The 55,289-nt window shown below is 70.7% G+C and carries 52 protein-coding genes and 1 pseudogene (1 of these 53 running past the window's edge); 22 read left to right on the top strand and 31 right to left on the bottom strand.

Features of this window, described 5'->3' with window-relative positions:
- The 4 genes from ACWD4B_RS13280 to ACWD4B_RS13265 all read right to left on the bottom strand — a co-directional run.
- Positions 1-84: the start of an acyl carrier protein gene (locus ACWD4B_RS13280; RefSeq protein ID WP_451420877.1), read on the bottom strand. It extends 192 nt beyond the left edge of the window; only the first 84 of its 276 coding nucleotides appear in the window; the start codon lies at positions 82-84; its stop codon lies off the left edge, out of view.
- A 63-nt stretch (positions 85-147) separates the two neighbouring features.
- A complete protein-coding gene (locus tag ACWD4B_RS13275; protein WP_451420876.1) occupies positions 148-1,365 on the bottom strand; it encodes a ketosynthase chain-length factor in 1,218 nt (405 codons plus the stop codon).
- Positions 1,362-2,627 (bottom strand): beta-ketoacyl-[acyl-carrier-protein] synthase family protein, encoded by a 1,266-nt coding sequence (locus ACWD4B_RS13270; protein ID WP_451420875.1) that lies wholly within the window; start codon positions 2,625-2,627, stop codon positions 1,362-1,364. Before ACWD4B_RS13270 ends, ACWD4B_RS13275 begins: the two co-directional genes overlap by 4 nt.
- Before the next feature lie 243 nt (positions 2,628-2,870).
- Positions 2,871-3,665 carry an AfsR/SARP family transcriptional regulator gene (locus ACWD4B_RS13265; RefSeq protein WP_451420874.1) on the bottom strand — a complete coding sequence of 265 codons (795 nt, stop codon included), beginning with the start codon at positions 3,663-3,665 and terminating at the stop codon, positions 2,871-2,873.
- Positions 3,666-3,907: 242 nt separating this feature from the next.
- Here ACWD4B_RS13265 and ACWD4B_RS13260 point away from each other — a divergent pair, with 242 nt between their 5' ends.
- The 4 genes from ACWD4B_RS13260 to ACWD4B_RS13245 all read left to right on the top strand — a co-directional run bounded on the left by ACWD4B_RS13260 (position 3,908) and on the right by ACWD4B_RS13245 (position 8,454).
- Positions 3,908-4,165 (top strand): hypothetical protein, encoded by a 258-nt coding sequence (locus ACWD4B_RS13260; protein WP_451420873.1) that lies wholly within the window; start codon positions 3,908-3,910, stop codon positions 4,163-4,165.
- A 7-nt stretch (positions 4,166-4,172) separates the two neighbouring features.
- Complete coding sequence (locus tag ACWD4B_RS13255; RefSeq protein ID WP_451420872.1) at positions 4,173-6,449, top strand: TOMM precursor leader peptide-binding protein; 2,277 nt, start codon at positions 4,173-4,175, stop codon at positions 6,447-6,449.
- An 87-nt stretch (positions 6,450-6,536) separates the two neighbouring features.
- Positions 6,537-7,796 carry a sensor histidine kinase gene (locus tag ACWD4B_RS13250; protein WP_451420871.1) on the top strand — a complete coding sequence of 420 codons (1,260 nt, stop codon included), beginning with the start codon at positions 6,537-6,539 and terminating at the stop codon, positions 7,794-7,796.
- Positions 7,797-7,839: 43 nt separating this feature from the next.
- Complete coding sequence (locus ACWD4B_RS13245) at positions 7,840-8,454, top strand: response regulator transcription factor (protein WP_451420870.1); 615 nt, start codon at positions 7,840-7,842, stop codon at positions 8,452-8,454.
- Positions 8,455-8,571: 117 nt separating this feature from the next.
- Here ACWD4B_RS13245 and ACWD4B_RS13240 read toward each other — a convergent pair.
- The 10 genes and pseudogenes from ACWD4B_RS13240 to ACWD4B_RS13195 all read right to left on the bottom strand — a co-directional run.
- Positions 8,572-8,910 (bottom strand): annotated as a pseudogene (locus ACWD4B_RS13240) (4'-phosphopantetheinyl transferase family protein); the annotation flags it as partial.
- A 385-nt stretch (positions 8,911-9,295) separates the two neighbouring features.
- Positions 9,296-10,624, bottom strand: a complete 1,329-nt coding sequence (locus ACWD4B_RS13235) for an acyltransferase domain-containing protein (RefSeq protein ID WP_451420869.1) — start codon at positions 10,622-10,624, stop codon at positions 9,296-9,298.
- The gene (locus ACWD4B_RS13230) at positions 10,581-12,305 is read right to left on the bottom strand and encodes an acyl-CoA dehydrogenase family protein (protein WP_451420868.1); all 1,725 of its coding nucleotides are present in this window, start codon (positions 12,303-12,305) and stop codon (positions 10,581-10,583) included. The genes ACWD4B_RS13235 and ACWD4B_RS13230 overlap by 44 nt, the downstream gene beginning before the upstream one ends.
- Complete coding sequence (locus tag ACWD4B_RS13225; RefSeq protein ID WP_451420867.1) at positions 12,302-14,215, bottom strand: fatty acyl-AMP ligase; 1,914 nt, start codon at positions 14,213-14,215, stop codon at positions 12,302-12,304. The genes ACWD4B_RS13230 and ACWD4B_RS13225 overlap by 4 nt, the downstream gene beginning before the upstream one ends.
- A gap of 98 nt (positions 14,216-14,313) precedes the next feature.
- Positions 14,314-14,946 (bottom strand): antibiotic biosynthesis monooxygenase family protein, encoded by a 633-nt coding sequence (locus tag ACWD4B_RS13220; RefSeq protein ID WP_451420866.1) that lies wholly within the window; start codon positions 14,944-14,946, stop codon positions 14,314-14,316.
- On the bottom strand, positions 14,933-15,910 hold the full coding sequence (locus tag ACWD4B_RS13215) for an aromatase/cyclase (protein ID WP_451420865.1): 978 nt from the start codon (positions 15,908-15,910) through the stop codon (positions 14,933-14,935). Before ACWD4B_RS13215 ends, ACWD4B_RS13220 begins: the two co-directional genes overlap by 14 nt.
- An 86-nt stretch (positions 15,911-15,996) precedes the next feature.
- Positions 15,997-17,025, bottom strand: a complete 1,029-nt coding sequence (locus ACWD4B_RS13210) for a ketoacyl-ACP synthase III family protein (protein WP_451420864.1) — start codon at positions 17,023-17,025, stop codon at positions 15,997-15,999.
- Between the two features lie 27 nt (positions 17,026-17,052).
- Complete coding sequence (cimA, locus tag ACWD4B_RS13205; protein WP_451420863.1) at positions 17,053-18,675, bottom strand: citramalate synthase; 1,623 nt, start codon at positions 18,673-18,675, stop codon at positions 17,053-17,055.
- Positions 18,672-19,736 (bottom strand): glucose-1-phosphate thymidylyltransferase, encoded by a 1,065-nt coding sequence (locus ACWD4B_RS13200; protein ID WP_451420862.1) that lies wholly within the window; start codon positions 19,734-19,736, stop codon positions 18,672-18,674. The genes cimA and ACWD4B_RS13200 overlap by 4 nt, the downstream gene beginning before the upstream one ends.
- A 126-nt stretch (positions 19,737-19,862) precedes the next feature.
- A complete protein-coding gene (locus ACWD4B_RS13195; RefSeq protein ID WP_451420861.1) occupies positions 19,863-21,047 on the bottom strand; it encodes a CaiB/BaiF CoA transferase family protein in 1,185 nt (394 codons plus the stop codon).
- Between the two features lie 149 nt (positions 21,048-21,196).
- Here ACWD4B_RS13195 and ACWD4B_RS13190 point away from each other — a divergent pair, with 149 nt between their 5' ends.
- The 6 genes from ACWD4B_RS13190 to ACWD4B_RS13165 all read left to right on the top strand — a co-directional run bounded on the left by ACWD4B_RS13190 (position 21,197) and on the right by ACWD4B_RS13165 (position 28,628).
- Positions 21,197-22,339, top strand: a complete 1,143-nt coding sequence (locus ACWD4B_RS13190) for a winged helix DNA-binding domain-containing protein (RefSeq protein ID WP_451420860.1) — start codon at positions 21,197-21,199, stop codon at positions 22,337-22,339.
- 30 nt (positions 22,340-22,369) lie between these two features.
- Positions 22,370-23,143 carry an SDR family NAD(P)-dependent oxidoreductase gene (locus ACWD4B_RS13185; protein ID WP_451420859.1) on the top strand — a complete coding sequence of 258 codons (774 nt, stop codon included), beginning with the start codon at positions 22,370-22,372 and terminating at the stop codon, positions 23,141-23,143.
- A 123-nt stretch (positions 23,144-23,266) separates the two neighbouring features.
- Positions 23,267-24,775 (top strand): MFS transporter, encoded by a 1,509-nt coding sequence (locus tag ACWD4B_RS13180; RefSeq protein ID WP_451420858.1) that lies wholly within the window; start codon positions 23,267-23,269, stop codon positions 24,773-24,775.
- 184 nt (positions 24,776-24,959) lie between these two features.
- Entirely contained in the window at positions 24,960-26,138 is a 1,179-nt protein-coding gene (locus ACWD4B_RS13175; RefSeq protein WP_451420857.1) for an acyltransferase family protein, read from the top strand.
- Positions 26,139-26,247: 109 nt separating this feature from the next.
- Positions 26,248-27,369, top strand: coding sequence for an epoxide hydrolase family protein (locus ACWD4B_RS13170; protein WP_451420856.1), 1,122 nt, complete (start codon positions 26,248-26,250; stop codon positions 27,367-27,369).
- Positions 27,370-27,401: 32 nt separating this feature from the next.
- Positions 27,402-28,628, top strand: coding sequence for a cytochrome P450 (locus ACWD4B_RS13165; RefSeq protein WP_451420855.1), 1,227 nt, complete (start codon positions 27,402-27,404; stop codon positions 28,626-28,628).
- An 85-nt stretch (positions 28,629-28,713) separates the two neighbouring features.
- On the opposite strand, the gene ACWD4B_RS13160 is transcribed toward ACWD4B_RS13165, so the two are convergent.
- Both ACWD4B_RS13160 and ACWD4B_RS13155 read right to left on the bottom strand, forming a co-directional pair.
- On the bottom strand, positions 28,714-30,189 hold the full coding sequence (locus ACWD4B_RS13160) for an alpha/beta fold hydrolase (RefSeq protein WP_451420854.1): 1,476 nt from the start codon (positions 30,187-30,189) through the stop codon (positions 28,714-28,716).
- 18 nt (positions 30,190-30,207) lie between these two features.
- Entirely contained in the window at positions 30,208-31,692 is a 1,485-nt protein-coding gene (locus tag ACWD4B_RS13155; protein WP_451420853.1) for an MFS transporter, read from the bottom strand.
- Between the two features lie 155 nt (positions 31,693-31,847).
- Between ACWD4B_RS13155 and ACWD4B_RS13150 the strand changes: the two genes are divergently transcribed.
- Complete coding sequence (locus ACWD4B_RS13150; RefSeq protein WP_451420852.1) at positions 31,848-32,171, top strand: 2Fe-2S iron-sulfur cluster-binding protein; 324 nt, start codon at positions 31,848-31,850, stop codon at positions 32,169-32,171.
- On the top strand, positions 32,171-33,424 hold the full coding sequence (locus ACWD4B_RS13145) for an NAD(P)/FAD-dependent oxidoreductase (RefSeq protein ID WP_451420851.1): 1,254 nt from the start codon (positions 32,171-32,173) through the stop codon (positions 33,422-33,424). The genes ACWD4B_RS13150 and ACWD4B_RS13145 overlap by 1 nt, the downstream gene beginning before the upstream one ends.
- Positions 33,425-33,509: 85 nt before the next feature.
- Here ACWD4B_RS13145 and ACWD4B_RS13140 read toward each other — a convergent pair whose 3' ends face one another.
- Together ACWD4B_RS13140 and ACWD4B_RS13135 are read right to left on the bottom strand one after the other, a co-directional pair.
- Positions 33,510-33,992 (bottom strand): hypothetical protein, encoded by a 483-nt coding sequence (locus ACWD4B_RS13140; RefSeq protein WP_451420850.1) that lies wholly within the window; start codon positions 33,990-33,992, stop codon positions 33,510-33,512.
- Between the two features lie 109 nt (positions 33,993-34,101).
- The gene (locus ACWD4B_RS13135; RefSeq protein WP_451420849.1) at positions 34,102-35,190 is read right to left on the bottom strand and encodes a winged helix DNA-binding domain-containing protein; all 1,089 of its coding nucleotides are present in this window, start codon (positions 35,188-35,190) and stop codon (positions 34,102-34,104) included.
- Positions 35,191-35,379: 189 nt separating this feature from the next.
- On the opposite strand from ACWD4B_RS13135, the gene ACWD4B_RS13130 reads away from it, so the two are divergent.
- Positions 35,380-35,661 (top strand): hypothetical protein, encoded by a 282-nt coding sequence (locus ACWD4B_RS13130; RefSeq protein ID WP_451420848.1) that lies wholly within the window; start codon positions 35,380-35,382, stop codon positions 35,659-35,661.
- Positions 35,662-35,703: 42 nt separating this feature from the next.
- Here the strand turns inward: ACWD4B_RS13130 and ACWD4B_RS13125 are convergent, their stop codons facing one another.
- Positions 35,704-36,726 carry a zinc-binding dehydrogenase gene (locus tag ACWD4B_RS13125; protein ID WP_451420847.1) on the bottom strand — a complete coding sequence of 341 codons (1,023 nt, stop codon included), beginning with the start codon at positions 36,724-36,726 and terminating at the stop codon, positions 35,704-35,706.
- A gap of 211 nt (positions 36,727-36,937) precedes the next feature.
- Here ACWD4B_RS13125 and ACWD4B_RS13120 point away from each other — a divergent pair, with 211 nt between their 5' ends.
- Positions 36,938-38,209, top strand: a complete 1,272-nt coding sequence (locus ACWD4B_RS13120) for an activator-dependent family glycosyltransferase (RefSeq protein ID WP_451420846.1) — start codon at positions 36,938-36,940, stop codon at positions 38,207-38,209.
- A gap of 92 nt (positions 38,210-38,301) precedes the next feature.
- Here the strand turns inward: ACWD4B_RS13120 and rfbH are convergent, their stop codons facing one another.
- The 8 genes from rfbH to ACWD4B_RS13080 all read right to left on the bottom strand — a co-directional run bounded on the left by rfbH (position 38,302) and on the right by ACWD4B_RS13080 (position 45,809).
- The gene (rfbH, locus tag ACWD4B_RS13115) at positions 38,302-39,606 is read right to left on the bottom strand and encodes a lipopolysaccharide biosynthesis protein RfbH (RefSeq protein WP_451420845.1); all 1,305 of its coding nucleotides are present in this window, start codon (positions 39,604-39,606) and stop codon (positions 38,302-38,304) included.
- Positions 39,603-40,550, bottom strand: coding sequence for an NAD-dependent epimerase/dehydratase family protein (locus tag ACWD4B_RS13110; protein ID WP_451420844.1), 948 nt, complete (start codon positions 40,548-40,550; stop codon positions 39,603-39,605). The genes rfbH and ACWD4B_RS13110 overlap by 4 nt, the downstream gene beginning before the upstream one ends.
- Positions 40,547-41,527 carry a dTDP-glucose 4,6-dehydratase gene (rfbB, locus tag ACWD4B_RS13105; RefSeq protein WP_451420843.1) on the bottom strand — a complete coding sequence of 327 codons (981 nt, stop codon included), beginning with the start codon at positions 41,525-41,527 and terminating at the stop codon, positions 40,547-40,549. Before rfbB ends, ACWD4B_RS13110 begins: the two co-directional genes overlap by 4 nt.
- Entirely contained in the window at positions 41,524-42,135 is a 612-nt protein-coding gene (locus tag ACWD4B_RS13100) for a dTDP-4-dehydrorhamnose 3,5-epimerase family protein (RefSeq protein ID WP_451420842.1), read from the bottom strand. The genes rfbB and ACWD4B_RS13100 overlap by 4 nt, the downstream gene beginning before the upstream one ends.
- 53 nt (positions 42,136-42,188) lie before the next feature.
- Positions 42,189-43,409, bottom strand: a complete 1,221-nt coding sequence (locus ACWD4B_RS13095; RefSeq protein ID WP_451420841.1) for a cytochrome P450 — start codon at positions 43,407-43,409, stop codon at positions 42,189-42,191.
- Positions 43,410-43,616: 207 nt separating this feature from the next.
- Entirely contained in the window at positions 43,617-44,147 is a 531-nt protein-coding gene (locus ACWD4B_RS13090) for a nuclear transport factor 2 family protein (protein WP_451420840.1), read from the bottom strand.
- A 58-nt stretch (positions 44,148-44,205) separates the two neighbouring features.
- The gene (locus ACWD4B_RS13085) at positions 44,206-45,324 is read right to left on the bottom strand and encodes an acyl-CoA dehydrogenase family protein (protein ID WP_451420839.1); all 1,119 of its coding nucleotides are present in this window, start codon (positions 45,322-45,324) and stop codon (positions 44,206-44,208) included.
- Positions 45,324-45,809, bottom strand: a complete 486-nt coding sequence (locus ACWD4B_RS13080; protein WP_451420838.1) for an SRPBCC family protein — start codon at positions 45,807-45,809, stop codon at positions 45,324-45,326. Before ACWD4B_RS13080 ends, ACWD4B_RS13085 begins: the two co-directional genes overlap by 1 nt.
- A gap of 177 nt (positions 45,810-45,986) precedes the next feature.
- On the opposite strand from ACWD4B_RS13080, the gene ACWD4B_RS13075 reads away from it, so the two are divergent.
- Genes ACWD4B_RS13075 through ACWD4B_RS13065 form a run of 3 tightly spaced genes read left to right on the top strand, consistent with a single transcriptional unit; the run spans position 45,987 to position 48,276 of the window.
- Entirely contained in the window at positions 45,987-46,772 is a 786-nt protein-coding gene (locus tag ACWD4B_RS13075; RefSeq protein ID WP_451420837.1) for an SDR family NAD(P)-dependent oxidoreductase, read from the top strand.
- A gap of 32 nt (positions 46,773-46,804) precedes the next feature.
- Positions 46,805-47,347 (top strand): flavin reductase family protein, encoded by a 543-nt coding sequence (locus tag ACWD4B_RS13070; protein WP_451420836.1) that lies wholly within the window; start codon positions 46,805-46,807, stop codon positions 47,345-47,347.
- The gene (locus tag ACWD4B_RS13065) at positions 47,344-48,276 is read left to right on the top strand and encodes an MBL fold metallo-hydrolase (RefSeq protein ID WP_451420835.1); all 933 of its coding nucleotides are present in this window, start codon (positions 47,344-47,346) and stop codon (positions 48,274-48,276) included. Before ACWD4B_RS13070 ends, ACWD4B_RS13065 begins: the two co-directional genes overlap by 4 nt.
- Positions 48,277-48,515: 239 nt before the next feature.
- Here the strand turns inward: ACWD4B_RS13065 and ACWD4B_RS13060 are convergent, their stop codons facing one another.
- Together ACWD4B_RS13060 and ACWD4B_RS13055 are read right to left on the bottom strand one after the other, a co-directional pair.
- Entirely contained in the window at positions 48,516-48,965 is a 450-nt protein-coding gene (locus ACWD4B_RS13060) for a nuclear transport factor 2 family protein (protein ID WP_451420834.1), read from the bottom strand.
- 72 nt (positions 48,966-49,037) lie between these two features.
- Complete coding sequence (locus tag ACWD4B_RS13055) at positions 49,038-49,781, bottom strand: VC0807 family protein (protein WP_451420833.1); 744 nt, start codon at positions 49,779-49,781, stop codon at positions 49,038-49,040.
- Positions 49,782-50,028: 247 nt separating this feature from the next.
- On the opposite strand from ACWD4B_RS13055, the gene ACWD4B_RS13050 reads away from it, so the two are divergent.
- The 4 genes from ACWD4B_RS13050 (at position 50,029) to ACWD4B_RS13035 (ending at position 52,421) form a co-directional block, all read left to right on the top strand.
- Entirely contained in the window at positions 50,029-50,856 is an 828-nt protein-coding gene (locus ACWD4B_RS13050; RefSeq protein ID WP_451420832.1) for an MBL fold metallo-hydrolase, read from the top strand.
- 5 nt (positions 50,857-50,861) lie between these two features.
- Entirely contained in the window at positions 50,862-51,275 is a 414-nt protein-coding gene (locus ACWD4B_RS13045; protein ID WP_451420831.1) for a nuclear transport factor 2 family protein, read from the top strand.
- A 100-nt stretch (positions 51,276-51,375) separates the two neighbouring features.
- On the top strand, positions 51,376-51,870 hold the full coding sequence (locus ACWD4B_RS13040) for a hypothetical protein (RefSeq protein WP_451420830.1): 495 nt from the start codon (positions 51,376-51,378) through the stop codon (positions 51,868-51,870).
- A gap of 173 nt (positions 51,871-52,043) precedes the next feature.
- On the top strand, positions 52,044-52,421 hold the full coding sequence (locus ACWD4B_RS13035) for a hypothetical protein (RefSeq protein WP_451420829.1): 378 nt from the start codon (positions 52,044-52,046) through the stop codon (positions 52,419-52,421).
- 254 nt (positions 52,422-52,675) lie between these two features.
- Here ACWD4B_RS13035 and ACWD4B_RS13030 read toward each other — a convergent pair whose 3' ends face one another.
- Positions 52,676-53,812, bottom strand: a complete 1,137-nt coding sequence (locus ACWD4B_RS13030) for a baeRF3 domain-containing protein (protein WP_451420828.1) — start codon at positions 53,810-53,812, stop codon at positions 52,676-52,678.
- 116 nt (positions 53,813-53,928) lie between these two features.
- Between ACWD4B_RS13030 and ACWD4B_RS13025 the strand changes: the two genes are divergently transcribed.
- Positions 53,929-54,501: an HhH-GPD-type base excision DNA repair protein gene (locus ACWD4B_RS13025; RefSeq protein WP_451420827.1), complete on the top strand. Its 573-nt coding sequence runs from the start codon at positions 53,929-53,931 to the stop codon at positions 54,499-54,501.
- 100 nt (positions 54,502-54,601) lie between these two features.
- Here ACWD4B_RS13025 and ACWD4B_RS13020 read toward each other — a convergent pair.
- Positions 54,602-55,289, bottom strand: a 688-nt coding sequence (locus ACWD4B_RS13020) for a glycosyltransferase (protein ID WP_451420826.1), incomplete at its 5' end; no start/stop codon positions are given.

The raw sequence follows: 55,289 nt of genomic DNA, 5'->3' as shown, positions 1-55,289 counted from the left end.
GACGCCTTCCTCCTCGCCGGCGCTCTCGCGCAGCATGCGGGTCAGGTCGGCGAGGGTGACTTCGGTCGTGGTGGTGGAGGGCATGAGGTCCTCTTCTCGATGGTGGTGGAGTGGTGGAGTCGGCGACGGAGCGGCGATGCGGTCCGCTCAGGCGGCGCGGCGCACGACGAGCGCCGCGTTGAACCCGCCGTGGCCACGGGCCAGGACGAGCGCGGTGCGCAGGTCCGCCTCACGGGCCTCCGTCACCAGGTCGATGGGGTAACCGGGGGCCGCGGCGGGAACACCCGGGGTGGGCGGGACGACGCCGTCGCGCAGCGACAGCAGCGCGGTGGCGACGTCGAGGGCCGCCCCGCCGGCCAGCAGTCGGCCGGTCATCGTCTTGGGGGCGGTGACGGGTACGGCACGCGGCCCGAAGAGCCCGCCGATGGCCTCGGCCTCGGCCTTGTCGAGCTCGGGGACGCCGGAGGCGTCGGCGAAGACGACATCGATCGCGTCCGGGGTGACACCTGCGTCGGCGAGGGCGTTCTCAGCCGCGCGGCGCAGCCCCGGCGGGCGGCCGCTGCCCGGCCGCGGGTCGAGGGTGGCGGCGTAGCCGGCGACCTCGCCGTAGATCTGGGCGGCCCCGCGCTCGCGGGCCGAGCCGGCGTCCTCGACGACCAGGATCGCGCCGCCCTCGCCCGGCACGTATCCGCTCGCCTGCTCGCCGAAGGGCTGGAAGGCACGCGCCGGGTCGTCGACGGTGCTCATCAGGCCCGAGGCGATCTGCGGCACCCAGCCCCAGGGGCAGAGGGCCGCGTCCACGCCGCCGGTGACCACGAGCGGCACACCGCCGCGGACGTGCCGGCGGGCGTGGCCGATGGCGTCGATGCCGCCCGCCTGCTCGGTCAGCAGCACGCCGCTGGGGCCGCGCATCTTGTGCCGGATGGAGATCTGACCGGTGTTCACGGCGTAGAACCAGGCGAAGGACTGGTACGCGCTGACGTACTCCTTGCCCTTGGACCACAGGTTCTGCAGCTCGCGCTGGCCGAACTCCACGGCGCCGCCGGAGGCCGAGGTGACCACGCCCATGCCGTACTCGGGCAGTTGCGCGGTGTCGACGCCGGCATCCTCGACGGCCCAGTCGGCGGCGGTGAGCGCGAGGCGGGTCATGTGGTCGGTCTGCGGCATGAGCCGACTGGGGATGTGCTCCTCGGCGACGTAGCCGGGAACCTCTCCGGCGACCTTCGACGGGTACTGCGCGGGGTCGAAGCGGGTGACGCGGCCCAGGCCGGACCGGCCGTCCAGGGTGGCCTTCCAGTACTCCTCGGTACCCAGGCCGTTGGGTGCAGCGATGCCGAGTCCGGTCACCACCGTTGTGGCGCTCATCGCGCGCTCCTTTCGGGACGGGCCAGCACCATGGCGCTCTGGAAGCCGCCGAAGCCGCTGCCCACACTGAGCACGACGTCCGTCTGCTGCTCCCTGGCCGTCAGGGGGATGTAGTCGAGGTCGAGCTCCGGGTCGGGCTCGTGCAGGTTGGCGGTGGGCGGCAGCACGCCGTGCTCCATGGCCAGGGCGCAGGCGGCGATCTCCAGCGAACCGATCGCGCCGAGCGAGTGCCCGATCATCGACTTGATGGAGCTGACCGGGGTGTTGTACGCGTGCTCGCCCAGGCTCCGCTTGAACGCACCGGTCTCGTGACGGTCGTTCATCTTGGTGCCGGAGCCGTGCGCGTTGATGTAGTCGACCTCGGTCGGGTCGAGCCGGGCCGCGTCGAGCGCGGCGTCGATGGCCACGGACATCTCACGGCCGTCCGGCTTGAGGCCGGTCATGTGGAACGCGTTGGCGCGGGAGGCGAAGCCCGCGATCTCGGCGTAGATGTGGGCGCCGCGCTTCCGGGCGCTCTCGAGCTCCTCCAGCACCAGGACGGCCGCGCCCTCGCCGAGGACCAGGCCGCTGCGCGTGCGGTCGAACGGGCGGCAGGCGCTCTCGGGGGTGTCGTTGCGCGGGGTGGTGGCGTGGATGGCATCGAAGCAGGCCGAGGTGATCGGCGAGATCGGGGCCTCGGTGGCGCCGGCGATCATGACGTCGGCGGTACCCTCGCGGATCAACTCGACGGCGTGGCCGAGCGAGTCGAGCCCGGAGGTGCAGCCGGTGGAGACGACGGCCGCGGGGCCCTCGGCGCCGGCCTCCCAGCCGACCTCGGCGGCCAAGGAGCTGGGCACGAAGTGCCGGTAGAGCTCCGGGACCGCGTACTCGTGGTCGACGTTCCACTTCCGGCCGCCGTCGCTGACGACGACGTACTCGCGCTCCAGGCTGGTGGTGCATCCCACGGCGCTGCCGAGCGAGGTGCCCACCCGGCCCGGGTCGAGCGCGGAGAGGTCCAGGCCGCTGTCGGCGATCGCCTCGCGGGTGGAGACGACGGCGAACTGCGCGGCCCGGTCCAGCCGGCGGATCTCCTGCGGCGACAGCCCCGCGGCCGCCGGGTCGAAGTCGCACTCGGCGGCGACCCGGGACCGGAACGGCGAAGCGTCGTAGAAGGTGATGGTGCGGGTGGCGCTGCGGCCCGCCGTCAGCAGATCCCAGTACTGCTTGACGCCTACTCCGCCGGGGGCGACGACGCCCACGCCTGTGATGACGACTCTGCGCATGCCGACTACCTCGCCTTCACCCGAGTCTGCCGGAGGCGCTCCCCCGCGCTGTGCCGGGAGCACCCCCAGCCGGACGGAACTGTGCGGGCCACTGTGGATCCCTTCGGTCGGGCCGCTCACGGAACTGTTGGGCGCGGCCGGTGCAGTCATGGTTCGTGCCGGTCCTCGACGGCCGCTCGTGCGCTCGTCGACTCGTGTGGCGAGACGGGGGGCGGGTGCTTGTGCGCCGGGCCCGGGCGGAGATCAGCCGGCCCGCTGGAACAGCTGCTCATGGTCCGACTCGCCGGACAGCACGGCTCGTTGGAGCTGCTGGAGCTTGGCAGAGGGCTCCAGGCCGAGCTCGTCGACCAGGGTCTGACGCAGCCGCTGGTAGGCCTCGAGCGCCCGCCAGGTGCTTCCCGAGCGCATCAGGGCCACCATCAGCTGGGCGCAGAAGTTCTCGTGCATGGGGTGACGCGCCGCCAGGAAGTGCAGCTCCGAGACGAGTTCGGCATGCCGGCCGAGCCGCAGGTCGGCGTCGATGCGCCGCTCCAGCGCGGCCATGCGCTCCTCTTCCAGGCGCAGCACCTCCAGCTCGAGGACGCCGCCGACGCGTACGTCGACGAGCGCGGGCCCCTGCCACATGGCCAGCCCCTCGGCCAACAGATCGGAGGCGGCCCGGTAGTCACCGGCGTCGAAGGCGGCCCGGCCGGAGCAGGCGATCTGCTCGAACTCGTGGGCGTCGAGCTGACCGGGCTGGATCTGGAGGAGGTAGCCACCGTGCCGGGTGACCAGCACGTCCTTGGCGTTGCGCAGCGGATCGCCGTCGAGGGCGACGGCGATCTTCCGGCGCAGCTGGAGGATGTAGGTCTGGAGCGTCGTGGCGGCGCTGCGAGGGACGTCCTCGCCCCAGATCTCCCCCATGAGCGTCGGAACGGTGACGACGCGGTCGGCGTGCAGTGCAAGCAGCGCGAGGATCTGCCTCGGCTTGGCGGCGCTCGGCACCAACGACACTCCGCGCTCGTACGCCCTCAGCGGGCCCAGAACCTTGACATCCATAGAAGTGCTCTCCCCTTTCGAGCCGTACCTGCCGGGCGTGGGTCCGGCGGTTCCTCTCGGAGCAGACACGGAGCCTGGCATCGCGGCGGCCGAAGTCCCAGTGAGGGGCTCATGAGCGCAATCGTGAAAATGTCATGCCTTGGTGGTGATCAGTGCACTGGGCGGAGTGGTGGCGACGATCACAGAATGCGAGGCAGCGGACGCCGCCCGGCGACGCGGCCTACAGGGGAGGGAACATTCACATGTCCACGGTCCACCTGACCTCGCACTCCCAGCACACTGCCGACGACGACCACCGTTTCGCCGAGCTCGTCGCCCGTGTCGGCCTCGAGCCGGACCTTGGGCAGCGGTACGCAGCCGACCCCGTGTCCGTCATGACCGAGCTCGGTCTGTCGGCGGCCGAGCCCTTCTACACCGGCCGGGCTCTGGTCATGGAAGATCTCGACCGGCCCGACCCCGCCGCACTCGCGCTGCTGACCGGCATCCCCCGCGCGCTCTGAGCCCGCGATGGCGACCGACGGCCTGCACGTGGGCTTCCGGCGGCACCTACGTGCCGAAGTCGTCCCCGAGGAAGCCACCTATCTGCTGTCCCCCCGCGGTGTCACCGCGCTCTTCGGGGAGCACATCCAGGCTCTCGCTCCGCTGCTCGACGGCACCCGCACCCTGCGGGAAGTGCTGAGCGAGGCCGGCTGCATGCTCCCCGCCGTCGAGGCGGGCCGGCTCATCGCAGAGCTGGGCAGGGCGGGGCTCATCGGATACCGCGACGCGACGCAGGAGCCCGGCGACGGCGCCGCGCAGGCGTACTGGGACCTCGCCGCGTCCGACGGACTGCGCACGGCCCAGGAGCGCACCAGCACCGTGGTGGAGGTCCTCGCCGTCGGCCGCTGCGACGCTGCGGAGGCCCGCGCCGCCTGCCGGGACTCCGGGCTGACGGTCGCTCCGGCGAGCGACCGTCCCACCCCGGGAGCGGCCGGGTTCTCCCTGGTCGTGTGCGACGACTACCTGGCACCGGAGCTGCAGGAGATCGACGCCTGGCACCGGGCGGCGGGCCGGCCCTGGCTGCTGACAAAGCCGGTCGGGGCCGAAGCCTGGACCGGGCCGGTCTTCCGGCCCGGCGAGGGCGCCTGCTGGTCCTGTCTGGCCACCCGGCTGAGAGGGCACCGACGCGCCGAACTCGCAGTGCAGCACGCCCTGGGCGGCGACGGCCTGCTGCCCAGGCCCGAGGCCTCACTGGCGGCCGGGCGCGCGCTGGGGCTCCACATGGCGGTCCTGGAGGCGGTGAAGTGGCTGGGCGGTATCGAGCACCCGTGCCAGGGGGCGGTCTCCACCCTGGACACGCTCACGCTGCGCACGTCCAGCCACCGGGTGCAGCGCCGACCGCAGTGCGCCGCGTGCGGCGACCCGTCACTGGTCGCCCGTCGCGCCATCCGCCCCGTCGTTCCGGCATCCCGGCCCAAGGCGACGCGGGACGGCGGGTACCACCACCGCGCGCTCTGCCCTGAGCAGATGCTCGATCGCTACGGCCACCTGATCGGCCCCGTGACCGGGATTGTCACCGGGGTCCGGCGGGACGACCGGACGCCCGAGGGCCTCAACCGCTATGTCTCGGGCCACAACCTGGCGCTCGCCGGCCACGGCCTCGGCTGGGTGCGCGGGGGCCTGCGCAGCCTCAGCGGCGGCAAGGGGGTCACGGCTCTCGAGGCACAGGTCAGCGCGATGTGCGAAGCGGTCGAGCGGCACAGCGGCACCCGACAGGGCGACGAGCCGGTCATCCACGATTCGCTGACGGGCCTGGGCGAGGAGGCCCTGCACCCCAACACGTGCCAGCTGTTCGCCGAGTGGCAGTTCCGCGACCGCGAGCACTGGAACACCCGGCATTCCCCGCTCCAGCAGGTGCCCGCACCGTTCGACCCGTCGACACCCACCGCGTGGACGCCCGTCTGGTCGCTGACCGCAGGCAGCCAGAGGCTGTTACCGACCTCCCTGCTGTATTTCGGTCCCGGACCGGGCGGACCGGCGCAGGAACTGTGGGCCGATTCCAACGGCAACGCCGCCGGGAGCAGCCTGGAGGACGCGATCGTCCAGGGATTCCTGGAGCTCGTGGAGCGCGACGCCGTGGCGCAGTGGTGGTACAACCGCACCCGCCGCCCGGCGGTCGGCCTGGACACCTTCGACGAACCGTGGCTCGCACGCCTGCGCGAGGCGTACGCCCGGGCGGGCCGCCGCGTGTGGGTACTGGACCTGACCTCCGACTTCGGGATCCCCGTCATGGCCGCGCTCTCCCGGCGCCCGGACGGCCCCGCCGAGGACATCGCCTTCGGCTTCGGGGCGCACTTCGACCCGCGGTTCGCCCTGCGCAGGGCGCTGACCGAGATGGCCCAGCTGCTGCCGACGGGCTCCGGAGACACCGGATACGGCACGACGGACCCGGATCTTGTGTCCTGGTGGTCCGGGGCGACCATACGGAATCAGCCATACCTCATGCCCGATCCAGCCGAATCTGCCCGCACTCCCACCAGTTATCCCTATACACCCCACTCTGACATCCGCCAGGAAATCGCAATGTGCGAACGGCTCGTGCGGGAGCGGGACATGGAGATGCTGGTGCTGGACCAGACGCGGCCCGATGCCGAACTCCCGGTGGCGAAGGTAGTTGTACCGGGCATGCGTCACATCTGGGCCAGGTTGGCCCCCGGTCGGCTCTTCGATGTCCCGGTGCAGCTGGGTCATCTCGACCGCCGCACTTACCGGGAGGAACTCAATCCCATCCCGCTCTTCGTCTGAGTTGGACCCGCAACAAGGACAGTGGTGACCGTGCACCACCCGGCCTAATATGCGGTCTTACTACGAGTCCTGACGAGGAGATACCTGGTGGAGCCAGTCGCAGCACAGGGTGTGGGCCGCGTGAAACCAGGCACTCGACGACCGGCAGAACTCGGGGCCGAAGGACCACAGGGCGCCGTGCCGCGCCTGGCCGACCGGGATCTGCCGGCTCCCCGGCTGGCCAGGACGATCACCATCGTGGTTCTGTCCTGTCTGTCGATCGTGGTCTCCCTCAACTCGCTGGAATACAGCCGCAGTGCATCGGCCGTGACCTGCTCGCTGGCGATCGTTGCGATCGTCTTCACTCTTCAGTTCCTGCACTCCTCCCCCAAGGCGCAGGGCTGGTCGAAGCGCCGCCGCATTTGCATGCTCACAGCGCAGGCGTTGTTCACCTATGCCCCGGTCCTCTTCTTCGACCGGGCATGGGTGAGCATGACAGGGCCGCTTGCAGGATCGATCCTGCTGCTTGTCCCCTTTCCGCTCGCGTGGGCGCTGTTCGCCGTCTGTGTGGCCATCCCCGCCTCGTTCCAGCTGGTGGTCCCCCTCAGCTGGCTGGAAAGCTCGTACCTCGTCCTGTCCACGCTCTTCACCGGCTTGGTGATCTACGGGCTGACGCGGCTCAACGACCTCGTGCACGAGGTGCACGCCTCCCGCGCCCGGCTTGCCAGCATGGCCGTCGCCGAGGAGCGCCTCCGGTTCGCCCGCGACCTTCACGACCTGCTCGGCTACAGCCTCTCGACGATCACACTCAAGACCGAGCTGATCTACCGGCTCGTCCCGGCCCGCCCCGACCAGGCTCGACAGGAGATCACCTCGGTGCTGGACGTGTCGCGGCAGGCCCTCGCCGACGTACGTCTGGTGGCCAGCGGGTACCGGGAGATGTCACTGCAGACGGAGGCGGAGTCGGCAGCCTCGATGCTGGCGTCGGCCGACATCCGGGCAACGGTGGACGTCGAGGTCGGACGGCTGCATCCGGTGATCGACACCGTGCTGGCCACCACGCTGCGGGAGGGGATCACCAACATCCTCCGGCACAGTAAGGTGCAGAACTGCGTGATAAAGGCACGCACAGAGGGGGAAACAGTGCAGCTGAGTCTGGTCAACGACGGCGTGCCGGACGCTCCCCGGCTCCATTCCCCCGACAGCGGAAGCGGCATCGGCAATCTGCGCACCCGCTTGTCCGCAGTCGGCGGCCGGATCGAAGCGGGTGTTCAGGAGAGCGGCTGGTTCAGGCTGGCCGCAGAAGCACCGGTGAAGCCGGGCAGCCTGACGCTGCTGCCCGACGACTCCGTCTATTCAGCAGCCTGAGCCACCACAGGTCTCACTGTCATCGTGACCACGGGGGGAACCGATGCTCGACGTCAAAATCCTGCTCGCCGAAGATGTCCACATGATCCGCGGGGCACTGATCGCCCTGCTGGAGCTGGAACCGGACCTGCGCGTCGTCGCCTCCGTCGACCGTGGTGACCGCATCGTGGCATCCGCTCTGGCGGCACGACCCGATGTCGCGATCATCGATATCGACCTTCCCGGCACCGACGGCCTGACTGCGGCCGCCGAGTTGCACCAACAGCTGCCCTCCTGCCGCACGCTGATCCTGACCAGCCTCGGCCGGCCCGGTACGCTGCGTCGCGCCCTCGCCGCACAGGTGACGGGATTCCTCCTCAAGGAATCGCCGCCCGACCAACTGGCGCAGGCCGTACGCAACGTGGCCGTGGGGCAGCGAGTCATCGACCCGCAACTCGCGCTCTCCGCCTGGGACTCACCCGAGAATCCGTTGTCCCCCCGCGAGCTGGAAGTGCTGCGGCTCGCCATGCGCGGCGCCGACGCGGCGGAAATCGCAGGCTGCCTCTTCCTGTCGAAAGGCACCGTACGAAACTACCTCACCACCATCGTCACCAAGCTCAACGCCCGCAACCGCATCGACGCCATCCGCATCGCGGAGGAGGCCGGCTGGATCCCCTGACGGCTGGTGTCCGGAGGCGTGGAGGAGTGCATCGAGCAGCCCCTCGTCCAGCGTGGTCTCCACAAACAGGTCGGCCGAGCCCCCGAAGCCTCCGTCGTGGACAGCCGTGCTCACCACGTAGCGTCCGTCGCACACACCATGGGTGCGGAAGCACCACTCCCGGGCACCGGCATCCTGACCGTCCGGCCACACCAGCCGGGCACCGGCCCCCTCCAGGGCAAAGCCGAACTCGGTGAAACGGAAACGCAGTCCCTGGCCAAGTGCCTTGCTGTAGGCCTCCTTCAGCGTCCACAGCCGCACGAGCAGATCGTTCCGCCGCGCCGGATCCGCCTCGTCCAGCCGCGCAAGTTCGAAGTCCGTGTACGCCTGCGACTCCGAACCGGTGCCTGCCATCTGCCGGTCCGCGAGCTCCACGTCCACACCGACCCTCCCCCGACGGGTGATCGCGACGACCATGATCTCCTCGGTGTGGCTGAGGCTGACATCGATCTGGTCACAGCCGCGCACATACGGACGTCCGCCAGGCTGGTAGGCCAGGTCCACCAGTTCGGGAGCGGTTCCGATGGCGGCCGCTGCGGCCTGCCGCAGCAACACGCGCGACGCCGTGAAACGCTGCCGGGTCCGTGGGTGCGTCATGCTCCTGTAGCGGTGCCAGTCCCGGCCCAGCAACAGCCTCAGCCGCTCCGGGTCCTGCACATGGGGAAGCCAGTGGTTCAGCTGTCCGTGGACCACGGCGGTGCCGGGGCTGCGCAGCTGCGCGCGGAACACGTCCCATGGACCTTCGGGACCGCATACTTCGAGCGGCCTGCCGATCGGTCCTGCCGCATCGGCGCCGGTCATGTCACGCCCCCACAAGGCTGCTCGACAGCGGTCCCGCATCCAGCGCCGAGAGGACGCCTGCCAGGTCGACGGCATTCGTCTGCGGGCCCCGGCACACGGCAAGGCACTTCGGGCCGGCGGAGCCGCCCATTCGACGGACGAAAGGTGTCAGTACAACGCGGGGCCCGATCTCCACGACGTGTGTCGGCGTCTGCTGGGCGAGCAACTGCCGGGCCGCATCGGCGAAACGAACGGGCGAGGTGACATGCGCCGTCCAGTACCGCCCGTACAAAGGCTCGGTGGTGAAACCGCCGCGGACGCCCGAATAGTAGGGCAGGCGGGCTGCGCCACCCGGTAGCCGGCGTGCGGCCACCTCGAATCGGGGCAGCATCGGCTCCATGAGCGGCGACTGGAAAGCGTGCGAGACCTGGAGCATCTGGCACAGGATGCCGCGCGCTTCCAGCCTGGCCTGGATCCGCTCCAGGCCCGCAGTCTCCCCGGACAGCACCGTGGCCTTGGCCGCGTTGACCGCGCCTATGGTCACGCCCGGCTCGCGGGCCGCGAATTCGGCAGCCTCGCACGCGGTCGCACCCGTCGCCATCATGCCGCCGGGCGGCAAGTACTGCATGAACGCACCCCGCAGCGCGACCAGCTTGGCAGCATCGGCCAGCGTCAGCGCGCCGCCGATGACGGCAGCGGCGAACTCGCCCACGCCGTGGCCGAGCACCGCGACCGGCTGCACACCCACTTCCTCGAGGGCACGGGCGAGCGCGTACTCCACGGCGAAGAGCGCGGGTTGCGCGAGCGCTGTCTGATGAATCCTGGCGTCGCCGCTGAGGATCAGGTCCACGACGGACACTCCTGTATACGGCAACAGGACGTCGGCGGCCTCGTCAAGGTGTGTCCGGTAGGCGGCAGAATGGGTATAGAGCCCGGAGGTCATCCTCGGGTGCTGGCAGCCCAGGCCGGTGAAGACGAAGGCGGCGCGGACATCCCGGCCGCTGTCCGGGCCGATATCGCACAACGCCAGATACCGGGCCAACGCCCGCACGGTCGGATGGTCCCAGATGTCGGTGGGATCGATGAACGGTCCGAACTCCTCCTCGATGTCGCCGTACAGGCTGAGGGCTGCAACCGAGTCGAGCCCGTACTCGGTGAACGGGACGTCCGCCTCGACGGTGCGGCCCAGGTAGCGGGCCAGCCGCTCCGTCAGCCAGTCTCTGTAGACGGATTCGCTGTCCGCTCGGGTCATCATGTGCTCCTTCATCGAAGGCCGGGGGAATGCACGGGGATCGAACGCACTGCCGTCAAGCCAGCGCGGAGCCGTAGAGGTCATAACTGCGGCGGCCATGCAACCGTCCCAGCACCTCGGCGAGTACCCGCTCCCCTGCGGCCGACGGCCGATCGGGCAACGGAAGGCCGAGGCGCCGGGCGAGTCGGTAGAGTCCAGCCGTGACCCAGGCCGGGTCGGCCAGGAACGCATCGCCACCGGAATGCGCTTCACGCCACACGCCCAGGGTTGCCGCGGCCGTGAGCAGCAGGGTGTACCGGTCCGTCAGGCCGAAGGCATGGGGGCTGACCAGGGACTTGCGGTCGGCAGGATCGATATCGCCGAACTCGCGTCGCAACTCGTCAAGTTCGGCTGTCAAGCCGCGGGCGAGGAAGCGGAGCGCGGCACCGGTATCCGAGTCCGAGGACGCCGGCAGGACCGTCTCCAACCGGTCAGTGCAGGCGACCAGGGTCGCAGCGAGCGGGTCGCCGTCGCCGAGCAGCGCAGGTGCGCCCAGGTCGAGCGGTGGCAGGCCGTCGTGGAGCCGGAAAAGAGCGGCGGGCGCCTCCGGGTCGGCGAACCAGGCTCGTCGGGCGAAGAACGGCAGCTGCGGCACGATGCTCACCTGGCGGCCGGCACTGCCGGCATGTCCCAGCGAGGTGACCGGAAGATCCCGCAATTGCTTCCGGAACATCCCGTACGCGCCGTCCTCGGCGAACGTCGCCTTGCCGAGCACGGCCGACATCTCGTCCATCGACTCGGCGAGCAGCTTCGGCGCAATATAAGCAGCCGCAGCTGCGTACGCGCTCATCTGCCCGGGCAACAGATGCAGCGCTCGGGTGGCCACCAGCGCCAGACAGTCGCTGAGCAGCAGGTCGAGGAAGGCACCGGTGAGCACGTCCCGCACGTGCTGGACGTCCAGCGCGGAGCGGCCGTCGTCGCGACGGCGGGCGGCAAAGCGGACGACTGTCCGCAACGCAGTGTCCACCCCCGCCAGAGCGATGGAGGGAATCAGCCCGCGGATGGCGAGGGAGGAGCGCAGCGAGATCTCATAGCCGTCACCGGGCCGGCCGACCAGGGCACTCGTCGGTGCCGGGCAATTGGTGACGGCCAGGCCTCCGAACTCGGCACTGCGCATGCCGTCGGTGGCGTGCCGGGCCAAGTCGGTCACGGTGTCCGGAGGCAGTGCGGCACGGTCGAGGAACAACACCGAGTGAGTACGGCCCCTGGCGGCAGCGGCCTCGTCGGTGCGGGCGAACACGACGAGGCCTCCGGCACGGGAGGCGTTGGCGATGACGGCCTTGCTGCCGTTCAGGAGGTAGCCGTCGTCGTGCGCGACGGCTGTGAACTCCTCGCGGACGAAAGCGTTTCCGTGCGCGACCTCGTGGCGCACCACCGCGATGCGGCGGCCGTCCAGGAGCATTCGCGCGGCATGGGCACGCTGCTGGGCATCACCCGCGGCCCAGACGGGGACCGCAGCGAAAAAGCAGCTGAGACCGTAACCGAAGCCGAGCGAGGCGTCTCGGCGGAACACCGGACGCAGCACCCGGCCCAGCACGTCCATCCGCTCCAGTCGACCGCCGAGTGGTGCGGGCACGAACTCGGCGCTCAGCGCGAAGTCGTCGAGGACCCGCTCGGCGCCGGGCAGCACTTCACCTTTGGCGTCTGCTGCCAGTAGGGCGTCGAAGCCGAGAGGGTTGCCAGGATCGTCCAACGGGCCGAAAGCGTGCTCCAGCCGTTCGATCCGGTCCTCATGGGTCATGAACGGCTCCCTGCGGGCAGTAACGGGGTGGGCTCGGGGGTGATCTCCTGGTGCAGCGTCGGCAGTTCCCCCTGCAGGAACAGTCCGCGCATGACGGAGCGTTGCACTTTGCCGCTGGTCGTACGGCGCACGGTGCCGGGGCGCACCAGCAGGACGGCCCCGGCCCGGATGTCGTGCTCCTCCGCGAGTGCGCTGTGCACGGCGGCGGTGAGGCCTGGGTAGTCGACGTCGTAGTGGGTGCGGGCGCGCAGTTCCTGGACGACCACCACCCGCTCGCGTTCGCCGGGAGCAGAGAACACGGTTCCGGCGGCGAAGAGCGCGCTGACCTGCTGGACGGTGCGTTCCAGGTCATGGGGATAGAGGTTGCGGCCAGCGACGACGATCACGTCCTTGAGCCGACCGGTCACGTACAGCTCACCCTCGAGGAGGGCGCCGAGGTCGCCGGTACGCAGGAAGCCGCTCCGTCCGTCGGCAGTGCGGCCGGCGAAGGTCGCGGCCGTCTCGCCGGGCCGGTTCCAGTAACCCGCTGCCACGCTGTCGCCGCGCACCCAGATCTCACCGATCTCGCCGTCCGGCAGCACGGAGGCCGTCTCAGGGGCGACGATCAGCACGTCGGTGCCGGTGGGCATGCCGCAGGAGACGAGAGTCCTGGCCGGGTGCTCCGGCCGTGGCGCGCTCAGCGTGCCCTGTTCCAGGGCGGCGGCGTCCACGAGGCGCTCGGCCCGCGGAGCCCCGGACGGCGCCCCGGACACCAGAAGGGTGGCTTCCGCCAGGCCGTAGCATGCAGACAGCGCCTCGGCCCGGAAGCCGGTGGAAGCGAAGCGCTCTGCGAAGGCGCGCAGCGCCTCGGCCCGGACCGGTTCGCCACCGCTGACCGCAGTCAGCCAGCCGGAAAGGTCGAGTCCGACGAGCTGCTCGTCGGTGATCCTGCGGACGCACAGCTCGTAGGCGAAGTCGGGGGCCCCGCTCAGCGCGACACCGTACCGGGAGATCGCCTCGAGCCAGCGGACCGGCTGTCGGACGAAAGCCTCCGGCGACAGCAGCACACACGAGCCGCCGAGCCACAGCGGATGCAGCAACTGGCCGACGATCCCCATGTCGTGATGGAAGGGCAGCCAACCGCCGAGCCTCGCCCCGGGAACCGTGCGCAGCGCCCGGCAGATGACGCGCTGGTTGGCGAGGATGTTGGCGTGCGTCACCACCACGCCCCGCGGTTCGCGGGTGGAGCCCGAGGTGTATTGCAGGAAAGCAACAGTGTCCCCGTCGAGCTTCGGCTTGCGCCACGGGGCGGACTGCGGCACCACGTCAGCGGCCAGGCAAGGGATGTTGCCGTGGCCAGTACGGGCGAGCATCCGGGACACGTCGGGGGCGTCGGCAGGGTCGGTCAGGGCGACGCAGGGGTGTGCATCCTTGACGATGGCCGCGATCCGCGCTTCGTTGTGACGCCGACCGCTGGGCGGCGGAGCAGGCACGGCGACGGCCCCCGCGTAGAGGCAGGCCAGAAAGCTGATGGCGAACAGCCTGCGGTCCGCGTGCAGAACGAGCACACGCTCACCCGCGGCCCCACGGTCCTGCAGCCATCCGGCCAGCCGTCGGGCACCGTCGTCGAGAGCTCGGTAGGACACCGTCTCCGGCTCGCCCTTCCCAGCCTGCTCCGTCAGCAGGACGAACGCCTCTTTGTCGGGCGTCTGTGCGGCCCTGGCCAGTACAAGATCGGTAAAACTGCGGTAGCCGTCCAACGCCTCCCCCTCGTGTGTCGTGGCTGACCACGCCGCGCACTCATCGTCCTCGGTGCGCCCGGGCACCGGCACCGTATGCCCGCCCTCTCGAAGGCTGCTCAAATCGTCCAGGAGTGGTGCGTACCAGCGCGTCGTTGCCGGCACGAGGCGGAAGTGCAAGTCGTCGGCCATGCCTGCAGGTTCCGTCAGGACGCTCGAAGGGGACTCGCGCCGTGCACGCAGGCAAGCCGAGGACCCAAGGTCCTCGGCTTGCCTCCGGGTGGAACCGTTCAGCAGCTGAGCGTCGACTCGTACGCCAGGTGCCGGGTGCGCTCGAACGAGACATCAGCCGCGTCGGCCAGAGCAGCGCGGCGGGCGGCATGTCCGGCTCCTGCCAGAGCACGGCCACAGCCCTCGACGTCCCGCCACCACGACACCCCCAGGTAGGTGTGCGGACGGAGAACGGAGCGCAACAGGTCGCTGCCCCCGAAACTCTCCGAATGCGCCCAGCTGTCCACCAGTTCACCGAATCGGCGCTCGACGAACTGCGGCTCGTCGAGCGCCCGGAGGCGAGTGAGCAGAACGCTGTCCGTACCCACGGGGGCGCTGTGCCGTAACACCTGCGCCACGCTGCAGGCCTGGTCCGCCTCGGTCTCCACCATGGCCCCGATGCGCTCCACATGCGCAGCGAACGTGTCGTCACGCACAGCCTGCAGGAATCCTCCCAGGCTGCGCCAGTGCCCCATGTGTACGTACACGTGAGGCCGGTCGATGAGCCGTACCGTCACCAGATAGCCGAAGCCCCTTTGTCTCCGCAGGAATTGCGCGTGCTCACGGAAAGCACGCTCGAACTTTCCGACATCGCCCTTGACATGAAAACGGTTGACGATGGTGACGGGCCCGTCGAGCTCACGTTCGGGCACGGATCTCCTCGGCATAGTGCTTGGCATGGCGCAGGGTGGTGGAACTGTTGGCGCCCAGGGCCCTGCGGACCAGGGCACGGGCCTCGGCGAGCGTGGCCTGCGCGCCGAGAGCCTGGCGGACCCCTTCGGGGTCAAGAGTGACAGTGTGCCAGGAGGTGGCCACGACTGCGTCACCGCCGCCCTCCGCGTCCGGCTCGATCGTCCAGCGGCCGGTGTGGCCGGACATCGCGGCGGGAACGCGCAGTTGCTTGTAGACGATCTCGTGCCGGTCGGCGAAGCACACGCGCACCGAGGTGGTGTTGTGGGCGGAGCCGTCCGGGCTCCGGGTGTCCATGTCCATGTGCTGGATCCCCGGCTCATCCTCGGTCAGGCCGAGCCGGGCCACGTGCGGCAGCCGCTCGGGCCACAGGTCGGCACGGTCCAGGAAGGAGAAGACGTCCGCCGCAGCGCCTTCGATGCGCACCGAGTCGCTGAAGGTGAAGTGGAGTTCGTCACGGGCTGCGCCCTGCTCGGCGACACGCTTCAAGGCCGCCAGCTCGGCGGTGCTGTTGCGGTCGACGGCCTGCTCTATGAGGGCGACAGACTCGGGGTCGTCGCCGATGGCGCGGTAGTCGTGCAGCAGCACGACACGGCAGCCGCCGTCCTCGTCCGGCTCGATGCGCCACTCGCCGCCCATCGACTCCACCGGAGCCGCCGAGACGACCTGACGGAAGGCGACCGTGCGGGCCTCTGGGTCGAGTTCGCGGCGCGACTGCCACGTGCGCACCTGTCCGTTGGCCGTCGCCCAGATGCGCAGCAGCTGCCGGCCGCCGTCGTCCTCGGGCACCTCGGCGTGCACGGTGGGGCCGAAGACCTGCGGCCAGGCCGAGACATCGGCGATCAGGCCGTAGACCGCATCGGGGGACGCGGCGACGGTGACGGTGTGCTCTGTGACGTGTGTCGTGGTCGTAGCGGTCGGCGCCACGGCGGACCTTCCTTTCCTGCGCGCCACGCACGGCGGCTGCGTCATATTGCCGGATGGTGCTTGAGGGGAACTTGAGTGACAGGCGATCAGGGCACGTCCGGCCGCTCGAGGATCTCCACGACGGCGCAGCCCCAGCTGTAGCCCGCGCCGACGCCGATGAGCACGACGCGGTCGCCCGGCACGGCACGGCCGGACATGACGAGGTGGTCGAGGCTCGCGAACTGGTCGCCCGCGCCCAGGTGTCCGACGGTGCGGCTCCACTCCCAGGCCGTGCGGGCCGGGTCGATGCCGAACGGCTTGTGGTAGATGGACTCCAGACGGCGCCGCCCGAAGTGCGGCAGGACCACCCACTCCGCCTCGGCCAGCTCCAGGCCCGCGTCGGCCAGCGCCTCCTTGACCACCGTCTGCTGGCCGGCACTTGCGCGGCCGACCGCGAACGACATGCCGACCTTCCCGACGAAGGCCTTCTTGGCCTCCTCGAAGTCGACCGGAATGCGGTGGGTGAAGGGAGCCGGGCTGAACGGCTCGTCACCGCGGTGCAGCGGTTCGAGCTCCGAGTCGGCGAGGACGGACAGCGAGCGCAGCCGGGCCCAGCCGCCCCGGCGGGAGAGCACGAGGGCGGTCGCGCCGTCCGCGTAGGGCGTGCCGGGGTCGGTGCGCCAGCGGTCGATGCCGGGCGCACAGAACCGGTCGGCGGTGGTCAGCAGTGCGTCACAACGGCCGGTGCCCGCCGTCAGGTAGGCGGCGGCCAGGTCGAGGGCGGCCATCCCGCCGTTGGACATCTGCCGGATCTCGATCGCGGGGCCGTTGCCCGCCCCCGCCTCGCGCTGCACGTACGAGGCCACCGGCCACAGGTCCTGGCCCTGGTGGTACGTGTCCGCGTGCAGCACCAGATCGACGTCGGCCGGACCCGACCCGGCACGCTCCAGGGCGGTGCGGGCGGCGGCCGCGGCCATCTCGGCCGCCGACTCGTCGGGCGAGTACGCCACCGAGACGGTGCCGGTGGTGGCGGCGGTCTTCTGCGGGCAGTCCCCGGCGGCGACGGCGTCGGCCACCGGGAGGAAGGAGGGAAGCCGTACGCCGGTCCCCCGTACGAAGATGTCGTCCAGTTGCACAGCAACTCCTGATCTCACACGTGCAGTTCAGCTCGCCGCCGCGGCCGGGCGGCCGGGCGCGCGCTCGGCGCGCAGGGTGTAGCGGTAGGCGTCGAGGAGCGCGCGCCAGGAGGCGGCCACCGTGTTGCCGTCGACGCCGACGGTGCCCCAGCGGCGCCCGCCGTCGCTGAACGTGCTCAGCACCCGGGCGGCGGCGTCGGTGCCGGCTGCACCGCTGAGGACGCGGACCTGGTAGTCGACCAGTTCCAGCGAGGCGAGTTGGGGGTAGTAGGGGTCGAGTGCGGCGTGCAAGGCGTGGTCCAGTGCGTTGACGGGGCCGTTGCCCTCACCGGTGGCGGTGAGCGGCACGCCGTCCACCCTCAGGGTGATCGTGGCCACGGTGCGGATGCTGCCGTTGGCCTCGCCGTCCACGCCCACTTGCCACGAAACAGCCTCGAAGGGCTGTGCGACCGCCCGGCCCGCCAGCTCCTCGCGCAGCAGCAGCTCGAAGGAGGCGTCGGCGGACTCGAAGCTGTAGCCCTGGTTCTCCAGCTCCTTGATGCGGGCCGCCGCGCGCCCCGCCGCCACGGAGCCCGCGTCCAGGTCGTAGCCGAGTTCGCGGGCCTTCAGGTCGACGGAGGATCGGCCCCCCATGTCCGATACGAGGGTGCGCATCGCGTTGCCCACCAGGGCCGGGTCTGTGTGCTGGTAGAGGTCGGGGTCCACGCGCAGCGCCGAGGCATGCAGGCCCGCCTTGTGGGTGAAGGCGGCGGACCCGACGTAGGGCGCGGCGGGCCGGCCGGGAATGCCGGTGAGCTCGGCGACCGAACGGGCCGTGGCCGCCATGTCGCGCAGCCTCTCCACGGGCACGGCCTCGATCCCGCGCTTGAGCACGAGGTCGGCGGCGAGGGTGAACAGGTCGGCGTTGCCACAGCGTTCGCCGTAGCCGTGCGCGGTGCCCTGGACGTGGCCGGCCCCCGCGTCGACGGCGGCGAGCGTGTTGGCGACCGCGCAGCCGGTGTCGTCGTGGCAGTGGATGCCGATGCGCACACCGGTCGCCGCGACCGTGGCGGCCACCGCGGCGCGGACCCCGTCGGGCAGGGAACCGCCGTTGGTGTCGCACAGCACGACGGTCTCGGCGCCCGCCTCGGCGGCCGTGCGGGCCACTTCGAGGGCGTATCCGCGGTTGGCGGCATAGCCGTCGAAGTAGTGCTCGGCGTCGACGAACACCCGTCGCCCGGCATGCACCAGGTGCCGCACCGTACTGGCGATCATGGCGAGGTTCTCGGCGAGCGAGGTGCGCAGGGCCAGCTCCACGTGCCGGGCGTGGCTCTTGGCGACCAGGGTCACCACCGGCGTCCCGGCCTCCAGCAGGGCGCGCACCTGCGGGTCGGCGGAGACCAGGGTGTCCGGCCTGCGGGTCGCCCCGAAGGCCGCCACCTGTGCGTTATTCAGGTCGAGTTCGGTGCGAGCGCGGCGGAAGAACTCCGTGTCCTTGGGCACCGCGCCCGGCCAGCCGCCCTCGATGAAGCCCACTCCGAGGGCGTCCAGGTGGCGTGCGACGGCGAGCTTGTCGTCGACCGTCAGCACCATGCCCTGCTGCTGCGTACCGTCGCGCAGGGTGGTGTCGTAGAACTGGAAGCCGGCCCCGGCCGGATCGTAGCCCTTCATGCGGCGACCTCCACGCTGGAGTGGTCGCCGACCACAAGGCGTGTGCAGGTCGCCACGCGCGCTGAACTGACCGTGGCGTCGCGGCCGATGACCGAACCGTGAACGCCGCCGACACATAGCACGGCCGCTCCGTCCAGCATGATCGAGAAGTCCACTCCCGCCGCGTCGAGTTCACAGTCCCGGCCTATGGAGGTGTGCGGGCCCACCCTGCTGTCCGTCACCACCGTGCCGGCCCCGATGATCACGGGTCCGGTGATGCGCGAGCGGACGATCCGAGCCCCCTCTTCGATCACGACGGCCCCCTCGATGACACTGGCGGAATCCACCTCGCCGCCGACGAACCCTGCTATGCCGTCGAGGAGTTCACGGTTGCAGTCGAGCACGTCCTCGACCCTCCCGGTGTCCTTCCAGAAGCCCGAGTAGAGATGCGCACACACGTCGGCCCCCTGAGCGACCAGCCACTGGAGGGCGTCGGTGATCTCCAGCTCCCCTCGTGCGCTGGGCTCGATGGCGGCGACCGCGGCGTGCACGGCCGGAGTGAAGAAGTAGACGCCGATCACTGCCAGATCGCTCCGCGGCTGCTGCGGCTTCTCCACCAGGCAGAGCACCCGACCATCCTCGTCCACCTCTGCGACGCCGAACGCCCGCGGGTCGGGCACCTTGTGCACCACGACCTGGGCTGCAGGCCGGCGGGCTCGAAACTCCTCGGCCGCCTCCCGGATGCCTCCGGTCAGCATGTTGTCGCCCAGGTACATGACAAAGTCGTCCTCGCCCAGGAATTCGCGGGCGATATCGATACAGTGCGCGAGCCCACGGGGCGCATCCTGCGGAATGTAAGTGATCTCCACTCCGAGTGCCGTGCCGTCACCGAGCACGGCCGCGATCTCCTGGGCCCGGTCTCCGACGATCACTCCCACCTGGGTGATGCCGATCGCGCGCAGATCGTCCATCACATGGACCAGAACCGGTCTGTTGGCGATCGGGATCAGCTGCTTGGGCATCGAGTGGCTGAACGGACGCAGCCGGCTGCCCAGTCCTCCGGCCAGTACAAGTGCCTTCATCGAGTTCCTCCTCGGAGCGTGCGCCGGCACCTCATGCAGGGGCTTCGCCTGTCTCCTGTGCCGACGCAGCATGTGGCGACGAAGTCGCGCCCCGCTCAACCGCGGCTGGTGCCCGGCCTGACCCGGTCAGGCAGCGCGCGCGGCGCCGGACGCCACCCAGGCGTCGATCTCCGCATCGGCGAGGCCGCACTCGGCCAGGACCTCCCGGGTGTGGCTGCCTGGTCGGGGCGCCGACGGTGGGGTCTGCCCGGGGGTGCGGCCGAACCGCGGCGCGGGAGCGGGCTGCCGGTCCTCCCCGAAGGTGCCGCGCGACCGCAGGTGCGGGTGGTCGGCCGCCTCGTCGACGGTGAGGACGGGGGACACACAGGCCTCGGTGCCGTCGAGGACACCGAGCCACTCCGCGCGGGTACGGGACGCGAACCGGTCCTCGAACACGGCGTGCAGATCCGGCCAGTTCGCCGGGTCGGACCGATCGGGCAGGGCGGCCGCGTTCAGGCCGAGACCGTGCAGCAGAGCCGCGTAGAACCGCTCCTCCAGCGCTCCCACCGCCACGTGGGAACCGTCGGCGCAGGCGTAGACACTGTAGAACGGCGCACCGCCGTCCAGCAGGTTGCGGCCCCGCTCCAGCCCCCACTGTCCGGCATCGGCCATGCCGAGCAGCATGCCGAGCAGCGAGGCGGTCCCGTCGACGATCGCCGCGTCGACGACCTGGCCCAGCCCGGAGCGCTGTTGCTCGTAGAGGGCGGCCAGCACGCCGTTCACGAGCAGTTGCCCGCCCCCTGCGAAGTCGCCGAGCAGGTTGAGTGGCGGCACGGGCGGCCCGTCAGGACCACCGATGGCGTGCAACGCGCCGGTCAGGGCAATATAGTTGATGTCGTGGCCGGGCGCCTGTGCCATCGGACCGTCCTGCCCCCAGCCGGTCATCCGGGCGTACACGAGCGCCGTGTTGCGCGCGCGGCACTCCTCGGGACCGATGCCCAGCCGCTCGGCCACGCCCGGGCGGAACCCCTCCACCAGGACGTCGGCACGCTCCGCAAGCCGCAGCAGCGCTTCCACGCCGCGCGGGTCCTTCAGGTCCAGGGCCACCGAACGGCGTCCCCGGTCCAGGACGCGGTGCCAGCTCGCGAAGGGGCGGGCCCCGTCGGCCCGGTCGACGCGGATCACGTCTGCGCCCAGGTCGGCCAGCGTCATACAGGCGAAGGGAACGGGCCCGATGGCGGCCAGCTCCAGAACACGCAGCCCGGCCAGCGGACCGCTCGTCCCCGTACCGCGGGCGCGTTCGGACGTTCTGTTCAGCGGTGTCTTCGGCATGGCGGCGGAGAGTAGACGGCACGGCTGTATCCACCCTCGACGCGGCCTCGTGCGACCGGAGGAGGCGGACCGGTCGAGCCGTGCACGAGGACCGCGGGGCACCATGGGCGGCGCGAGAACCGTCTGCACCACGACCGGGGGATGTTCCTATGGCCACCCGTACGACCACGAACGGGATCGTACCGGTCCTGGACCGACGGGCCCTCAACCGCGCGCTGCTGGCCCGGCAGCTCCTCCTGGAGCGCCACCGCATGACGGCTGCCGAGGCCATCGCCCACCTGGTCGGCCTCCAGGCCCAGGCCCCCAACCCCCCGTACATCGGCCTGTGGACACGACTGGAGGACTTCCGCCTGTCCGAGCTCGCGGACCTGCTCACCGGCGGGCAGGCAGTGCGCATCGCGCTTATGCGCAGCACCGTCCACCTGGTCACCGCCCGGGACTGCCTGGCGCTGCGCCCGCTGACCCAGCCCGCGCTCGACCGGGACCTGCGCGCCAGCCGCTTCGGCAAGCTGGTCGCCGGGCTGCCGGAGGAGGAGCTCCGGGCAGCCGGGCGCAAGGCGCTGGACGGGACCGGGAGCGGGCTCACGACCAAGGAGCTCGGCGTCCGGATGCAGGAGACCTGGCCCGACCGCGACCCTTCGGGTCTCGCGTACGCGGCGCGCAACCTGCTCGCCCTGGTGCAGACCCCGCCGCGCGGGGTGTGGGGCGTCGGCGGGCAGACCCGCTACGCCACCGCCGAGACCTGGCTGGACCAGCCGCTCGGCGAAAGCCCCTCGCTCGCGGACACGGTGCTGCGCTATCTCACGGCGTACGGTCCGGCGACCGTCAAGGACGTGCAGACCTGGGCCGGGCTGACGCGGCTGCGCGAGGTGGTCGACGGGCTGCGGCCGCGGCTGCGCGTCTTCCGCGACGAGCAGGGCAGCGAGCTCTTCGACGTGCCCGATGCCCCGCGGCCGGATCAGGAAGCGCCTGTACCGGTGCGCTTCCTGCCGGAATTCGACAACATCCTGCTCTCGCACGCCGACCGCAGCCGCATCATCGCCGACGAGCACCGGGCCCGGATCTTCACCCGCAACGGCATCATCAAGGCGACCTTCCTGGTCGACGGCCGCGTCCACGGCATGTGGACGATCGCCCAGGAGCGCGGCACGGCGGTCCTGACCGTCGAACCCTTCGGAGCACTGTCGCGGGCCGACCGCGACGCGCTCGCAGAGGAGGGTGACCGGCTGCTGGCGTTCGCCGCGGCCGGAGCCGCCTCGTACGACATCCGCTTCGCACCCGCCGGCGGCTGAGCCCGCCGTCCCCAGAGAGAGGCATTCCCCATGTCCGACAGCACCTTTGCCGGCCGCACCGTCGTCGTCACCGGCGGCGGCACAGGCATCGGCCGCGCCACCGCGCTGGCCTTCGCCGGGCTCGGCGCCGCGTCGGTGATCGTCACCGGCCGCCGCAAGGAGCGGCTCGCGGAGGTGGCGGAGCTCAGCGAGGCCATCGTGCCCGTGACCGCCGACGTGACGACCGCGTCGGGCGCAGAGGCCGTGGCCGAGGCCGTGCAGGAACGCGGTGGCGAACTCGACGTCCTGGTGCACAACGCCGGCATCTTCCGCTTCAGCCCGCTGGCAGCACTGGACGTGGCCACCGCCCGGGAGGTGCTGGAGACCAACGTGCTCGGCCCGGTGCTGCTGACCAATCACCTGCTGCCGCTGCTGCGTTCGCCCGGCGGCAGCATCGTGCTCGTCTCCAGCCGCGGCGGCCATAACCCGGGCCCGGGCAGCTCGCTGTACTCGGCGAGCAAGGCCGCCGTGCACTCCTTCACCACCAGCTGGGCCGCGGAGCTCGCCCCGCAGGGCATCCGGGTCAATGCGGTGGCCCCCGGCTTCGTGCGCACCGAGGCCTATGCCGCCAATGGGCTCAGCGAGCAGGAGGCCGAGGGACTGTTCGCAGGCGTCGCTCACACCGTGCCGCTGGGCCGGGTCGCGGACCCCGAGGACGTCACGCCGTGGATCACCCGCCTCGCGGATCCGTCTGCGGCGGCCCTGGTCACCGGCCAGATCATCACGATCGACGGCGGTCTGGACGTCGGCGGCGGCCAGGGCTGACGAGCCTGCCACAGGACGGAGCGGAGCTCTCCGTTCCATGAGGCCTCGAGTGGCCGTCGAGGGGCCCCGAGAACACTTCTGCCCGGCTCACCCCCCTACGTCCGTTGCTGAGGAGAAGAAACCATGAGTTCCGCTTCCGCCACGGCGGCCCCGCCGGCCGCCGACCGACGCCGGTGGCTGGCGCTGGCCGTGGTGATGACCGCCACCTTCCTGGACCTCGTCGACGTCACCATTGTGAACATCGCCATTCCGAGCATCCAGCGGGACATCGACGCCTCGTTCAACGCGATTCAGTGGATCACCGCGGGGTACGCACTCGCGTTCGCCGTAGGTCTGATCACCGGCGGACGGCTCGGCGACATCTACGGCCGCAAGCGGCTGTTCCTGATCGGAATCGGTGGGTTCACGGTCGCCTCCGCGGTGTGCGGCGCGGCAACGGGCCCCGGAATGCTCATCGCCGCGCGTGTCCTCCAGGGCGGCATGGCTGCACTGATGGTGCCCCAGGTGCTGTCGATCATCCATGTCACTTTCCCGGCCGAGGAACGCGGCAAGGTCTTCGGCATGTTCGGCGCGATGATCGGCCTGGGATCGGTGACCGGACCGCTCATCGGGGCGCTGCTCACCGAGTGGAACCTCTTCGGGCTCGAGTGGCGACCGATCTTCCTGGTCAACCTGCCGGTGGGCCTGGCAGGCCTGGTCCTGGGCATGCGCTTCATCACCGAGTCGAAGGCTCCCAGCGCACTGCGGCTCGACCTCGTCGGGGTGCTCCTCGCCAGTGCCGGACTGCTGATGCTTCTCTACCCCCTGACCCAGGGGCGCGAAATGGGCTGGCCGGTCTGGGGGTTCGGTTCCATGGCGGCGAGCCTCGCGGTCTTTGCCGTCTTCCTGCGCCACGAGCGTGCCAAGGCCCGCAAGGACGGCTCGCCACTGGTCGAACTCTCGCTGTTCCGGATCAAGAGCTTCACCGCGGGCATCGGGGTCCAGCTGACCTATGGCCTGGTATCCGGCATCTTCTTCCTCATCTGGACGGTCTACATGCAGACCGGCCTCGGCTGGTCACCACTGCACGCCGGTCTGACCGGGCTGCCGTTCTCGCTGGCCGCCGCAGTCTCCTCCGGTGTCTCCGTACAGCAGCTCGTGCCCCGGTTCGGGCGCGGGACACTTCATGCCGGCGCGCTGGTCAAGCTCGCAGGCGTGCTGCTCTACCTGTGGGAGGCCGAGCAGTACGGGACCGGCATCACCTCCCTGCAGATGGCCCTGCCGCTGGCGGTGATGGGCATAGGTATGGGCCTGATCATCGCGCCCATCACGGACACGATCCTGTCCGAGGTGCCGAGCGAACACGCCGGTTCCGCCTCGGGACTGATCAACACGACCAACCAGGTCGGCCTGGCCTTCGGCTTGGGCCTGGTCTCCGTCGTCTTCTTCGGCGTGGTGGACGACGCCGACCCGGCCCGGGGGGCCGGGCAGGCGTTCGCCGACGCCTTCAGCCACGCGATGTGGTGGGTGGCCGGCGGACTGGCCCTCATTTTCGCGCTGATGTTCGCCCTGCCGAAGAAGTCACGCCCGGCCGACCAGGAGCAGGCGCCCCAGGGCCACGCCGAACATCCTGCGCCCGAGCCCGCCGTGTGAACCGGGACCGCTGAACCCGGGCTGTGGCCCGCCTGTCCACAAGGACGGACGGGCCACAGCCCCGTTGCGGTTCCGGATCCATGGGGAGTCGAGCCGTCTTCCATGCCGTACAGGCACGTTGGGGCACTGCCACGGCCCCAGTGGGCCGGGGCCGACCACGACGTCTCCGACGAGAGAGTGCCCCATGCCAGCTTCAGACATCCGGCCCGTACCACCGAGACTGCCCTCGCTGACCGGGCTGCGGTTCGTCGCCGCACTCCTGGTCCTGCTGTCTCACGCGGGCGGCTTCCTCCTCTTCCGTAGTGCAGGTTCCGGCAAGGATTACTCGTCCTACCTGTTCGATGCCGGCAACAAGGGGGTGTCGTTCTTCTTCATCCTCAGCGGATTCGTCCTGGCCTGGGTGCACCGGCCGGACGACACCGCACGGCACTTCTGGCGCCGTCGCCTGGTCAAGGTCTACCCGAACCACCTCGTCACCCTTGCGGCCACGGTGGGGCTGATGACCTGGGCGGGCATCGCGGTGACCGTCTCCAACACCGTGCCGACGCTGTTCCTGGTGCAGAGCTGGATTCCCGAGTTCAACGTCATCCAGGGGCCCGGCGTCAACACCCCGAGCTGGTCGTTGGCCTGCGAGATGCTCTTCTACGCCGTCTTCCCGTGGCTGATCGTGCTGCTCGGCCGCATCCGGGCGGCACGCCTGTGGGTGTGGGTGGCCGGCACGACCCTCGCGATCGTGGCCGTCCCGTTCGTGGCCCAACTACTGCCGAACGAGCCCCATATGCAGTTCGACCCCATCCCGTGGTGGGACTACTGGTTCGTCTACTACTTCCCCGCGGCCCGGCTGCTGGAGTTCGTGCTCGGCATCCTCATGGCGCGTGTCGTGCTCAGCGGACGCTGGATCGCGCTGAAGACCGGCCCGGCCCTCCTGCTGACCGTCGTGGCCTTCGTGGTGGCCGCCCGGCTGCCGGGCGAATTCGGCCGGGTCGCCCCGACCGTGCTTCCGCTCGCACTGCTCATCGCTGCTGCGGCCACCGCTGATGCGGAGGGCCGACGCACCCCCTTCGGGGGCCGGGTGATGGTGTGGCTGGGCGAGGTCTCCTACGCCTTCTACATCGTGCACTTCCTCGTCGTCAGCTATGGGCCGATCGGCACGGCCTATCCGGAGTTCTGGGGCAAGGTATGGACCCTGCCCGAGGTACTGCGCGACACCGCCCTCACCTTCGCCATCACGCTGGTCCTCGCCTGGATGCTCCACGCTGCGGTGGAGCGCCCCGCCATGCGCCGATGGAGCCGCCCTGCGGCACAGACCGGCGCCGGACGCCCGAAGGCGGGGACCACGGCGGCACCGGCTGTCGCGCCGTAGCAGCCGAGGCCGGGCATCCTCTGTCCAGCACGACTCCACCCGCATTTCAGGCACCGTTCCTAGCCTCGTGACGACCGAGCCAAGTCGCCGCGCTGGAGGGGAACTTCAGATGGATCCGGCACCCACCCCATTCCGTATCGACATACCCGAGGCGGACATCGCCGACCTCCGGCAGCGGCTCGAGCGGACCCGCTGGCCGGAGGCGGAAACCGTCGCCGACTGGTCCCAGGGCGTGCCCCTGGCCTACGTCCGGGAGCTGTGCGCGTACTGGGCGGACGGCTACGACTGGCGCGCCACCGAGACCCGGCTGAACGCGCTGGACCAGTTCCGCACGGTGATCGACGGGCTGGGTATCCACTACCTGCACGTGCGTTCGCCGCACCCCGGGGCCGTGCCGCTGTTGATCACGCATGGCTGGCCGGGCTCAGTCGTCGAATTCCTGGACATCGTGGGCCCGTTGACCGACCCTGAGGACCCGGCAGATGCCTTCCACGTCGTCTGCCCCTCACTGCCCGGTTACGGGTTCAGCGACAAGCCCGCCGATGCGGGCTGGGGCGTCGAGCGCATCGCGGCCGCCTGGGCCGAGCTGATGCGCCGGCTCGGCTACGAGCGGTACGTCGCCCACGGGGTGGACTGGGGATCGTTCATCACCGCCGCCATGGGCGAGGCCGATACGGGCGCGCTCGCGGGCATCCACGTGGCCATGCCGTTCGCGCGGCCGCCGCAGGAGCAGGTGGAGCTCGACGAGCGGGACGTTGCGGGGCTCGCCGCGATGAAGGAGTTCCAGCAGCAGGAGGGCGGGTACTCGGTCGTCCAGACCACCCGTCCGCAGACCCTCGGCTACGGGCTCACCGACTCCCCCGCGGGCCAGCTAGCCTGGATGGCCGAGAAGTACCGGGCCTGGAGCGACCACGACGGCGACCTGGAGCAGGCCATCCCGCGCGACCGGCTGCTGGACGCCGTGACGGTGAGCTGGTTCGCCGGCACGGCCGCTTCCTCGGCCCGCATCTACTGGGAGAGCCAGAACAAGCTCGCGCTCGCCCCCGTCGCCGTGCCCACCGCCGTCGCCAACTACCCCAAGGACGGGCGGATGCCGCGCCCCTGGATCGAGCGCCGCTTCACCGACCTGCGGGACTGGACGGACCACGCGCGCGGCGGCCACTTCCCGGCCCTCGAACAACCCGACGCCCTGGTCCGCGACCTGCGTGCGTTCTTCCGCACCGTGCGCTGACCGACCCACCGGCTTCTAGGAAGGACCCACCCATGACCGCTTCTGCCGTCGAACCCGAGATCCTGGACGGGGTCAAGACGTTCCCGTACGCCCGCAAGTGCCCGTTCTCCATGCCGCCCGAGTACGACGGGATGATCCGGCAGGACGTCTCTCAGGTCACCCTGGACGGCTCCGGGCTGCGCATCTGGACGATCACCGGCTACGAGACCGTCAAGCAGCTGCTGACCGACCCGCGCGTGAGCGCATCGCGCAAGCACGCCAATTTCCCCTTCTACTTCGTGGCCCCGCCGGAGTACCGCACCGAGACGTCATTCATCGGCTACGACGGCAAGGCGCACGCCACGACGCGCCGCAAGGCCGCGCTGACCTTCACCGCCCGCCAGGTGAAGCGGCTGCGGCCGCGCATCGAGGAGATCGTCGACGAGCACGTCGACAAGCTCCTGGCGAGCGAGAAGAAGCCGGTCGACTTCCACCGGGTGTTCGCCCTCGCCGTGCCGATGACCGTCATCTGCGAACTGCTGGGCATCCCGCAGGACAAGCACGACTTCTTCATCAAGCACGGCACCGCCCTGCTCGGCGGCCACAGCACCCCCGAGGAGCGCCAGGCGGCCATCGTCGAGGTCAACGCCTACGTCGACGAGCTCATCCAGCTCAAGAAGCGCGAGCCGGGCGACGACCTGCTCAGCCGAGCGATGGCCGACTACGAGGAGTCGGGCGAGCCCTACACCGACCGCGACCTGTTCAACATGGTGCGGCTGCTGATGAACGGCGGCCACGAGACCACCGCCAGCCAGATATCGCTCGGCACCGCCGCCCTGCTGGAGAACCCGGACCAGCTGGAACTCCTGCTGAACGACCCGGAGTTGGTCAAGCCGGCCGTGGAGGAGCTCGTACGCCTCGCCACCATCGGCGACACCGCCGTCCCGCGCGTGGCACTCGAGGACATCGAGATCGGCGGGCAGCTCATCCGCAAGGGCGACGGCATCCTCTGCCTGGGCCTGGCCGCCAACCGCGACCCGGAGGTCTTCCCCGAGCCGGAGAAGCTCGACATCACGCGCGGCAGCCGCAAACACCTGGGTTTCGGCCACGGCGTGCACCACTGCATCGGCGCCGACCTCGCCCGCCTGGAGCTGGAGATCGTCTGGAGCAAGCTCTTCCAGCGCATCCCCACGCTCCGTCTGGCCAAGCCCTTCCTGGAGATCCCCCGCAAGGAAGGTGCGGTCATCTACGGGCTGTGGGAGCTGCCGGTCACCTGGTGAGGCAGCGGCACCGAGCAGCACGGCGCCGGCCGCGCCCCCGGGAGGGGAGCGCGGCCAGCGCTTTCGGCACTGCCCTGCATCCGTCTCAGCGCGGATCCGCCGGGATGTCCGGACGCAGCGTGGTACCCAGGCAGCTCACGCGGGGCGGGGGCAGTTCACCGTCCACCAGGTACCGGTTGACGTAGCCGTCGACCTGCACGTTGCCGACGAGGGCGTAGACCTCGTGGTCGCCGGAGTCGGCGACGGTGACGAGGTGATGGCCGAGCCGCTCGGCCATGGTGACGCCGCCCGCGTAGTGGTCCATCGGGTCGCCGTCCGCCTGGACGACCAGGCCGACGGGGTAGCCGTTGCGCTCGATGGCCACGGGCGGCTCGGGAGCGGTGAAGGTGCGGAAGGCGCCCACCCAGGGCTGGGCCCGCAGCACGCCGTAGCCGTACGGGAAGCGCTTCCTGAACTCGCGCATGTCCTGGTAGTAGACCTCCAGGTCGGCGGGCCACTCGTGTTCCAGGGTGATGGCCTCCAGGACGCCGATGCGCAGGTCGCCCTCGCTGTCGGCGGGCCGCCAGGTGCCCTGCTCCGCCAGCAGTTCACGGGACCGTTCCACGTCCGCGGTGCGCAGTTCGGCCACGAGCTCCCCGAGCCCTGCCCACCGGGCGCGGTCGGTCGCGCGGTTGCCCACGGCCCCGTCGAACAGGGTGCGCAGGTCGCGACTGTCGTGCACGGTCTCCAGGCGGGCGACGGTCTCCTCGACGGCGGAGAGCACCTGGGCAGGAGTCGCGCCGAGGCCGAAGTGACCGTGCCGCTCACTGGTCCACCGGGCCCATTGGTCGACGTTGCGCTGCACCGCGTCGCCCTGCCACAGGAACTGTTCGCGCCAGGTCCAGTCCGGGTTGACGCAGGAGTCGAGGACGCTGCGGTCCAGGCGGGCGGGGAACAGGGAGCCGTAGACGGCCCCGACGTATGCGCCGTAGGCATAGCCCACGAAGGACAGCCGCTCCTCACCGAGCACGGCGCGGATGATGTCCATGTCGCGCGCCGTGTTGGGGGTGCTGATGTGCTGCCGCAGGTCACCGCCCGCACGCATGCAGGCGAGTTCCCGCAGCCGCATGTCCTCGGCGAGTGCCGCGAAGCCCGAGTCGTCCGGGCGGGAGTCGAACGGCACCTTGGGAACGGTGACCTCGGCGTGCAGCGGGGTGGAGGCTCCGGTGCCGCGCGGGTCGAACCCGATCAGGTCGTACACCTCGTGCACCGGAGTGCCGGCGAAGGCGTCGGTCAGGTGCCGCCCCTTGCCCCAGTCGCCACCGGGGCCGCCGTTGACGGCGAGGAGAATGCCGCGCCGACGCCGGGGGTCGGTGGCCCGGCGCCGGCTGAGGGCGATCGTCAAGCGCGGTCCCTCGGGGTCCGCGTAGTCGCGCGGCACCTCGATGGTCGCGTATTCCCTTGTGTGCGGGGCGACTTCGCCCCGGTGAGCTTCGGTCGTGGCCGCCGTCCACTGCACCTGCTGGGTATGGAACGCGCGCAGGGCGTCGTGGGGCGTCATCGCGGTCCGCTTGGATGCCACCGCAAACCTCCGTTCGGATCAGGAGGTCAGGGTCTCCTTGTCGCCTCGAGAGGCCCTGGATCCTGTCCGGACCGGCAAGGCGAGCGCCGCCACGATCCCGGCGGCCGCGAACAGGGCGGCACCGAGGAGCGCGAGGCTGTAGCCCGAGGCGAGGGCGTGCCGGGTGAGTGCCTCACCGGGTGCCGCACTGCCGAGTTCGGCATCGGTGCGGGCCGAGGCCAGCGTGGCGAGCAGCACCAGGCCGACGGCACTGCCGAGTTGGCGGGTGGTGTTGAGCAGTCCCGAGGCGAGGCCCGCCTGGTGGGCGGGGAGCGAGGAGGTCGCGGCGTTGGTCGTGGCGTTGAGGACCGCGCCCATGCCGAGGCCGAGCAGCAGGGTGGGCCCGAGCACGTCGGAGGCGAACGTCGCATGCTCGTCGGCGCGCGAGAGCCACAGCAGTCCGACGGAGGACACCGCGAGCCCGGCGAGCAGAACCGGCCGGGGGCCGGTGCGCGGCACCACCGAGGAGATGCGCCAACCGCCGACGGCGATGCCGAGCGACAAGGGCAGGTAGCCCAGGCCCGTGCGGAGCGGGCTGTAGCCCATGACCTGTTGCAGGACGAGGGTGCAGAAGTAGAAGGTGCTGAAGAGAGCCGCGACCCCGAAGAACGCGACGAGGTTCGCGGCGGTGACCGCACGGTTGCGGAAGACTCCGAGCGGTACCAGAGGATGCGGAGAGACCTTCGCCTGCAGCAGCACGAAGAGCGCGAGCAGGACGACTCCGGCCGTCAGGGCGGTGACCACGCGGAGCGAACCCCAGCCGTAGGTGTGGGATTCGGCGACACCGTGGACGGCGGCGATCAGCCCGAGGGTGACGGTGAGCGCGCCGGGCACGTCGAGGGCGCGGCGCCCGCCCTGTGCGCGGGTATCGGGAACGGCCGCGTACACGACGCCCAGCAGCACGATCCCGATCGGCACGTTCACCAGCAGCGTCCAGCGCCACGAGAACCATTGAGTGATCACGCCGCCGACGAGCACACCGATGGCGCCCGCACTCCCCGAGACCGCACTCCACAGACCGAACGCCCGCGCCCTGGCGTCGGGTTCGGTGAAGGTGGTGCCGAGCACGGTGAGGGTGGCCGGGGCCATGACCGCCGCCCCCAGCCCTTGGAAGGCGCGCGCGAGCACCAGGGTGAGCGGATCGCCGGCCGCGCCGCCCACACTGCTGGCGAGGGTGAAGAGCGCGACGCCGGACAGGAACACGCGGCGCTGCCCGAAGATGTCCGCGAGCCGCCCGCCGAGCAGCAGGAAGCCGCAGACCGCCACGGTGTAGGCGGTGTTCACCCACTGGAGGCTGTGCCGGCCGAAGTGCAGGTCGCGGGCCACGGAAGGCAGTGCGACGTTCACGACGGAAGCGTCGAGCACGTTCATGAACTGGCCCAGGCAGCAGGCGAGGAGAACCAGGGCGAGTCGCGGGGCCGCCCGGCCGGTGGCGCGCGGGCTCGGCAGCGTCGATGCGGTCATGGGCCGACGCTGCTCCGTGGGGGTCGACCGTCACTGGCGCGCCGCTGGAGCCGGTGCCGCGCTTCGAGAGCGTCTCCAGCCGCCCCCCAGCACCGCTTGTCACTGTGCGGGGCGAACTGCCGTACGGATGGCCGTCATTCCCCGAGGAGAACGCCATGGCCAAGATAACCTTCAAGCATCCTGACGGCACCGAGAGGGTCGTCGATGTCCAAGCGCCCAACACGGTCATGCGCGGTGCCAAGATGCACAACATTGCGGGCATCGAGGCGCAGTGCGGCGGATCCGCCCAGTGCGGCACCTGCCACGTCTACGTCGACGAGAACTGCGCCGTGCCGCTGCCGGAGATGCACGAGGTCGAGGACGACGTCCTGTACGGCACGGCCTGCCCACGCCGTGACAACAGCCGTCTCAGCTGCCAGCTCCCGGTCACCGAGGAGCTCGACGGGCTCGTGGTGCACCTTCCGGAGGCCCAGTCCTGATGGCCGGCGCCTCCGCCTCCCCGGTCGTGATCGTCGGCACCGGCCAGGCCGGTTCGGACACCGCGGCCGCACTGCGGGCCCGCGGCTTCACCGGCCGGGTCACCCTCGTCGGCGACGAGACAGCGGTTCCTTACCAGCGCCCGCCGCTGTCCAAGGACTACCTCACCGGCTCCCGCAGCGCCGAGGGCCTGGAACTGCGGCCCGCTTCCTTCTACGCCGACCAGGACATCGAACTCGTCGGTGGGGACAGGGCAGTGGCTGTCGACCGCCGGTCCCGCGAGGTCACCCTGGAGTCCGGCCGACGGCTGCCGTACGGACAGCTGGTACTGGCCCTCGGCGCACGCCCGCGCTCGCTGCCGGTACCGGGTGCGGGCCTGGACGGGGTGCTCGCCCTGCGTTCCCTCGACGATGCCCGGCAACTGCGCCGTGCCCTCGACGCTGCACGTCGGCTGGTGGTGATCGGCGGCGGCTTCATCGGCCTCGAACTGGCTGCCACCGCCCGCCAACTGGGCATCGAGGCCACCGTCGTCGAGGCGGCTCCGCGTGTCATGGCCCGCGCCGTCAGCGTCGAGACATCCAGCCTGCTCACCGCGGAGCACCGTGCGCGGGGCACACAGATCCTGCTGTCCCGCGGGGTCAGCGCACTGCACGGTGACGCCTCAGGCCACGTACGGTCCGTCGAGCTCGACGGCGGCGAGCGCCTCCCCGCCGACCTCGTCGTGGTCGGCGTCGGCGCGCTGCCCAACACCGGGCTCGCGGCCCACGCAGGCCTGACCGTCGACGACGGCATCCTCGTCGACGAACTGCTGCGCACCGACGACCCGGCCGTTTTCGCGATCGGCGACTGCGCCCGCTTCCCCAGCCCGCACGCCGACCGCACGCTGCGCCTGGAGTCGGTCCAGAACGCCTCCGACCAGGCACGCTGCGTCGCCGCCACGATCTACGGGGAGGAGTTCCCGTACACGGCCGTGCCCTGGTTCTGGTCGGAGCAGTACGACCTGCGGCTCCAGATCGCCGGCCTCACCGACGGGCACGACCGGACGGTCACCGTCGGCGACCCGGCCTCCGGGCGCTTCTCCGTCTTCTGCTTCCACGGCGAGCGCCTGCTGGGCACGGAGTCGGTGAACCGGCCCGCCGACCACATGATCACCCGCAGGCTGCTGGCCTCGGGCGGACCGCGGCCGACGCCGGGCAAGGTGGCAGAGGAAGGATTCGACCTGAAAACGTATCGGCAACAACGGCAACCGGTGTGACCTGCCCTGCCTGCTGCTCCTCCACAAACAGCTCGCCCGCGGCTCTGCAAGCCGCGGGCGAGCTCGTTTCAGCGTTGTCCCGATGTCACACGCGCGTACCGGTGTCCTCGACCTGAACCGCGCGGGTGAGACGGTCGTTCTGGTCGTACTGGCGCGAGACACCAGTGCTGGTGAACGTGCTGCCATCGATGACGGCGGTCTGGTCGACGTCCACCCAGCCGAGGTAGTTGCCGTTCTTGTCCCACATCGGCTCGGCGACATGGAAGGTGAACCGGTTCGCACCGGTCTGGGTCCAGGTACCGGCTCCGCCGTAGACGAAGAACGCCTTGCCGCCCTGGGTGAACTGAACGGCACTGTTGTAGCTCTCGCCCTCGAAATGCACCTGGAGCGTCCACTTGCCAACCGGGCTGATCCGCGACGAATCCTCCGCGGCCTTGACCGGGTGCAGCGCAGTGTTCTCCTGGGCCTGGGCAACCGACACACCCGCGATGGGCGTCAAGGCCACGGTGGCAACCGCCGCCGCCAGCAGCGCCCGGAGCTTCGCCCGTTTGATTCCCGACCGGTTCATGCTGGTCCTCCCCCGCGCACGGCGCGTTTTCATCGATGAATGACGGGAACACAGTGCAGCCGCGCCCTTGACGGCCGCTCGAGGGCAAATACAGTCCCCGGTCCGGGGATCAGACGAACACGATGTCCCCCGGCACGGCGGCCTCCTTGCCCGTCACGAATCCGTGCAGGAGCTCGGCCTCGGCGAGCACCGCCGCACGTTCGCGCTCCGGCAGGGGCTGGAACGGCGTAATGAGCAGCCTGCCGCCGTCCGTCTCCCACATGCCGCGTACGAAGCCGTCGACCAGGAATGTGGGCCGTACGACCGCCATGCCGGGCGCCACCAGCTTGCGGTAGGCATCGTCGATCACGCGTTGCCTGTCGGCATGGCCCAGGAGGATGTTGTCGAAAGCGGGCAGGAAGCGGACGGGTACGGGGAGGTCCACGTCGGCGAGCGGGGCATCCGGCAGGTCGTACAGCTCCTTGCCCGCTTCGTCGCGGTAGACGCGCAGCCGCGACCGCATCCCCTCGACCACCTCGCGCAGCCGGGTCAGCCCGGACCAGGCCTGGATGTCCATGACCCCGGCCGGACCGAACGCCGCCAGATAGCGCAGGACCATGGTCTCGATGCTCGGCGACCCGACGAGCGGCCGCCCGATCCACTCCTCCGCGAGCACGCACGGCACCGAGCCACCGCGGCTGCCCCACACACCACTGGGCGGCGGGTGCAGCAGGGAGATCAGAAAATGTGCGGAACCGGCCAGGGCACTGCCCTTACGGCCGGGGTACCGATCCGCGAGCAGCCGGCCCAACTGCGGCCGTGTGAGCGTCCTGCCCGCCATCTCCTCGCGCGCCGCCCGGGCGAGGTCGGCGAGCTCGAGGCCGGCGATCTCCTTGCCGAAGCCCTGTCGCGGCGAACGGTCCAGGACGTGCTGGACCAGGGGGCGCAGCCAGAGGAAGTCGTCCGCAGTCAGCAGGTGCTGTGTCGTTCGCACCACGGCACCGCGGACCACGCTGCGGTCGTGCAGCAGCGTGGTCAGCTCGTCGTGCCGGAAATCTTCCAGCCGGGCCCACAGGCCGATGTACGGAGCGTCGGGCTCCTGCCCCTGAACGGCGACCAGATGCTCGACGAGTTCGAGGGCCGGCCGGGCGGAACGGCTCACCAGCCACTGTCGTTGCAGCAGCGTCCGGTTGAGGGTGCGCGTGGAGAGTACGGACATGCTGCCCATCCTCCCTGAAGCCCCCTCGAATGCCGCTCGAGGCGAGTGCCCGTCGCTCCAGTGCGGCGCCAGCGCGACGCGGGACGCTGAGCCGTCGTTCCGAAGCCCCACAGCAAGGAGACAGCCATGCAGGACATAAGCCCCACAGGCACCTGGACCGCACGCGTGCAGCGTCCTTCGGGGGCGGTCGTGAGTACCTTCCGTTTCACGGCAGACGGCCGGGTGCTGCTGTTCGAGGGCGGTGTGGGCGGGGGTACGTGGACGCCCGCCGGACCGGAGTCGTTCGTCTACCGCGTCGCGGAGCCCGTCTTCGACGCGAACGGCGCATACACAGGCTGGGTGGACATCGAGCAGTCTGCCGTCCTCGACGAGAACTCCTTCGCCAGCACCGGCACGACGATCGTGTATGACGCCGACGACCGCCGAAAGTATTCGGCCCGAGTGGACATACGGGCACGGCGGCGTCCCTGAGGACGCCGCCGTGCCCGGTGTGCCGGAACGTGCTCGCGCAGCCTAGAACTTGACGGCCACGTTGCCCTTGTACGTGCCCTTCAGCAGCGCGATGAGCGTCTCGGGGGCCGCCTGCAGGCCGCCTTCGACGGTGGTGTGCGGGAAGACGAACCTGCCCTCGGCCACCCACTGCGCGAAGTGCTGAGTCCACGCCCAGATTTGCTCGGGGGTGTGGTAGCAGGCGAAGGGCCTCAGCTCGAGATGCTTGGTGATGGCCGTCATCAGGTCGAACCTCGGGTTGTCCCCGTCACCGTTCTGCGCGGAGAGTGCACCGCACAGGGCGAAGCGGGCATGCGGCGCTGCCACCTCGACGGCAGCCTCGAACTGCTCGCCGCCGACGTTGTCGAAGAAGACGTTGATGCCCTCGGGCGCGAGCTCACGCAGCCGGTCGACCACCGGACCGTCGTGGTAGTCGAACGCGGCGTCGAAGCCGAGCTCGTTGACCAGGTAGTCCACCTTCGCCTTGCTGCCGGCGCTGCCGATCACCTTTGCCGCGCCGCGGCACTTGGCAATCTGCCCGGCCAGAGATCCCACACCGCCCGCCGCGCCGGAGACGAACACGACGTCGCCTTCACCCGCCTTGGCGATGTCGGCCATCCCGTAGTACGCCGTGGGCCCCTGGCTCAGGTAGTACACCGGGCTCGGGAACAGGGTGGGGTCCACCTTGAAGTACGTGTTCGCCGGGCCCCAGGAGTACTCGCTCCAGCCGGCCATCGACTGCACCACGTCACCGACGGCCAGATCGGGGCTGTTGGACTTCACGACCGTACCCAGCGCGCCGCCGCCGAGCCGCTGGCCGACCTGGAAGGGCGGCACGGGCAGTTGGCAGTCGGTCCGCATGAGGTCCTGGTACGCGGCAGCCAGCGGCAGGTAGTCGGTGCGGACGAGCACCTCGCCCTCGCCCTGCTCAGGCAGCTCGACTTCGGCGACGTCGAAGTACTCGGGGGTCAGTTCTCCCTCGAGGTGCTTGGCCAGCCGCACTTCCCGGGCCGTCTTCGGGGTCTGCGGCACCACACCAGCGCTCATAACTCTCCTCATGTGTGTTCGCCTCGGCGGGAACAATCAACTAGTGATTACCGGCCCCGACTCGGGGGGAGCTAGGGCCGCGGTGGAGCCACCGGTTCCGCCCCTCTGAGAACGTAATCCGGGCGGGCTCCAGGGCCGCTGGAGCCCGGGGAAGCAATCTGGCCCGCACCGCGCGCACGCGCGGGCCCGTGCGTTCCCAGAGGAGTTCTCCATGCGGATCCTGTTCACCGTGTGGCCCATGCCCGCACACCTCTACCCGGTCGTTCCACTTGCCTGGGCCCTGCAGGGCGCAGGGCACGAGGTGCGCATCGCCTCTCATCCCGCCCTCACGGAAGCCATCACCGCCACCGGGCTCAGCGCGGTGGAGCTCGGCACTGCGCAGACCATGCCCCCACTGTCGTCGGTCGGCGACTTCATGCTCGACGCTGCACAGCGTGACCGGCTCGCCGAAGCGCTGGACATCCGGCCCGCCGAGCACGAGGCATGGACCATGTTCAGCCACTACACGCTGGCCTCGATCGGCATCTTCCACACGGTGCAGGACGCTCCCATGAACACAGTGCCCAGTGTGGACGCCCTGGTCGGTCTCGCCCGTGCCTGGCAGCCCGACCTGGTCCTGTGGGACCAGTGGCCCGCCGCCGCCGTGGCCGCGCGCGTCGCCGGGGCGGCACACGCCCGGTTGCTGTGGGGCCCCGATTACTGCGGCTGGGCTCGCCATCGCCATCTGGAACGCGGCGGAACCGCGGGCACCGGTGTACCCGACCCGCTGGAGGAGCTGGTGCGCCCCGTCGCCGAGCGGTACGGCCTGGACCTGGACGAAGAACTGCTGCTCGGTCAGTGGACCGTCGACCCGACACCCGAGGCGCTGCGGCTGCCCACCCGCGCCCGGGTCGTCCCGGTGCGACGCGTGCCCTACACCGGCGCCGGCGCCGTGCCCGCATGGCTCCACCGGCGGCCACGGCGGCCGCGGGTGGCGCTGTCGCTCGGTGTTTCGGGGCGGATGTTCCACAACGACGCGGCCTTGGTGCGCGACGTGCTGGAGATGGTGGCCGGCCTGGACATCGAGGTGGTCGCCACCCTCGACGGCAATCAGCTTGCCGGACAGACGGTGCCGGACAACGTCCGCACTGTGGACTTCCTGCCGCTCAACCACCTGCTGCCGACGTGCTCCGCCGTCGTCCACCACGGCGGCGGCGGCACGCTCACAGCGGCTGCGGCCCAGCGGGTGCCCCAGCTGATCCTGGCGAAGGAAGGGGTGGAGGCCGGTGCGTACGCCTCGTATCTCACCCGCCACGGTGCAGGCCTGACCCTGGACAACAAGGAGCAGACGGTGGAGGAGATGGCCGAGCGGCTCACCCGGGTCCTCGAGGACCCCTCCTTCCGTGCCGGCGCCGATTCCATGTACCGGGACTGGCTGGCCATGCCGAGCCCGAATGATGTCGTGCCCACCTTGGAGAAGCTCACCGCGCAGCACCTGCGCTGAAGCGGCCCCGCCTGCCGGAGACGGTGACGGCCCCTGCACCCGGAAGATTCCTTCCTGGCGCAGGGGCCGTCGTGCGAGCGGCCCTGCAGGGCTCAGCCACGGGCCCGGACGAACTCCTTGACCGAGGCGATGACGTAGTCGAGCATCTCGTCGGTCAGCCCCGGGTAGACGCCGACCCAGAAGGTGCCTTCGGTGACGATATCGCTGTTGGTCAGGTCCCCGACCACACGGATCGGCTGGTCCGTGTATGCCGGGTGCCTCGTCAGGTTCCCCGCGAACAGTCTCCGGGTGCCGATCTTGCGATCCTCCAGGAAGGACACCAGCTCACCGGCGGTGAACGGGGCACCCGGTTCCACGGTGAGCACGAACCCGAACCAGCTCGGCTCGCTGCGCGGCGTCGCTTCGGGGAGCAACAGGTGCGGGGTGCCTTCCAGGCCCTCACGCAGGTGTTTCCAGTTGCGCCGTCGTGCTTCGACGAAACGGTCCATCTTCTCCAGCTGGGTCAGACCGAGTGCAGCCTGGAGGTCGGTCGCCTTCAGGTTGTAACCAACGTGCGAGTAGATGTATTTGTGGTCGTAGCCGTCGGGCAGCGTCCCCATGCGGTACTTGAACCGCTTGAGGCAGGTGTCGCTCACCCCCGGCTCGCACCAACAGTCGCGACCCCAGTCCCGCAACGACTCCACAATCCGGGCCAGCGCCAGGTTCGAGGTCAGCACGCACCCTCCCTCGCCCATGGTGAGATGGTGCGCGGGGTAGAAACTGACGGTGGCCAGGTCGCCGAACGTGCCGGTGAGCCTGCCGTCGTACTCGGCTCCCACGGCGTCGCAGTTGTCCTCGATGAGGAACAGGTCGTGTTTCTCGGCCAGTTCAGCGATCTCGGCGACCTCGAAGGGGTTGCCGAGAGTGTGCGCGATGATGACGGCCCTGGTGCGCGGCCCGATCGCCTGGGCCACACGCTCGGCGGTGGTGTTGTACGTACCGAGCTCGATGTCGACGAAAACCGGGATCAGGCCGTTCTGCAGGATGGGGTTGACCGTGGTGGGAAACCCCGCAGCCACAGTGATCACCTCATCCCCCGGACGCAGCCTGCGGTCCTCGAGCAGCGGTGAGGTCAGTGCGGAGACGGCCAGCAGATTCGCCGACGAACCGGAGTTCACCAGGTGTGCCTTGCGCCGCTTGAGCTTGCGGGCGAAGGCCGACTCGAACTGCCGGGAGCTGCGCCCTGCGGCAATGCGCATGTCGAGTGCGGCCTCCACCAGTGCCACCCGGTCGTCCTCCTCCAGAACGGCCCCGGACGGCCAGATCTCGGTGACCCCGGGGACGAAGCCGGTGTCCGGCTGGACGTCCTGGTGGTACTTGCGCACCTCGTCGAGGACCAACATCCTGTGCACGCTCATATCCGTATGCCTTCCTGATGTTCGTGTGCATGAGGTCGTGCCGCTCCGAGCAGGTCCCGCAGCGAGGTGTCCAGCTCCCTGCGCGGCAGCCAGCTCAGCAGCCGGTGTGCCTTGGAGATGTCCAGCTGCTGCCACGCAATGCCCGACCGGGCTGCGCTCTCGTCCTCTTCCACGGGCACGGGGAGACCACTCAGCATGACCATGTGCCGGACGATCCGGCGTGCGGTGATGCCCTCGCCACGCCCGATGTTGACGATCTGACCGGTGAGTCCGGCCTTGGGAGCGAGCCCCGCGGCGACGACCGCTTCCGCCACGTCACGTGCGTCGACGAAGTCCCGGTACACATCGAGCGAACCGAAGCGCAGGGGGCGCGGCGAGCCGCCCCGGCCGTGCATCACAGCGGCTTCGGCAAGATGGTCGGCGACTGTGCGCAACAGGCTGCCCGGCGGGGTGCCGGGCCCTATCGCGTTGGCGACACGCAGCACTACCGCGTCCACTCCGGTGGTACGCACCGCGCGCACCACGGCCTGTGTACCCAGAAGCTTGGTGCGCCCGTAGGGAGTGAGCGGGACGGCGGTGTGGTCCTCGGCGGTCGGGATGCCGGCCGCACCAGGCCCGTACTCGTGAACGCTGCCGAGGTGTATCAGTCGCACCGGATGTGCCGTGCCGGCAAGGGCGTCCAGCAACCGGTCGACGAGGTGCGCATTGCCCTGGACCATGTCGGACTCGGTCGCGTGCCAGGCTCGGCCCGCCGCGTTGACCATGAGATCGGGACGATGTCCCGAGAGCACCGCGGCGAGGGCGGCGCAGCCGCTGTCGGTGGTGAGGTCGACGGCTGGGACGCTCTTTCTGGAGAGCGGCAGTGCGGAAACTCCAGCGGCCTCCAGGGCTGTGCAGATGTGCCGGCCGAGGAAGCCGCCACCTCCCAGGACGACGGCCCTCATGCCGCCACCTGCCCGTCGGCGACCGGCTTCCACCACTCGCGGTGGTTCCGGTACCAGTCGACGGTGTCCGCCAGCCCCTGCTCGATGGGGATCCGCGGTGCGTAGCCCAGCTCCTCGCGAATCTTGGTCTCGTCGAGGGAGTACCGCAGATCGTGTCCGAGACGGTCGGGGACCCGCTGGATGCGGGAGGCATCGGCTCCGAGCAGGTGCAGCAGGCTCTCTGTGATTTCCAGGTTGGTCCGCTCGTTGCCGCCGCCCACGTTGTACACCTCTCCGGCCCGACCCCGTGTGAGCACCAGATGAACGGCCCGGCAGTGATCGTCCACGTGCAGCCACTCGCGGACGTTCCGACCGTCGCCGTACAGCGGCACGCTCCCACCCTCCAGCAGCCGGCCGATGAAGCGTGGGATGAGCTTCTCGGGATGTTGGTGGGGGCCGTAGTTGTTGGAGCACCGGGTGATCGACAGATCCAGGCCGTATGTGCGGTGGTAGGAGCGCGCGACCAGGTCGGAGGCTGCCTTGGACGCGGCGTAAGGGCTGTTGGGGGCGAGCGGCCACTCCTCGGTCCACGAGCCCTCGGCGATCGAGCCGTACACCTCGTCGGTGGAGACGTGCACGAATCGCGCCATGCCGGTGCGCCGACAGGCTTCCAGGAGTGTCTGAGTGCCCGCAACGTTCGTGCGGACGAAGTCGGCGGCAGCATCGATGGAACGGTCCACGTGCGACTCCGCAGCGAAGTGCACGACCGCGTCGTGCCCGGGCAGCAGGTCCAGGAGGAGCGGCAGATCGCCGATGTCGCCCGGGACGAAGTTCAGGCGGGGGTGCGTCTCGGGCAGGTTGGCCCGGTTTCCCGCGTAGGTGAGCTTGTCGAGGACGGTGACATGGGTGTTGCCATACGGCGTGTACGCACCCAAGAGCAGTGACCGGACATAGTGCGAGCCGATGAATCCGGCCCCGCCGGTGACGAGGATCTTCATGAAGCCACCTCGGCCGGGACAGGTCCGCACCCATGGACGGCGCCCGTCCACACGGCGAGCAGCCCGGCGTCCGCTGCCCGGGCCGCGGTGGGCGCCGCGGCGTCCCGCGCAGAGATCAGCGGTGGTTCACTGCATCTCCAGGGCAGGTCCAGCTCCGGGTCCAGGGGATTGACCTCGATCTGGGTCCCCGGCACATACAGGCTGGACACGGCATAGCAGATGCAGGTGTCGTCGGACAGGGCGAGGAACCCGTGCCCCACGCCCTCCGGCACGTAGACCGACTGCCCCGATGCGGCGTCCAGTTCGATCACATGGTGACGGCCGAAGGCCGGCGACCCCACGCGCAGGTCCACGATGATGTCGCGCAGCCTGCCGCGCACGCAGGTCACGTATTTGGCCTGCCCGGGCGGGGTGGCCACACTGTGGATACCGCGCAGGGTGTTGCGCCGGGACACTGAGTAGTTGATCTGCCGGGGCGTGAAGGGACGCCCCAGTACGCGCTCGAGTGCGTCGGCACGCATGGCTTCGTAGAAGTTACCGCGTTCGTCCGGAATGCGGTCCGGGGTGACGACATACGCCCCGGGGATCGCCGTCTCGGCAATGCGCACGGACTCGTCCTCTTCCTCTTCAGGGTTGTCGGGGGCCGCCCTTGCCGCCCGGCTCAGGAGCTCCAGACGACCGGGAGGCTGGAGAGCGTGTGGTTGATCTCACCGTGGTGCCAGGGCAGTTCCTCCTTGGGAACCGCCAGGCGCAGGTCCGGGAATCGGCGGATCAGGCCGTCGAGCGCAATCTCCATCTCCATCCGGCCCAGATGCTTGCCCAGGCAGTAATGGACGCCGTGGCCGAAGGAGATGTGGGGGTTGCGCTCGCGGGCCAGGTCGAGCCGGTCCGCGTGTGGGAAGACGCTCTCGTCCCGGTTGGCGGAGGCGAGGGAGAGCAGCACCGCCTCGCCCTTGGGGATCGTCGCCCCGCCCACCTCGATGTCCTCGGCGGCGATGCGCGGGAAGCCGGAGGTGTCGGTGGCGAACAGATTGACGTGCCGGAGAAGTTCCTCGACCGCCCGGGGAATCCTGGTGCGGTCCTCGACCAGCCACTGCCACTGGTCACGGTGGTCGGCGATCAACGCCAGTACAGAGTTGGCCAGTTGGTTGGCCGTGGTGTCGAAACCCGCTCCGATGAGGGTGAAGCCGAAGGTCACGAGCTCCTGCTCGCTGAGCCGGTCGTCGTTGTCCCGTGCCGCGATCAGCTCGGAGAGCATGTCGTCGCCGGGGTTGGCCCGTTTGTCCGCGATGAGGCCGACGATGTATTCGCTGAGCTTGGCCAGGCCGTTCAGCGACTCCTCGCCCCCGGCCCGGTCGTCGACGGTCGCGAACGCCCGGGCCCACTTCTCGAAGGCCCGCAGGTCCTGCGGCGGAACCCCGAGCAGTTCGCCGATGACCGTCAGCGGCAGCGGCACCGCCAGGTGCTCCACCAGGTCGACCGGCCCGCCCTGGGCCTGTAGGGCATCGAGCAGCTCGTCGGCCACCTTCTGCACCCCGGCGCGCATGCGCTCGACACGGCGCAGGGTGAAGGCGCCGGCCACCAGCTTGCGGAGCCTGGAGTGTTCGGGCGAGTCCAGGGAAATGATCATTTCCGGAGTGGTGTGCATCGTCCCGCCGACGCGCGGCGCATCCGGCCCGCAGGCCAGCGCCCGGCTCAGCCGCGGATCGGCCGACAGCTCGCGCACGTCTTCGTACCGGGTGACCAGCCAGGCGTCCACGCCGCCGACCGTCGGCACGCGCTTCACGGGGCACTCGGAACGCAACTCGGCGTACTGAGGTGCGGGACCCTGATAACTCGAACCGTTGAAGGGAAAGACGTCGGTCCCGGGGGCGACAGTCACGATGGCTCCTCCGCTTGCGTCGCTGGGTGGGGCCGGGCCGGCCTCGGACGCCCGCCCGAACCGCGATGGGATGCCACGCGGTCACGTCGCACCGTAGGGATCCGCACTGGAGGCCCGGTCGCCTGACCCTCGCGGGCCCGTTGGAGAGAAGCTCCGACACGAGAAGGGGCACCCCGCTCCGGGGTGCCCCTTCTCGTGTGCCCGTTCTCAGGACGGGTTGTGGATCTTGTCCGCCCAGGCGGGCGAGTCGTGGGTGACGACGCGGGAGCGCAAGTACAGCTCCCCGTCCCGGCGGACCAGGACGTCCTCGACCGTGGTGGTCGGCTCGAAGCTCACCTTGCCCTTGGCATCCGTCATGGTCACGACCGCCTGGTAGCGGACGTTCAGGTCGCCGCCGTGGAGCTCCCTGATGCGCATCCGGTCGAACCAGTAGCGGTAGACCAGCCCGTCGTAGTACGCAACGTTGTTCTCACGAGCCTCGCGTGCGGAGATCTCCTCGACGAGCGGCTTGTCCGGGTCGCCGCGGCGCTCCGACATCTCCTTCAGGAGCGTCTGGCGGCCCTCCAGCTTCCAGCCTCCGGGACGGTGCTCGATCGAGCCGTCCTCGGTCATCGTCTCCAGGAACTCCTCGAGCCTGCGCTCCTCGAGCAAGGGCATCTGCAAGGCGTAGAACTGCTGTACCTCCACGTACAGCTCCGCACCGACCCGCTGTCCGGGTCCCCGCAGCACCTGGGCCATTTCGGCTCCTTCCGATCTGTATGCGTACGTGTCCGGGGGCTGTGTCCGGACTCGCCCCTCAGTCCTCCGCCGGCCCCAGCAGCACGGCCGAGTAGTTCTTGCGAGCCGCCGTGTCGTACTGCAGCGCGACGTGGCTGGTCGCGGAGGTGACGTCGCGCCAGAACCGCTGGAGCGGCCGGGTCTCGCCCAGGCCGCCGGTGCCGGCGGCGCGGACCAGGAGGTCGACGGCCTCGCGGGCCAGCTCGGCGGCGAACGTGGCGTTGCGCTCGTTACGTGCCATGAGCTCCGGTGTGAAGTGCCGGCCGTCGAGGACCTCGGCGTTCTGCTCCACGAGGTGACGGGCGGCATCGACATGGCCGGAGGCACGCACCAGCAGCAGCTCGTTCGTCTGGCTGCGGCGGCGGCCGGTCAGGGACGCCGCGCACGCCTCCAGCGCACCGGCTGCGGCTCCGACCACGGGGGCGATGAAGGTGAGGCCGCCGACAGCCTGGAACGGCACGTTGTGCGCGGCGACGCCGGAGACCGCGTTGCGGCCGGTGAGCATGTCCGTGCGGTCGAAGGACAGGTGGGCGGGCACGAACTGCCCGTCGACCACGACCGTATGGCTGCTGGTAGCACGCATACCGATACTGTCCCAGCTCTCGCGGACGGTGTACGTGCCGCGAGGCAGGGCGAAGAACCGCAGCCGGGGCGGGCCCTCGGCGCTCGTGCCGGGGTCGGCCACGGCAGCGCAGACCAGCGCCCAGTCGGCGAAGTCGATGCCGCTCACATAGGCCCACTGGCCGCTGAGCCGCCATCCGCCGTCCACCTCGGCGGCCCGTCCCGCAGGCATCAGGGCGGTCGCGACCACGGCGTCCGGCCCCTCACCCCAGATCGCGCCGTGCCCCGCCTCGGGCAGGTGGGAGGCGAACCGCGCCGAATACGCACTCAACGACGCACACCAAGCCGCCGCCGCACACCCCGCACCCACCTCGACGACCGCCCGCGTCAGCTCGGCGAACGAGCCCTCCGCGCCGCCCCAGCGGGCGGCGACGAGGTACCGGGCGAAGCCGGCCTCGCGGATGGCCTCGACGACCTCGGGGACCAGGGCACGGGTGCGGTCGGCCTCCTGTGCGTGTTCGGCCGCGACGAGGCGGACCTTCTCGGCCGCGGCCGACAGGCCGGTTCCGTCGGTCATCACAGGTCCTTCACCGTCTCGATGGCCCGGGCGAAGCGCTCCAGCGTCTCCCCGGGGCTCGGGCCGTCCAGCGCCTTGAAGATGCGGTCCGCGCCCTCGCCGTGCTTGTGCAGCTTCACGTGTGCGAGCTCGACCTTCGTGCGGTGCTCGTCGACCGGGGTGAACTCGACCTCGATCTCGCTGGCGCGCTCGTCGTCGGTGATGGACTGCCAGTTGCCGTCGATGCGCCAGGTCATCACGAGGCGGCGGCCCGGCTCCCACTCCAGGACCTTGCCCCAGGCGATCTCGGTGCCCTCGACGTCCCACTCGTAGTAGCGGCCGCCGACGCCGGGATCGAAGGCCAGCCCGGCACGCTCCTTCTTCACCAGCACGTGGGACGGCGGCCACCAGGCGGCCGGCCGCTCGGTGAAGACCCTGAAGCAGTGCCCGGGCGTGGCCGCCACGGTCACCGACTTCCGTACGTCCGGAATCGTCTGCTCGGGCACGTGCCCTCCTCGCTCGTCCTGCTGGGTGTGACGACGGCACGCTGACCCGTCGCGCTCAACCCGCCGTGGAGAGCGACTGGACCGGGCACTCGAGCCCGAGTCCAGATGTCCGCTAGGTCCCGTTGTCACGGTCGTCCGGTCCAGGCCCACGACCGGCCCAGAGATCGGGAGTTCACCATGACAGAAGCGCCGCGCCGCACCGCCTTCGTCACCGGAGCCACCAGCGGGATCGGCCTGGCCGTGACCGAACTGCTGGCCCGGCAGGGCATCGCTGTCTTCGGCGTCGCCCGGAACGAGGAGAACGTGCGCAGCCTGGTCGAGCGGCTCCGTAAGGAGGGGTACGAGGCCGACGGCACGGCCTGCGACGTGTCCTCCACCGAGCAGGTGCACGCAGCCGTCGAGGCAGCGGTGAAGGCCTACGGACGCATCGACATTCTCGTCAACAACGCGGGCCGCAACGGCGGCGGCGAGACCGCGAAGATCGACGACGCGCTGTGGCTCGACGTCGTCGACGTGAACCTCAACAGCGTCTTCCGCGTCACCCGCGAGGCGCTGACCACCGGCGGGATGCTGGAGAACGGCTGGGGCCGCATCGTGTCCATCGCCTCGACCGGCGGCAAGCAGGGTGTGGCGCTCGCCGCCCCCTACTCCGCCTCCAAGCACGGCGTCGTCGGCTTCACCAAGGCCGTGGGCCTGGAGCTGGCCAGGACCGGCATCACGGTCAACGCCGTGTGCCCCGGCTTCGTGGAGACGCCCATGGCGCAGCGGGTGCGCCAGGGCCACGCCGAGTACTACGGCGTCACGGAGAAGGACGTACAGGACAAGTTCGAGGCACGCATCCCGCTCGGCCGCTACGTCGTCCCCGAGGAGGTCGCCGGCCTCGTCGGCTATCTGGTCTCGGACACCGCGGCCTCCATCACCGCGCAGGCACTCAACGTCTGCGGCGGCCTGGGCAACTACTGACCCGGCAGGCCGGGAGAGACGGAGCCGGCACCATGAACCCCACCGGAAACGCACTGCTGACCGCACCGGCCGCCCCCGACGCGGCCGCCTTCCGGACGGCGATGGGCACCTTCCCCACCGGGGTGACCCTGCTGACCCAGGGCAGCGGGAACGACGCGCTCGTGACCACGCTCAACAGCCTGACCTCGGTGTCACTCGACCCTCTGCTGCTCCTCGTGTCCGTCACGGCGGACGGCCGGATGCGGCCGCGGGTGACCGAGCGCGGCAGCTTCGCCGTCAACGTCCTCACCGAGCACCAGCGGGAGCTGTCCGGGGAGTTCGCCCGGCGGGACCGTCCCGAGGGCCTGGCGGCGATGCACCGCACCGGGGCCGTCGCCGGGGTCACCGGCAATGCGGTGATCCCCGCTGCGGCCGCCTCCTTCGAGTGCGTGCTGCACTCCGAGCACGAGGCCGGCGACCACGTGCTGTTCCTCGGACGGGTGGTGGCGCTGCGCACAGGCGTGCCCGCCGTCCGCCCCCTCGTCTTCCACGGCGGCCGTTACGCCGCCCTGACCCCCCTGGGAGCAACCGCATGACCACACCACTCACCAATACCGCGGGCCGCCTGGAAGAGGTCGCCGACGGCGTCCACGCCTTCGTGCAGCCCCCGGGCGGCTGGTGTCTCAACAACGCGGGGCTCGTCACCGGCACCGACGGCGGCGCCTCGGCCGTGCTGATCGACACGGCGGCCACCGAGTCCCGTACCCGGCGGCTGCGCGAGGAGGCCGAACGGGCGGCGCCCGACGGCCCGGGCTTCGTGGTCAACACGCACTTCCACGGCGACCATGTCTTCGGCAACGGCCAGTTCGCGGGACGGGCCACGATCGTCGCCCACGAGTCGACCCGCTCGGACACCGCCGAGGCCGGTCAGGGCCTGCGGCAGCTGTGGCCCGACGTGGCCTGGGGCGAGACCCCCGTCGTGCTGCCCACCTTGACCTTCCGCGATGCGATCACCCTCCGCCCGGTGGGCGGCCCCCGGGTCGAGGTGCTGCACGTGGGGCCGGCGCACACGCCCGGCGACGCGGTGGCCTGGGTGCCGGAGCGCGGCGTGCTGTTCGCCGGGGACGTGGTCTGGTCGAAGGTGACCCCGTACGTGCTCATGGGCTCGGTCTCGGGCTCGCTGCGCGCCCTCGCGCGGATGCGTGCGCTCGGGCCCGCCACGGTCGTCCCGGGACACGGCCCGGTCGGCGGACCGGAGTTGCTCGACGACACCGAGCAGTACCTGCGCTGGATCGGACGGCTCGCCGAGGAGGGCATCGCCGCCGGGTTCACCCCGCTCGAGGCGGCCCGCCGCACCGACCCGGGCCGGTTCGCGGACTGGCTCGACGGCGAGCGGCTGGTGGGCAACCTGCACCGGGCCTACGCCGAGCTGCGCGGGCTCGCGCCCGGGGCCCGCATCGACGTGTTCGGTTCGTTCCGGGAGATGGTCGAGTTCCACGGGAGCCTGCCGGCCTGCCACGCCTGAGCGCTCCTCCGGGGCGCTGTTTCAAGGGAGTTGAGGTACAGGTGAGCATGTACGAATCCGACGACGATGTCACCGAGCGCCCGGCACCGCTCCTGGCGGGCTGGGAGCAGGAGGACGATCCCTCGGTGGAACCGCACATCTGGCGCGGCATCGACTGACTGCAGTGCCGTCCGGCGCATGCGTCGGTGGGCGGCGGAGGAGATCCCCCGCCGCCCGCCGACGCATGCGCCGCTCCGGCCTCAGAGGGCCACGGGGACGTCCCGGTGGATGACCCGCGACCTGGTGCGCAGCCGCCCGTCCTCACGGACCAGGACGTCGTCGACGGTGAAGGTGGGCTCGAAGGTGACCTTGCCCTCGCGGTCGGTGCGGGTGACGAGCGTGTAGTAGGAGACGTGGAGCACGTCCGCGTCCTGCTCGTCCACCTCGATGATCAGGTGGCCGAACCAGTGCCGCACCGCGATGTCGCGGTAGCGCGGAAGGTTCCGGTGCATCCCGGCCACCATCGCGTCGCGCCCCTCGGCGCGTTCGCCGTTCGCGTGCACGACCACGCCGTTCTCGGTGAACGTGTTCGCGAAGCCCTCGATGTCCAGGGAGTCCACCCGCCGCATCTGCCGCGCGTAGAACGTCTGCACCTCGGCGTACAGGTCCCCGGTGACCGTCGTTTCCGTTGTCCGAACCGCCTGCGTCACAGCAACTCCTCCAGTGGATCCGGGCCGCCACGGGGCGGGCGGCTCGCACCGCACCACGCTGCCGCCCGCCGCTCAGGCCTCGCTGGAGAGCGGGACGACAGGCCGGACGGCGTCCGACCGCGGCCCGACGACGCCCTCGCGGTGCAGCTGGTCGTGGACCTCGTCGACGAGCCCGTGCAGCACCTTGATCTGGACCTTGGTGAAGGCCAGCACGGCGACGATCAGCACGAGGCCGGGCAGCTGGGACAGCAGGAAGGACTCGTTGAACTTGTCGACGTCGTAGCTGTAGACGACGATCACGCGCAGCACGGAGTCGATCAGGGCGGCGAGGCCGAAGGCCGCGGTCACGGCGCGCTCACGGGCGCGGAACGGCTTGGAGCGCACCCAGGCCTGCTCGTAGGCCACGGTGCGGTCGGGGTCGCCGTCGGTGGCCATGGGGGTGGCGGCCACGTAGACGAGGGGACGCCCGAAGACGCACGTGGACAGCAGGTACAGGGCGGCGAGCAGGGTGTAGAAGGACGGCTTGGCGGCGACCAGGCGCGGGTCGTTCGACAGGAACAGCAGGGCGACGGTCAGCGCCATTTCGAGGACGACGAGCAGGCCGATGACGTCGAGCTTGCGCCGCTGGATGGTGTGGATCAGCGTCCACACACCGCCCGCCGCACCGGCGAGGGTCAGCGCCCAGACCTGGCCGAGACCGGCCAGCTGGTGCAGGACGTAGAAGCCCGCGATGGGGATGACGAGGTCGAGCAGCATCGGGGCCAGGGCCCGGAACTTCTGCGCCGGGTTCGGTGCCGTACCGGCCGGGGTGGACATGCAAGGACTCCTTGACGAGCTTTCCAGTACCGGGGGACGACACCAGCCCCCTGCCACGCACCCCGCACGTGCTTCCAGCCCGGGCCACGATGTGTCTACGGCCGAGTCCTGTGTGAGCCCCCGCGCATGATCATTGCACGGGGTGACACACCAGGAGCGAAGGGTGACCCACACCACACCCCCACCCCGAAATACCTGACGCGTCAGTCACTGTTCATGCAGGTACCCACCGGCAAGGAGTGCCCCCATGAACGCCACGAACCCCGTGCACACCCCCCTCACCTTCACCGTCCTCGACCTCGACTTCCCCGTCGGCAGCAAGAACAAGACCGCCACCCTCGTCACCGGCGAGCACGACGCCCTGCTCGTCGACGCCGGCTTCACCCGCGCCGACGGCCACCGCCTGGCCGCCGAGGTGCTGGACTCCGGCAAGACCCTCACCACCGTCTTCATCAGCCACGGCGACCCGGACTTCTACTTCGGCGCCGAGGTGATCGCCGACGCCTTCCCCGAGGCCCGGTTCGTCGCCACCCCGCTCGTCATCGAGCACATCCGCCACTCCTACGAGGGCAAGCTCAAGGCCTGGGCCGCCGTCGGCGCCAACCTCCCCACCCGGCTCGTCGACATCGCCCCGCTCACCGGTGACATCACCCTCGAAGGCCACCGCTTCGAGCTCAAGGGCGGGCCCGCGGACCTGCCCGACCGCCACTACCTGTGGCAGGCCGGGCACCGCGCCCTCCTCGGCGGTGTGCTGCTGTTCCAGAACGAGCACGTCTGGACCGCCGACACCGCCCGGCCCGAGCAGCGCGGCGCCTGGGTCGCCCTGCTCGACGAGATGGCCGCGCTCGACCCGCAGCTCGTCGTCCCCGGCCACCGGCTGCCGGACACCGCCGCCGACCTCAGTGCGATCACCAACACCCGTGCGTACCTGGTGGCGTTCGAGGAGGAGCTGGCCAGGGCCGTCGACGGCGAGGCGCTCGCCGAGGCGCTGCTCGCCCGCTTCCCCGAGCACGGCATGCTGATCGCCGCCCGCATCGGCGCGAAGGTCGCCAAGGGCGAAATGACCTGGGGCTGATCCGCATGACGCACACCGGCTCCCCCTCCCCCGTCTCCCCCGCAGACGTGGTCCGCCGCCAGTACCTCGCCTCCGCCGCAGGCGATCTGGAGGCCCTCCGCGCCACCCTCGCCCCCGACGTGGAGTGGACGGAGATGGCCGGCTTCCCGCTCGCGGGCACCTACCGCACCCCGGCCGGGGTCACCTCCAACGTGATGGAGAAGCTCGGCGCGGAGTGGGACGACTGGACCGCCCACGACGACACGTACGTCGCCGACGGCGAGAACGTCGTCGTCCTCGCCCGCTACACCGCCGTCAACAAGGCGACCGGCAAGGCGATCGACGTCCGCGTCGCCCACCACTTCACGGTGCGCGGCGGACTGATCGTGCGCTTCGAGCAGTTCACGGACACCGCGAAGGTCCGCGACGCGATGGCGTGACCGAACGGCCGAAAAGAGGGCTCTCCCCGCGGGGAGGGCCCTCTGTACGTTGCGCTCGTCAACTGCCTCCGGAATACCTTCTGGAAAGGACACGACGACGATGCAGACGATCCAGTCACCGCGACCCGTACGCGCGAGACGCAAGGCCGCCGCAGCGGCCTCCGCGGCCCTGGCCACGCTGGCGGCCGCCGTCACCCTCGGCCTCGCCCCCGCCGCGCAGGCCGCCCCGGCCGGAGCCGAGAGCCTGGACGGCGTCTGGGCCTGCTCCGTCCCGCAGGGCTACACCTTCGACCAGGTCGTCAGCCGCCTCAACACCTGCGGCTCCGGCTTCGCGGCCCAGTACCACCTGCGCACGCCGCAGGACGGCATCTGGGTCTGCTCCGTCCCCGACTCGTCCTTCACCTGGGACCAGGTGGTCAGCAGGCTCAACACCTGCTCCACGTCCGGCTTCGCGGCGAGCTACCACATGCGCGCACCGGTCAACGGCCTGTGGGCGTGCACCGTCCCGCCGGGCTTCGTCTACGACCAGGCCGTGAGCCGCCTCAACACGTGCAGCACCTCGGGCTTCGCCTACAGCTACCACCTGCGCGGCTGAACTCCCGGGTGCCCGCGGCCCGTTAAGCCGTGCCACCGGCTCATACGAACGGGCTAAACCGGCGGCTTCTCGCCGTTTTCCGGTCCGGGGACCGCAAAGATCCGTGCGTACCGAGGACGCGACCCCCGCGCCCTCGTCCGTCTCCCCCGGATCCCGGAGCAAGGAGCACGCTCATGTCCCACGTCACCATGCGGCGCATCGCCGCCGTCGCCGCCTCGGCGGCCCTGCTGTCCGGCGCCGCCGCAGCGGCCGGGAGCGCGGCATACGCCGACGCCCCGGGCCACCACCACGGGGCCGGCGTCTCGGCCGAGCAGAAGGAGGAGGCGAACGTCTCCGTCAAGGGCGACCACCACGACCACGGCGCGCACCTCGGCTGGGACAAGGGCGTCGACAAGAAGAAGGACCACTTCGACGCCCAGCACAAGGTCTGGGTGCGCTGGGACGCCGAATCCCGCAGCAACGCCCAGTGGGACGTGCACACCCGCAGCTGGAAGCGTCAGCACAACGGCCACTGGCAGCACTGGGACAACGCCCACAAGGCCTGGAAGTGACAGCAGGCCGTGAGTGACCGGGTGTTGCGTCACTGCATCCCGCGGTGACGCAACACCCGCAGCGCGCGGCGCCCCGAAGGGGCGCGGGGAACTGCGCGACAAGCCACGACGCGCCCGCAGATGACGTCCCCGGGGCAGTGCCCCGGACCTCCACGGCAGTGCGTCGGCTGCAGGCCGGGCCGCCGCCGGTGGCTGAGCGCGCCCACGCGGCGGAGCCGCAAATCGATACAGCCCCGCGCCCCTTACGGGCCCCGTCAGAACCGCAGCACGCTCGCGATGTGCCCCGCCTCCGCCAGGTCGCCGTCCGGGACGAACCGCACCTCCGAGCCCTTGTCCAATGCAGCCTCGACGAGTTCGTCGACGATGTCCTCGTGCACCCCGTCCGGGGAGCCGGGAACACCGGAGTCGGCCGCCACGACCAGGTGGCCGTCCTCCACCCGCGCCGAGGTCTCGTACCCCTCCTCGACCGCCAGCAGCGCCACCCGGCCCTGCTGCACCGTCTGCCACACCTCGTCCAGGCCTGCGGCGTACCGGCGTTGGCCACGGGCGTCCACCAGGCGGCGCTGGATGTCGACGCGGCGCCGCTCGTGGCACTCGTCGAAGGCCGGGGCCAGCAGGCCGCGCAGTTCGGGGGCCGTCGCGGAGGCGGCGCCCCCGCGCTCGACGCGGGCCGTGACGGCCGCGCCGTGCGTGGAGACCTCCTCGAACCGGGCCAGCGACACCGGGAGCCCCACCAGGTACACCGGGCGCGGGTCGCGCTCCAGCACCCGGCCGAGGGCACCGTCCACCGAGCGCAGGTACTGGCGCTCCCGCTCCGTGCGGTAAGGGCTGGGCCGGCTGCCGTAGTTGGCGAAGTTCGCGCCCGGCAGCGCGTCCACCTGGTCGGGGATGGCCGGGGTGACCGGGAATCCGTTGCCCGTCACCTCCTCCAGGTGCCCGCCGTGCGGGCCGCCGCCGCTCCACAGCCGCGTCTCGCCGTCGGACAGCACCAGCGCCCAGTACGGCTCCTCGCCGATCCGCGCGGCGACCAGGTTGCGGGTGAGGTAGGTCCCGTCGATCACCACCCGCTGCGGCACGGGCCGCGGCAGGTACCAGAGTTCGTGCTCGCCGGGCGCGGCGAGGATCAGCAGCCCCTCCGCGGGGTGCAGGAAGTCGACCTCGGCGGCGGCCGCGTCCAGCCGCTTCTCGACATCGATCCGGACGTCCCGCGCGACCTTCGGATCCTCCCCGAGCCGCCGCTTCGCCTCGGCCAGGGCGTTCCGCAGCCGGACCCTGTCCTCGGGGTTGCCGGGCTCGCGCCGGTGCGTCGGCACGAGGAGGGAGACGGCCGGGTACGTCCGCGGGCGGCGCAAGTCCTTCAGTACCGCGTCCGTGAGATCGCCGATGTCCATGGATGCCCTTCTTCCTGACCGGCCGGGAAACCCTTCCAGACCACCAGAGCACCGCCCCGGCTGCCATTCGTGCGCGTCCGGTCGAAGGAGGCCGCGCCTCGGGGGATCATCGGGGAATGGACCGTTCCCTCCGCCTCGCCCAGCAGCCCGACGCCGACGAACTGCTCTCGCGCAGCCCGCTGGCCGCGCTGACGGGCATGCTGCTCGACCAGCAAGTCCCCATGGAGTGGGCCTTCACCGGGCCGTACACGATCGCGCAGCGCCTCGGCCGCGACGATCTGGACGCGCACGAGATCGCGGCGTACGACCCCGAGGCGTTCGCCGCCCTGTGCGCGCAGAAGCCGGCCGTGCACCGCTACCCCGGTTCGATGGCCAAACGGGTGCAGCAGCTGTGTCTTTACCTGGTCGAGCACTACGACGGCGACGCGAGCGCCGTATGGCGCGACGCAGGCACGGGCGCCGAGCTGCTGCGCAGGCTCAACGACCTGCCGGGCTTCGGCAAGCAGAAGGCCCAGATCTTCCTGGCCCTGCTGGGCAAGCGGCTGGGCGTCCGCCCGCAGGGCTGGCGCGAGGCGGCGGGTTCGTACGGCGAGGAGGGCTCGTACCGCTCGGCGGCGGACATCACGGGCCCGGAGTCGCTGGAGAAGGTGAGAGCGTTCAAACAGGAGATGAAGCGGGCGGCCCCGTAAGGGGCGCGGGGCTGTATCGATTTGCGGCTCCGCCGCGTGGGCGCGACCAGCCACAGCGCGCCCGCAGCCGAAGTACCAGGGACAGTAGTTCCCCGCGCCCCTACGGGGCGAGCCGCTCCACCACGTCCCGCACCCTCCCGGCCCCGTCCTCCTCCGCCATCCGGCGCGACAGCGCCACCGCCGCCGCGCGGTACCCCGGCTCCTCCACGGCAGAGCGCACCGCCGCCGCGAGCCGTTCCTCGGAGAGCCCCGCACGCGAGACCGGGGCCACCGCGGCCCCGACTCCCGCCACGCGCCGTGCCCAGAACGGCTGGTCCGCCGTCACCGGCACCGGCACCGCCGGCACCCCGGCCCGGAGGGCCGCCGCCGTCGTGCCGGCCCCGGCGTGGTGCACGACGGCGGCCACGCGCGGAAAGAGCAGCGCATGCGGCACGTCCCCCACGGCGAAGAGGTCGTCGCCGGAGGGCACATCCGGCAGCTGCACGACCCCCCGCACCCCGGCCCGTCGCAACGCCCCCGCCACCAGTTCGCCCACGCCCTCGGCGGCGCCGGCCATGCTCCCGAAGCCGACGAACACCGGCGGCGGCCCGGCCTGCAGAAAGTCCTCCAGCTCCGCCGGCAGGCCGGAGGACACGTGCGGCCACCAGTTGCCGACGACGTCCAGCCCCTCCCGCCAGTCCGCGGGGCGCGGCAGCAGGGCCGGGCTGTAACCGTGCAGCACCGGCCACCCGGCCCGCTCCCGGCGGGCCCGCTCCGCCCGCGGGCCGTGGCCGGGCGGCAGGCCCAGG

The organism is Streptomyces sp. NPDC002536 (assembly GCF_053594995.1).
This window is presented reverse-complemented; position numbering and strand designations above follow the sequence as displayed.

What these genes read in the sequence shown, in the direction of transcription:
- ACWD4B_RS13265 (WP_451420874.1), bottom strand. Translation starts at nt 3,665, where the DNA reads ATGGATGTCAAGGTTCTGGGCCCGCTGAGGGCGTACGAGCGCGGAGTG.
- ACWD4B_RS13245 (WP_451420870.1), top strand. Translation starts at nt 7,840, where the DNA reads ATGCTCGACGTCAAAATCCTGCTCGCCGAAGATGTCCACATGATCCGC.
- ACWD4B_RS13175 (WP_451420857.1), top strand. Translation starts at nt 24,960, where the DNA reads ATGCCAGCTTCAGACATCCGGCCCGTACCACCGAGACTGCCCTCGCTG.
- ACWD4B_RS13180 (WP_451420858.1), top strand. Translation starts at nt 23,267, where the DNA reads ATGAGTTCCGCTTCCGCCACGGCGGCCCCGCCGGCCGCCGACCGACGC.
- ACWD4B_RS13030 (WP_451420828.1), bottom strand. Translation starts at nt 53,812, where the DNA reads ATGGACATCGGCGATCTCACGGACGCGGTACTGAAGGACTTGCGCCGC.
- ACWD4B_RS13025 (WP_451420827.1), top strand. Translation starts at nt 53,929, where the DNA reads ATGGACCGTTCCCTCCGCCTCGCCCAGCAGCCCGACGCCGACGAACTG.
- ACWD4B_RS13125 (WP_451420847.1), bottom strand. Translation starts at nt 36,726, where the DNA reads ATGAGCGCTGGTGTGGTGCCGCAGACCCCGAAGACGGCCCGGGAAGTG.
- ACWD4B_RS13195 (WP_451420861.1), bottom strand. Translation starts at nt 21,047, where the DNA reads ATGCCGAAGACACCGCTGAACAGAACGTCCGAACGCGCCCGCGGTACG.
- ACWD4B_RS13040 (WP_451420830.1), top strand. Translation starts at nt 51,376, where the DNA reads ATGCAGACGATCCAGTCACCGCGACCCGTACGCGCGAGACGCAAGGCC.
- ACWD4B_RS13190 (WP_451420860.1), top strand. Translation starts at nt 21,197, where the DNA reads ATGGCCACCCGTACGACCACGAACGGGATCGTACCGGTCCTGGACCGA.
- ACWD4B_RS13085 (WP_451420839.1), bottom strand. Translation starts at nt 45,324, where the DNA reads ATGACCGACGGAACCGGCCTGTCGGCCGCGGCCGAGAAGGTCCGCCTC.
- ACWD4B_RS13230 (WP_451420868.1), bottom strand. Translation starts at nt 12,305, where the DNA reads ATGACCCATGAGGACCGGATCGAACGGCTGGAGCACGCTTTCGGCCCG.
- ACWD4B_RS13170 (WP_451420856.1), top strand. Translation starts at nt 26,248, where the DNA reads ATGGATCCGGCACCCACCCCATTCCGTATCGACATACCCGAGGCGGAC.
- ACWD4B_RS13140 (WP_451420850.1), bottom strand. Translation starts at nt 33,992, where the DNA reads ATGAACCGGTCGGGAATCAAACGGGCGAAGCTCCGGGCGCTGCTGGCG.
- ACWD4B_RS13155 (WP_451420853.1), bottom strand. Translation starts at nt 31,692, where the DNA reads ATGACCGCATCGACGCTGCCGAGCCCGCGCGCCACCGGCCGGGCGGCC.
- ACWD4B_RS13255 (WP_451420872.1), top strand. Translation starts at nt 4,173, where the DNA reads ATGGCGACCGACGGCCTGCACGTGGGCTTCCGGCGGCACCTACGTGCC.
- ACWD4B_RS13275 (WP_451420876.1), bottom strand. Translation starts at nt 1,365, where the DNA reads ATGAGCGCCACAACGGTGGTGACCGGACTCGGCATCGCTGCACCCAAC.
- ACWD4B_RS13225 (WP_451420867.1), bottom strand. Translation starts at nt 14,215, where the DNA reads ATGGCCGACGACTTGCACTTCCGCCTCGTGCCGGCAACGACGCGCTGG.
- ACWD4B_RS13260 (WP_451420873.1), top strand. Translation starts at nt 3,908, where the DNA reads ATGTCCACGGTCCACCTGACCTCGCACTCCCAGCACACTGCCGACGAC.
- rfbH (WP_451420845.1), bottom strand. Translation starts at nt 39,606, where the DNA reads ATGAGCGTGCACAGGATGTTGGTCCTCGACGAGGTGCGCAAGTACCAC.
- ACWD4B_RS13165 (WP_451420855.1), top strand. Translation starts at nt 27,402, where the DNA reads ATGACCGCTTCTGCCGTCGAACCCGAGATCCTGGACGGGGTCAAGACG.
- ACWD4B_RS13270 (WP_451420875.1), bottom strand. Translation starts at nt 2,627, where the DNA reads ATGCGCAGAGTCGTCATCACAGGCGTGGGCGTCGTCGCCCCCGGCGGA.
- ACWD4B_RS13035 (WP_451420829.1), top strand. Translation starts at nt 52,044, where the DNA reads ATGTCCCACGTCACCATGCGGCGCATCGCCGCCGTCGCCGCCTCGGCG.
- ACWD4B_RS13120 (WP_451420846.1), top strand. Translation starts at nt 36,938, where the DNA reads ATGCGGATCCTGTTCACCGTGTGGCCCATGCCCGCACACCTCTACCCG.
- ACWD4B_RS13235 (WP_451420869.1), bottom strand. Translation starts at nt 10,624, where the DNA reads ATGGCCGCCGCAGTTATGACCTCTACGGCTCCGCGCTGGCTTGACGGC.
- ACWD4B_RS13110 (WP_451420844.1), bottom strand. Translation starts at nt 40,550, where the DNA reads ATGAGGGCCGTCGTCCTGGGAGGTGGCGGCTTCCTCGGCCGGCACATC.
- ACWD4B_RS13185 (WP_451420859.1), top strand. Translation starts at nt 22,370, where the DNA reads ATGTCCGACAGCACCTTTGCCGGCCGCACCGTCGTCGTCACCGGCGGC.
- ACWD4B_RS13090 (WP_451420840.1), bottom strand. Translation starts at nt 44,147, where the DNA reads ATGGCCCAGGTGCTGCGGGGACCCGGACAGCGGGTCGGTGCGGAGCTG.
- ACWD4B_RS13050 (WP_451420832.1), top strand. Translation starts at nt 50,029, where the DNA reads ATGAACGCCACGAACCCCGTGCACACCCCCCTCACCTTCACCGTCCTC.
- ACWD4B_RS13145 (WP_451420851.1), top strand. Translation starts at nt 32,171, where the DNA reads ATGGCCGGCGCCTCCGCCTCCCCGGTCGTGATCGTCGGCACCGGCCAG.
- ACWD4B_RS13150 (WP_451420852.1), top strand. Translation starts at nt 31,848, where the DNA reads ATGGCCAAGATAACCTTCAAGCATCCTGACGGCACCGAGAGGGTCGTC.
- ACWD4B_RS13070 (WP_451420836.1), top strand. Translation starts at nt 46,805, where the DNA reads ATGAACCCCACCGGAAACGCACTGCTGACCGCACCGGCCGCCCCCGAC.
- ACWD4B_RS13135 (WP_451420849.1), bottom strand. Translation starts at nt 35,190, where the DNA reads ATGTCCGTACTCTCCACGCGCACCCTCAACCGGACGCTGCTGCAACGA.
- rfbB (WP_451420843.1), bottom strand. Translation starts at nt 41,527, where the DNA reads ATGAAGATCCTCGTCACCGGCGGGGCCGGATTCATCGGCTCGCACTAT.
- ACWD4B_RS13045 (WP_451420831.1), top strand. Translation starts at nt 50,862, where the DNA reads ATGACGCACACCGGCTCCCCCTCCCCCGTCTCCCCCGCAGACGTGGTC.
- ACWD4B_RS13075 (WP_451420837.1), top strand. Translation starts at nt 45,987, where the DNA reads ATGACAGAAGCGCCGCGCCGCACCGCCTTCGTCACCGGAGCCACCAGC.
- ACWD4B_RS13065 (WP_451420835.1), top strand. Translation starts at nt 47,344, where the DNA reads ATGACCACACCACTCACCAATACCGCGGGCCGCCTGGAAGAGGTCGCC.
- ACWD4B_RS13200 (WP_451420862.1), bottom strand. Translation starts at nt 19,736, where the DNA reads ATGAAGGCACTTGTACTGGCCGGAGGACTGGGCAGCCGGCTGCGTCCG.
- cimA (WP_451420863.1), bottom strand. Translation starts at nt 18,675, where the DNA reads ATGAAGGGCTACGATCCGGCCGGGGCCGGCTTCCAGTTCTACGACACC.
- ACWD4B_RS13055 (WP_451420833.1), bottom strand. Translation starts at nt 49,781, where the DNA reads ATGTCCACCCCGGCCGGTACGGCACCGAACCCGGCGCAGAAGTTCCGG.